This window comes from Leptospira sanjuanensis (assembly GCF_022267325.1).
Classification (GTDB): Bacteria; Spirochaetota; Leptospiria; order Leptospirales; family Leptospiraceae; genus Leptospira; species Leptospira sanjuanensis.
The window spans coordinates 1,559,560-1,617,230 of sequence record NZ_JAIZBG010000001.1 but is presented as its reverse complement, the minus strand read 5'-3'; the positions used below and the strand labels follow the sequence as shown (position 1 = coordinate 1,617,230).

Sequence of the window (57,671 nt, the reverse complement as noted above, 5' to 3'; positions counted from 1 at the left end):
TATTTTATCATCTGAATCCAACGGAAGAATATATTTCCCTTTTGCATTTTCAATCCCAAAATTCCGCGCTTTCGAAGGACCTGAATTAATAGGAAGACGAAGTAAAGTTAAATTTTCTTGTTCTTCGGAAAGCTTTCTTAATGTATGCAAAGTATACTCATCATCCGATCCATCGTCGACAATAATGATTTCCCAATCTGTATAAGTTTGCTTTCTAATTGAATCAATGGTTTCCTCAATAAACTGACCATAGTTATAACACGGAACTACGATAGAGAATTGAGGCGAGGAGATTGGCGACATTATTATTTATACATCTAATAAATATATGATATTCTTTTAATTATTAAAATTAAATCTGTTTTTAAACGCAATCATCTAATCAGATGCCTTCTATTTGATCACCCTAATCCAAGCTTTCTCCTGAGCACATTAGATAAGAGCTTGTCCCAAAACTTTCTTGTACATAAATCTCTAAATGTAATATATAGAGAATGAAATCGCAATTAGGACATTTAGATATTCCGGAGCCGATCTGGCTCAAATTAAAGCAGTTACTTCCTAAGGATAGAAGAATCATTTCTAATGGCGGACGACCTCGCTTAGATGATAGGACGGTGCTTGCCGCAATATTTTATCGAGTTAAAACAGGAGTTCCTTGGCGATATATGCCTCCGATGTTCGGCAGCAAATCGACTCTTCATCGAAGATTTCAAGGTAACCGCCTAACGAACCACAAGCCCACCGTTTTTTGGCAGATCCTCGCAAGAAAGACTTCTCGGTATCGTTTCCCAAGACTTAAAAAGATCTCGTAAATAAGCGTAAGGATCGATACCTGAGATCTTTGCATTTTGAATTAACGAATAGAATCCCGCGCTCGCAGTTGCCCCTTGTGGACAACCGGAGAAGAGCCAGTTTTTTCTACCGATCACAAAAGGACGAATGTCGTTCTCAACGAGATTCGTATCTAATTGCAATTCCGGATGATCCAAAAAGAGAAGCAGTTTTTCCCACTGGCCAGAAAGATAAGAGAGCGCTTTTCCCATAGAAGATTTGGGAGCAACTTCGACGATCCGTTTGTTCATCCAAGAACGAATCTCATCAACGATAGGCTTAGATTCGGATTGCCTGAGTTTCAGATGTTCTTCAGAACTTAAACTTTCTACCTTAGCTTTTGACTCGATTGTATAAAGCTTACCGATTTTCTTTACGATCCATTCTGCTTGCACATTCTTAGAATCGATTTTTAGAATTTCGAAAAATCTCCTCCTCGCATGATTCCAACATCCCGCGTGAAGAATCTTAGATTTAACTTTCAACAAAGAATCGTAAGATTCAAAACCGTCCGTTTGGATGATTCCTTCAAATCCCTGGATCCATTCTTCTAAAAACTTAGCGCTCCGACTCGGCTCATAATGATAGAGAACAACGGGCTTTTCTCTGATGAACCCTCGGATCACCCACATATACGATTTGGATGTATTCAACTTTCCTTCTTCGTTTAACACTTGAAGAATCGTCTCATCGATCTGCAAATACTTCGATTTGAAAAGTTCCCTTCTCACATCCTCGATCATCGGAGAAAGTTTTTCAAAAACTTGAATTGCGGTATTGGAAAGGGTGCTCCTTGAAATATCCACTCCCGATCTCTGGAGAATCCCGGCTTGTCTGTAAAACGGAAGAGCATCCGCAAACTTTTGAGTAAGCGTGTGAGCTAAGAATCCGGAAGAAAGCATACTCTTCTCAGCGATCTGATGGGGAACCGGCGCGATTCTTACGACAGGTAGAGTTTCATCAGAAGTTCCTTCACAATGCTTACACGCATACTTAGGGCGAATATGAACTTCGACTTGTATTTTAGCCGGGATAATATCTAACTTCTCGGACTTGTCTTCTCCGATACGAGTAAGCTCGTGACCACAAGAACAGGTTTTATCAATTTCAGGAATATCATGTAGGATTTCGATTCTTGGAAAGTAGTCCGGGAAAGGTTTTCTTCCCGTCTTCTTTCTTGTATGGCTTTTAACAGGACTAAAAAGACTTTCTTCTTCGGGTTCAGGAGAATCTTCTTGCAAGGAGCTTTCTATTTCGTTAAAAAGAAATCCTTGATCTTTTTCGATCTGACTCCATTTCTCAGTCTTTCTCCCGAAAAGCTGGATCTTCAATCTCTCGATCTGATCCAAATGTTCGGATTCTTTCTGTTTTTGGAGTCGTAATTCTTCCTGATATTTATTATTCTCTAATATAATGATTCTTTTTAGTTCTTCTACATCATCAGGAAGAGAGTTTAGATCCAAAGACATTCGGATTCAGTCTTAATACTTTCTTTTCTTGAGTCAAACATTTTCAACTGACATTCTTGTATTTTAGTTTCTTGTGCTCTTTGAAAAAATCGATCCCATTCAATAGCCAATGAAACCTTTCAACGGGTATTTTATGCACTTCCTCCTCTGAGTTCGGCCACGGGAATTTACTCTCTTCCAGTCTCTTCTGCCAAAGGCAAAACCCGCTCTTATCCCAGTAGAGCATCTTCAGTTTATCTTTCTTGCGATTGCAGAAGAGAAAGACGCTCGCCGAATACGGATCTTTTTTCATCTTTCCTTCTACGATTACAGAGAGCGTATTGATCGATTTCCTTAAATCCGTCGCCCCAGGTCGAAGATACACTTTTCTGTTTCCGGGATTTAACTCCATCGTCCTAAACTAAACTGAACGTTTACTTGGAGCGATGCCTTCCCCGACGTATCTATCTTTAGGGTCAAAAATTCGGCTTCTACCAATGACTGAGAATTTGTCGAGGAAGGAGGAATTTCTACAAAGTCGTTCTTCTCTGAATGCTTAGAACGTCTCTCCCAATGATATCGAAACGTCGTGTATTTGAGGTGTCTTTCTTTACAATACTGAGGCTGGGAAAGTCCACTCTTTGAAAAGTCATCAAACTCTTTGGGCCAATCTATTTTCGTTTTTTTCATCAAAGACAGTTTACAACATTTATACGATTAGAAAAAGGTGCGGTTGTTTAGGCGCTTACATTTCAAGAATGGGTAGAAGCAGGTATTTTTGATAAAATTCATAAAGAAGCTTTAAAGCTCTATGATCATTCTATAAAGATCCGAACGAAAAGAATGGCGGCGGATGGAAGTCAAGCGAGGGCTCCAAAAGGGGGCTTTTCACCGGACCAAATCCGACGGACCGTGGTAAAAGAGGCGTTAAAAGACATACACTCGTTGATCGATTAGGGGCACCAATTTCTTTTGTGATCTCTCAATCCGGGACCCACAATTCAAAACTTCTCGCTTCGACGTTAGATAACTTTCGATTTTTTAGAAATAAAAAACGTTTGAAACCCGAGATATTGTCCCTCGACAAAGCCTATATTGGACAAGCGATTAAGAACAATCTAAAAAAAAGAAGAATTCGATATAGAATTCCAAATAAAAAGAATACAAAGATTCCTGAATATATTCGACCCTTAAAAAAGTTTCGGTGGGTCGTTGAGAGAACTTTTGCTTGGATTAATTCTTTTCGAGCCGCTAAAACATGTTGGGAATTTAAAGAAAATAATTACATGGCAATTCTCAAAATCACTTTTACTCTGATTCTCTTAAGAATGGTTTTGAAGTAGTTTTGGGACAAGCTCTTAATATGTTTTTTGAGATTAAAATAAAAACGATATGGCATTACCGTTCTCTAACCTTTCTTATAAAAATTGGATTCAATGTTTTTCTTAGAAGTGCCTTGATGAGGCGGAACATAAATCTTGAGATCAAAGGAATATCGCGATAAAAAAATAAATCAAACCGATTATAATACATAGCTTGGCTAATTCTTCGCTCATAACTTATAAAAGATTGGTTCTCAGGATCAGAACTAAGTCCTTTCAAGTCAAACTTAGAAAATGGAATCGGAATATACGTAGTAGTAATCTGATTCGAAGAGAAAATCCTGAGCCAGAATTCGTAGTCCGCGACAATCTTAAAATTCGTATCATAAAGTCCAAATCTTTTAAATAAATCCCTTCGTATCAAACAAGAGGGATGCCAAATTGTATCTAACATCAAATGAGTCAGCGTCAGCTTTTTCGGTTGTTTGCCTAATCTCTGAATATTGCTAGAAGATTCTATAAACATATTTCCATAGATCAGGTCACTTTCGAATCGGTAAGAGAAAATTTCATCTATGGTATTTGCACTCGCAAGTGTATCTCCCGAATTTAAAAAAAGAACGTATTTACCTCGGGCTTTTTCGATTCCTTTATTCTGTGCAAAATAAATTCCGTCATCCTTCTCCGAAATAAATATGAATGTGGGCTTTTTAAAAGATTCCAAATAATTCTTACTTCCATCCGTTGAAAGACCATCGACAACAATATGTTCAAAATTTCTAGCCTTTTGAGACAATACGCTTTCCATAGTTTTAGTGAGGCCTGAGAGATTATTATAATTTATTGTAATTATCGAGAGATCTATTTGCTTCAAAATGCAACCTGACAGACATTGTTAATGAAATTACCTTATTTCGTTTAGCGGCCATGACTCGATGAAAAGTAGCTTTTAAAAGGAATTCATCGTTTCTACAATTTGATTCACTTGATCCGCTGTATGAAATGTTGAGATCGGAAGACTTAAAGTAGTTCGGTGAATTTCTTCAGAAATTGGGAAAGACTCTTCCGAAAAATTTAATATATTCTTCATCGCAAGCTGCTTATGAGGAGGAATCGGGTAATGAATTTCAGTTTTGATCCCTTTTTTTAATAGATATTCCCTTAATTCATCCCTTCTTTCATGACGAACATTGAAAATATGATAAACATCATACGTCTTGTCCGACACTATTGGTTTAATATAATCTTCCTTCAAATTGTCTAAATAAATTTTTGCTAGGCTCCTTTTGTGTTGGTTACTCGCATCAAGGTATTTAATTTTAACATTCAAAATTGCAGCCTGAAGCTCGTCTAGTCTAGAGTTATAGCCGATTAAATCGTTATGATACTTTATGGAAGAACCATAATTTCTCGATTTTCTAATAGTATGATCATAATCAATACTATCAGTAACTACAGCACCTGCATCTCCAAAGGCCCCCAAATTTTTAGTCGGATAGAAGCTGAAACCACTAATTTCACCGAATGTTCCCGTTTTTTTTTCATTATAGGTAGCACCATGTGATTGCGCACAATCTTCGATCATAAAAAGGTTATTCTTGGCCTTAATTTGTAAAATTGGGTCCATATCGCACGATTTCCCATACAAATGAACTATCAGAATTCCTTTTGTTTTTAATCCTATTTTTTCTTGAATTCTTCGCGGATCAATGTTATACGTTTTCAGATCTGGCTCAACTAATACTGGTTTCAAACCAGCATGCAAAATTGCTAAAATTGAAGCGATGTACGTATTAGAGGGTACTAATATTTCCGAATCCTTTCCTAAATTTAAAGCCTTTAAAGCAAGAATCAGGGCATCTAATCCGTTTCCCACCCCTATACAATATTTATTCCCGTTGTATTCTGCAAAATCGCGTTCGAAATTTTTAACTTCGTTCCCTAAAATAAACCAACCACTTTCTAATACATCCGAAATTTTTTTCTTACACTCTTCTAAGTAAGCGAGGTTTGAAAAATATAAATTTTCGTAATCAATCATATTTGATTTCCATTAACCAATTGAATAAATTCTGAATAGCTTCTTACATAATCGTCCTCACGATAATAATCTGAAGCAACCACCATCAAAACGCAACCCGATGAAAAAGCTTCCATTGTATGCCAAAGCATCTTTCCTAAAAGAACACCCACATTATCGTTGTTCATTAAAATCTTCTGGCGCATATTTCCGTCGTCCAAACCCAAGGTAAAACTGCCATTGATGCAAAATATAACTTGCTCAATTTCTTTATGCGCATGCAATCCTCGAATACTCACCGAGTTTTCTAAATTATTAATATAATATATTCTCTTTATTTCAAACGGAACATCCCGCAACGCCTCCATGATTATGAGATTCCCATCTCGATCATCATGAATTTTTTTAAGACTAATATAACCGGAATTTTTTACTTGAATTTCATCCATCTTCAATTGCCTCAGCTGCACATTAAATAGTAAATTTCATTCTTTTGCAAAATAAATAAGCCAATTGTCACCGAACCCAATTGAATCGAAAATACGAGTAATCAGGCTATTTAACTTTAACTTTTTCAATCTTTGTAACGATATTAGACGTTTCTGCTGTGAAGCAGATAAACCTTTAGAGTTAGGACTCCAAAACGAAGAAACCTCACCTTCCTTAGGAAAAAAAGAAGAATGAATCCATTGATAAAAAAACCACTCGGAACTCGTTAAAGTTCTAAGACTTTCGACTCGAAATCCGCTTCTACTAGCGAGACTATAAATTGACTTTTTGGAAAAATGATGTAAATGATACGGAGTGTGCCAATTGATCCATTTGCGACCAAAAAAAAATGTTCCGAATCCATTTGAATTTGGAGTTGTGGCAATAAATCGACCGCCCTTCTTTAGGATACGATGAATTTCTTTTAACGTATGGACTGGATCAATAACATGTTCAATTACTTGATCCATGGTCACGTAATCAAAGAATTCGGATGGATATGCTGTTTCATCAAAAGTTCCAATATGAACATTAAATCCAAATCTATCTGCAACCTTAGTTGCATTTTTATCAGCCTCCACACCGTAAACTTCACAACCTCGAGACTGATGATAGCCAAGCGACTCGCAGAAACCGCATCCAATATCTAAAACTCTTACACATTTTGGAACTGCTGAAAAGGATCGAAAATCACCGCTTAGCCAACCACGAAAACCTTTCACCTCTTCTAAAGGTCGATAGGAGTTCACATCAAAGGTTCGTCTAGGATAATAATCTGAATATAATTTAGTTAGATCAGCATTAGAAAAATTATTTTCTAAAAATTTATGTTTGCAATCAGAGCAAATATATAATTTAAAAAAACCTCGAAAGCCGTATCTATCATCAAAGAGTTCATAAACCGGCTTTTTATTATCGGAATCACAAATGGGACATTTTGAGATCATAAAATCCAATTAATTAAATATTTTAGAATATATTCTTTTCACTATATTTCGTGCATAAGTTGCTATTCTCTTAAAAATCACGAAAACCCAAAGGGAAGATTGCCAATACAGTTGAGTAAAGATTGATACAGAATGAAAATTTTTTCGTTCAATCATCGTAATAATATCTGAAATGTTAAGTTTTTTTAATGTAACATTTAAATTAGAAACTATCAATACTAACTGATTCGTATAAATCTCGTAGATTGGCCTTATAGCTGAAAAGTTTAAATTATAATTAACACTTCCGGATGAATAGATATTGCTCGAATAGAATTTAAACATGTGAAAGTGATAAAATATCAAAGGAAGCCCATCTATATATATCTGGTCATCTTTTACAGAAACGTTATATTTCTCAATATTCCAAAGTGCAACTCCCGACTGTTCGTTTTTAAGGACGCATACATTATCATAATTTTGGGGCCAGACATCCAAATACTTCTGGTCTCCTAAACGATTGTTTTCTAATTTATAATAGCACCATTCAATACACTGTTCTCTCCAGCGATTTAAGCATTTTTCCCCTATTTTATCTCTTTTAAAATAAACCATCTGGACGTTATAGATACCGTTTACCTCTAGGTGTCTTAAACGTTCTGGGAATCGATGAGGAATGATCATGATAGAAGCATTTCCTATCTCATTGTAAATTGGTTCTGGATCGGAATAAAAGAAAATATCGGAATCTAAATAAGTAATATGATCAATATCGGGATTCTTATTCAAAATATAAGAGGGGAGTACTGGACTTAAGGTCCAACAATATTCCTGCCAGGTCCGATTCCCCTTTGCAACAAGAACATCATCCGATTCGACTTCATCCAACGAAATCAATGTAACGTTTTCCAAAGATTGTTTCTTTAAAAAATCATATGATTTATTATCTAATGAAAGAATCCAAAGATGAAAATCGCCAAAATGCTTCTGGATAGAACTGTAAAGTGAAAAACCCAGTGGCAAATAATTATAATCAAATAGAGTACAAAGATATTTCATAATATGCCTATTTATTTCCTTAACTCAAAGATCATGCCCATTTCTTTTGTCCTCATCCCTTCCAACAGATTGGATATCTGCAAATAACTATCAAACTCTACCAACAATTTATACTTTTCCTTAAATGCCTCGTGAAATTCGTTAAAATTGAAGAACCAGGCAGGATACGAAGCATCGTAGATTTCGGGCGGAACTTTTTGTGCGGAAACGATGGATTTAGAAAGATTGATGAAATAAGTTCTATCAATAACAATATAAGGAAAGTCGTAATTTATTATTTTTTTTATGAGTTCGAACGGCTCACGAATATATGGAAAAGAACTTGAAGCGAGAAAAACGTCTATTTTTTTATCCCTAACGCAAGAATCAATATCATTATAAAAACGTAAGTGTTGATTCTGGAAATTTAGCTTTCCCTCTCTAACAAATTCTTTTTGCTCAACAATGTTCCAAGAAAAGGTTTCTAAACTTTCCAAAAAAAGAAGATTCTGATAATAGCTGCTACCTAACGATCCACCAAAATCTAAAACATCAATTTTTCCTTTAAATTTAGCAGCAATATACATCAAGGCCGCAACCAAAGGCCAAGAATATTGAACCTTATCAAAAATTACAGAATCCCTCTCGTAAACTGCTTCTCCATTCTTTACTTTAAGAAGAGCTTGTTTACATTTTTCTAAAATCTCATTCGAGTCATACGAACCGCATAAACTTGCTGCTTCCTCCCAATTATTGAAAATCCCATTAAAACCATAGTTTAAAAAAGAACTTTTCCTCCTGTTCATTCCAATATTTTGGAAAAGATTTTTTAGCAAATTAAGTAAATCAAAAGTAGCTGGCGGTAAAATTTTAATAAGAAATCTTTTAAGATAAGAAAAAATCATCCTGAAACCACGATCTGCATCGATAAAAGAATAAAAAAACTTACGAAATATCATTGTGATTGGAACCAATAAGAATTTCTTACAACTTCGGCAGATCCATTAAATTGTCCTAAAGTTCCTTGAAAGCGAAGTTCATATTTTCTTTTTGTAAGTTTCATAATATCTTGAAACACTTCCAAACTTTTTAAAGCCCAAATAGGAGCAATTAAATTAGTATTAAAATTTTGTCTAACTGTAAGAACATTTTCTTTCATTTGAGATTCATAGAATCCCATAAAAAAGATATGAGAAAAATCACACTTTGAAAAAGCCTCAAAAATAAGAAATGGTTCAGCAGTATAAAAAATCGAATCATGTATTACCAATATTCTTAAAGTCTTTACTTCTTTATTATCTTTTGCTGATTCGGAACAATACTTGTAAATTCCATTTTTAAAATTTAACCAATCTTGTTCATAAAAATCAGCAAGAGGAATCGTTAGCCAATTTTTTATATCTCGAGACGTCTCAGAATCCGGAGCGATGAAGTCCTTTAAACTCTTATCGGAATTTCCAACCTCGATAATTTCTGCTTTCTCTACTTTTTGCAATAGCATAAAGAATTCATTCGCAATTTCAGAATACTTTAAGACTTCAAATCTTTCTTTTTCCAAAATTTCATGAATATACTCCAAACGATTCTTTACACCCAATTTATCAGCGACAATATCAGCGTGCAGATTTGCTAAATGCCAACTGAAAAAACTTTCGCTAAAATGTTCTGATCGATTTATAAATTTTCTAATAATCCTATTTAAGAATAAGATTATTCCCTGATTTCTTAAAACATACACGAGACGCCGGACGACTTCTAATAAACGCCTACGCCTAGACCAGTATAAATTCCTAAAATGTTCTCTAAACGAATTTCTGACTTTTATACTTTCCAGAATTTCAATGTCTTCCAGTTGAATCGGTATTTGACTTAATTCAACATTAAACTCGTCAGTAGCCTCACAATGTGTTCCGGAAGTGTCTAAACCTATATTAAAAACAAGTGATCTAGCGGGGTATAGAGTTAGTTTATCGGCTAAAAAGGCTGCCGCATGCCAACGAATTGCCCAGGAATCATTCTTGCCAACAATTTGATCCTTTAGTAATTGAGTATAGGGATAAGATCCCTCTAAATCGAAATCGTAATTTAATCTTCTATAATTGAGACTGTTCAGAAGTTTTTGCCCCGAAGTTTCGAATATATCCCAACCTCTTTTCCACGTAGCCCACCCCCAACAATCCGCCCCTCTTAAAAAATAAGTTTCAGGAGTCGTTTCATTAATCGGGAGACGATACGCGTGAATCGAAACGACATGATCATTGTTTTCGTATTTATCTAGTGCTTCATTTAAATAACTCAAGAAGAATGGTGAAGTAACCATATCATCTTCTAATACGATTATTTTTCCGTATTTTGAAATTAAATCAGTCACTCCCATGATAATAGATTCTGCTAATCCTCGATTTCTGTCGCTTTCTATGATTCTAATTTTTTTAAATCCAACAAAGCTCTTAATTAGCTGTCTAACTTCCCTTACTTTATCAATATGTTTTTCTGATTTTGCTCCATCAGAAAAGATGAAAAGCTCTGACTCCGCTGCATATTTATTTTTTATAAGTGCATTAAAAGTAGAGTGAGTATGCTCGGGTCGATTATATACGAACAACGCTATGGGTGCTAAACTCATAATACCTCTTAATGCAAACTATTCAAAGAAATACCAATAAGTGAAAACCGAGCTTTTGAGTAAATGTCAAAATTACTCAAAAAACGTTTAATGATTTTAGAGTGATATTTTTCATTTACAAAAACTACAATGGCATTTGGAATCGAAATGAGGGAATTTATACTATAAATTGTTATCAGTGTCTTTTAAATTTACGAACGAAGGCGGCAAGAAAATGAAGAACGGATCGAATTTGAACAAAATATCTCAATAATCCTGGAAACGGCCAAAGGAGTATTCTGATAACGTTTCGGACTTTCCACCGCCAAGGACATCGGAGAATAACAAAGGAAACCCAAGACAAAAGGTAATAATTTGACTTCTTATTAAAATACACTTTTATAAAATCTTTAATATCCCGAACTTCAGCGGTCCGAATTCCAGTTTCATTCGGATCCTCCAAAAGAAAAAGACTATCGGAAGTTCTAAGTGTAAAACCTTTCAAATAAGCTCTATGCGTAAATTCATAATCCGACTGATAATGCGGAATTAATCTAGGATAAAACCCGCCAATTTTAAAAAAAGTTCTTACCTTCAAAAAAAGTCCCCGCGTAGAGAGAACATTAATCTCTTTCTGCGAATTTGCCATTTTAAAAGAAAGATTACTCCAATCGACACGAACGCCAGAATCCTGTAAGCTATTATCGATTCTTGAATATGATTTTGCAAGAAACAGACTATCTTTATTTTTTTTTAATAATTCGATCCCTATTTCAAGAAAGTCATCAGCAAATTCAACATCGTCATTCACAATCAAAATATCATCGTCAGTTTCAATCTCATGTCTCTTCAACCAGTTATAACCTTGTTGAAGAGACCCTCCCCACCACCAGTCTCCGCTCCCTTTGATTATTGCCGACTCCGGAAAGTGACTAGTGGCCATTTCAGAAGTCCCATCTTTGGACCCATCATCAATCAATAATATTTTAAAATTCTTATATGTTTGTCTTTTAAGGCATAAAATTAACCTTTCGGTCACTTTTTTTCGATTATAAAATGGTAATAGTATATAGAGCACGAATAAATAGATTAACGATATTTTAATTATAGATTAAGGCTTCAGATAACGAACCTTTAGGGAACACATCCAAAAAACTATGTTTGTTTAAATTAATAATACTAATACCACGCTTTTCTGCAACTTCAAGAATTCCAAGATATTGTCTCCATAAGAAAGTGTATGATTCTAGAATATTTATTTTCTTATCATTTAATTTATTATCCTTCGTAACAGAAGGATCTTTAAAGGCCATCGTCTTTCGATCGAAAAAATATTCGTATGAATCTGCAATAAGCTCTGTATGATCCACTCCTAACAAATAAATTTCCTTAAATCCCATGTAAATCCCCAAAATTAAACATACTATAGGAACGGATTGAACCGGAGGAATCGCCTGTGTTATATCGACATTATTTTCATTAGGTATACGCTCTTGAGATTCAAGTTCGAGAAAATGAACGGCTCTATTTTGAAAGAATGAATGTTCTTCTATAAAGCTCATTTGTCTTGATCCAAAAAACAATTCAGCTTCACAAGTGCATTTCTCCATTTCAGAAAACCAGTCTTTTAAAGATTGAACTGGATCAGGATTTGCAAGTCGGAGATTTTCATAAAAAACATTCGGGGTCACATGATACAAAGGTTTAATCTGGCCATATTCAGCATGTTTGTAAAAATTACTTACACCCATGCAAATTTCTCCTTTCAAAACAGATAAATCCTCAGCTTTAATCGATGGACCATTGCATAGTATGAATAGTTTTTTTCCCAAATGTCTATTCTGATAAATCGCATTCTCTTTAAGATAGAAATTCAATCTGATTTTTTCTCTTTTTGCTTCCTCTACAGGATCAGGATAACCCATGGAAGCAGGCGTAAGATCAATCTCAAAGTTCACAAAGATTACGCTTTTATAAGCTTTAACGAGAACTGGCTTTAAGCCAGGTGGAATAAACCAATAAAATATAAAGCGAATAAGTTCGTCTTTCGAAAACATTATAATTGTTCAAGATACATTTTCGAACTCAAATTACAGAATCCGAAAAAAGGTTGAATCCTTTTGGCCGGAAAAGACACGTTAAAAGAAGTCGCATTATAAGTGACGATCGATTTTGTGTTACTCGTTAAATCTTGGAAATTTATCTTATCCAAATACTTATAAGTATTCTCGTTCATCGAATTTATTCCAATTGTACAAACATAATCACCTGCAGGAAGATCCAATGGGATCTCCATCCGAACCCTGACTGTAGAGCCTGATTTTGAAACAAGAAGATCATTACCTTCATGCATAAAAGAAGTTTTTCCGTAGATCATAATGTTTCTGGCATCTAAAAAGGAGACTCCTATATAAGGAATCTCTATGTCTTCGGTAATAGCAAACTCTGCATAAAGATAAAGATTATCTTTCCAAGTAAAAGCTTTCGAGGCTAATTTCCTATAATCAAAAATTCCGAATTTAGTGCAATGCGCCATGGATTCAGAACCTAACCGCACCTGTAAATTATCTATTGATGGAAATTGATTTTCATCGGGCCAATCTTCGGGATGCGGCATTTTTTCCCTTAAAACAGATCTGGACTCCAGACCGGAGTCATCGCCAACCTTCATAATACTGTCTAAATTATAATACATCCCGATAGCTTCTGAAGATTCTCCTTTAAACATAACGCGACCTTCATTTAACAGAAGAGCATTCTTACAATATTTCTCGATTACTCCCATAGAATGAGTTACGAATAAAATAGAAGTTCCATTTTCTTGTAATTTTTCCATTCTAGAATGGCACTTCACCTGAAAAAAAACGTCCCCTACTCCCAAAGCCTCATCTACAATTAGAACTTCAGGTTCCAGGCAGGCCTGGACGGCGAAAGCAAGTCGCATAGTCATTCCACTCGAATAAGTTTTTACGAGCTGGTTAACGAAAGGACCAATATCTGCAAATGCAAGAATCTCATCTAATTTTTCATCAATTTCTTTTTTAGAGAACCCTAATATACTACCGTTAAGATATACATTTTCAATTCCGGTAAATGCAGGATTAAAACCGCTTCCCAACTCAAGAAGGGCGGCAACTTTACCTTTAACATCAATGCTACCTGTTGTTGGCGCCATCGTACCTGCAATGATGGATAACAACGTACTCTTGCCTGCACCGTTTCTTCCGATAATCCCAAAGGATTCCCCTTTCGGTATTTCAAACGAGATATCTTTTAACGCCCAAAATTCTTTGTAGTATTGCTTTTCAAACGTCGAAGATATTTTCCCCAATGGTGCTCTGATCAATTGTTTGATTCTAGATAATGGGGTCTCATATATTTCAAAACGTTTAGAAAGATCTTGAACTGAAATTGCTATGTCTGTCATTACTTACTCCAACCATCGTAAAACATGAAAGCCTTCTGCATAACTGCATCCGGCAATAAAACCGTAGTATTCGGCTTGCGATTTAATATAACGTTCCCACTTCCCAAAGGTTCTTTTGAATTCGGATTGATGAATCTTGATCAGCTCAACTTTCTGATCAAGATAAGCAGTTATATCCACAAAGTAATTTGCAGTAAAATTTTGTGCCGATTGATACCAGTTGCTTCGATAAAAAATAATTTTTCGGACCCGTTTTGAAACATGAAGTGTTGCATCCGCAAGAACTCTATGATCATGATGCACATCGCCATTCCAATGAACGAGTAAAAGATCGGGAGAACAATGATCCAAAACGTTCAATAAACTTTTATGTAATCCTTCGTTTGCCTCGATATGAAAGGTCGGAAAATTACCTTCGAAAAGTTCGGCCCCAATTTTTAATGCACTTTCTTTTCCTTCTCGAAGAGCGTCCGAATTACTTCTAATTACATTTCCGGATTCACTCTCATAACCGGATTTAGTTGCAACGTAAATTGCAACGTGGTGTCCCTCACTTTTCCATTTTAACAATGCTCCTCCGCATCCAAGTTCCACATCATCAAAATGGGCTCCAATCGCCAAAATTTTCATTTTTATTGAATCATACTCACAAATAATTTAAAGAATCGATCGATATTAAGAGCTTGTTCCAAAACTACTTCAAAACCATTCTTAAGAGAATCAGAGTAAAAGTGATTTTGAAAATTGCCATGTAATTATTTTCTTTAAATTCCCAACATGTTTTAGCGGCTCGAAAAGAATTAATCCAAGCAAAAGTTCTCTCAACGACCCACCGAAACTTTTTTAAGGGTCGAATATATTCAGGAATCTTTGTATTCTTTTTATTTGGAATTCTATATCGAATTCTTCTTTTTTTTAGATTGTTCTTAATCGCTTGTCCAATATAGGCTTTGTCGAGGGACAATATCTCGGGTTTCAAACGTTTTTTATTTCTAAAAAATCGAAAGTTATCTAACGTCGAAGCGAGAAGTTTTGAATCGTGGGTCCCGGATTGAGAGATCACAAAAGAAATTGGTGCCCCTAATCGATCAACGAGTATATGTCTTTTAACGCCTCTTTTACCACGGTCCGTCGGATTTGGTCCGGTGAAAAGCCCCCTTTTGGAGCCCTCGCTTGACTTCCATCCGCCGCCATTCTTTTCGTTCGGATCTTTATAGAATGATCATAGAGCTTTAAAGCTTCTTTATGAATTTTATCAAAAATACCTGCTTCTACCCATTCTTGAAATCTTCGATGAAGAGTCGATTTGCTGCCGAACATCGGAGGCATATATCGCCAAGGAACTCCTGTTTTAACTCGATAAAATATTGCGGCAAGCACCGTCCTATCATCTAAGCGAGGTCGTCCGCCATTAGAAATGATTCTTCTATCCTTAGGAAGTAACTGCTTTAATTTGAGCCAGATCGGCTCCGGAATATCTAAATGTCCTAATTGCGATTTCATTCTCTATATATTACATTTAGAGATTTATGTACAAGAAAGTTTTGGGACAAGCTCTAAGTATTTTAGTTATCAGAGAAACGGGACAAATCGAAAGACATCGAATCATTTTTTTAGATCGACTCTTCTGAAACATTCAAGAAAAATTAAAACGGCGACATAAAGAGACGACAGTATCTTTAAAATAAAGAAGTCCGGATAAAATCAACAGAAAGAATCTAGGCAGTAAATTATCATATTCAATCGCTTCCAGAAAGAGAAAATTATAAATGAAAATATCAAAAGCTAAAACTAATAGTGCCGTACCGAAAAAAGCGAAAGAAGGGGAATGCAATTTAAGCAAAAACCGATTCACTATATAAGCCATCACCATCATCAATATATATGAAATCAATGTTGAATAAGCAGCGGCAACATAACCAAAACTTGGAATCCATAAAAAATTCAATATAATATTGATCAGCGCCGCGATAAAAACAATTACTGATAAATATATTGTCTTTTTTAAATAGTCGATATTTCTTCCACCATATACATAAAATAGAAAATGAAAAACATAAGACAATATCACAATCGGTATTACTGTATGAGCAACATGATAATTAGAATGAGTAAGCAATGAAAAGAATTCCTTCGAAAAGAAAATAAATGCAGTAGCAGAAAAAGCAATGATCGCAAAATTAAATCGAACATCTCGGTCATGTGAAATATAATCTGCATTCTTCATATACTCAAAGTAAAAAGGGTACCAAGCGCTATTTATTAAAGCCTGAAAAGTACCCATAAACATCCCAAGATCCGAAGCAGCGCTATACAAACCCGTTTCAAAGGGGCCTTGATAATGATTTATCATAACGCGATCAATCTGATTAATAACTGTACCGCTCAGAGTGTAAAAAAGAAGCGGAAACGAATAAAAGACTGCTTCTCGAAATAGCTGAATTCTGAAACGAAAAACGATCGATTCGCGGATAGAATAAATAAAAAAAATTGATGCAATGAAAAACGCAAAAACTTGACCAAAAGCAAGAGCATAATATGGCGCATTATCCCACTGAACCAATACCAACAAAAAGAAGGAAAATATAAAAGTCAATAGATGTAAAATAAGTAAAGCAATCGATATTATTCCGCTTTTTTTTTGAGGCTGTAATGTTTGAACAAAAAAGGATTGAACTACCCCAAAAAAAACAATCAAAGGAATAAAACGTATCAATCCGACCGGTAACTTTAAATATTTTCCAATTTCTTTTTCAAAATATAAGAACGATGTTGAACAGATAAAAAGAATTACCGAGCAGCCAACGATCACGGATCCATAAAAGATCTTATAATCGGCACGTTCATCATATGAAAACCTACCTATACTAGCGTGCAAATTCAATGTCATCGTTATAATTAAAAGCTGACTATAGCTTTCTAAAAGAGAGAAATAACCAAATTGATCCGGTGTAAGATAAGTTGTATATACTGGTATAGATATAAACTTGATAATTGCAATCGAGCCGGCACCGAAGAGATAATTTCGATAATGAAGCAGTATCTCAGAAAAACCGAATTCAAGAGAACGTATTCGGTCGACTATATTTTTAATTTTAAATAAAGGCACTTAAATAAAATTACGATTAAATTTAGGCTCAAACTCTAACTACGATTGTTCTTTCGCTTCGAACTAATCCAAATCAAACTTATCTTTGTAATCAAGTAACATGGATGAAGGGATATCCTTTTTGGAGACGATAATATTTTCAATCGCGAGGTAATCCATATGAGTACCCAAGAAGCAATTGATCGCATCCATCGGTCTACAAACAATTGGCTCACCTCGAACATTAAATGAGGTATTGACAAGAATTGGAACTCCAGTCTTATAAAAAAAAGAATCGATCAATTCGAAAAATGCGGAATTATACTCTTTCCTAACGGTTTGAATTCTGGCAGAGTAATCGACATGCGTACAGGAAGGAATCTCTGAACGTACTACATTTAGTTTGTCAATACCATTTAATGCTTTTTCCTTTTCGGACATTTCAATCGATCGATCTTGATTAACACTAGCCACCATTAACATATAATGAGAAGCATATCCCTTCTGATCATTAACCAGCTTTGAATCAGGTTTTCCGAGTAGCTCAAACCAATCTTGTACCCTATCCCATAAAATTGAAGGAGCGAAAGGTCGGAAGGACTCGCGAAATTTAATCTTTAAATTCAGTTTTTTTTGCATATCCCTTGAACGCGGATCCGCGATGATAGAGCGCCCTCCTAAAGCTCGAGGACCAAATTCCATTCTACCCTGGAACCATCCGATAACGTTTCCTTCAGTAAGGAGATCGGATACTACATTTGAAAACTCCTCTCTTTTAATCTCCTGAAAAGGAATTTGTCTTTTTATCAATTCACTTTTAACTTCGTCGGGATGATAATATTCACCCAAATAGCAGCCCGACATCAAATCGTCACATTGGTTTTTTCGGACTGCTTTACGTTCTTTTAATACTTCATGCCATATATAATAAGCAACGCCAACGGCACCGCCTGCATCTCCAGCGGCAGGCTGGATCCAAATATCGTTGAAACCAGAATTATAGAAAATTTTTCCATTGGCGACGCAGTTCAATGCGACTCCACCGGCCATACATAAGTTCTCCATCTTAGTTTCTTTATGAATATGTTTGACTATACCTAATAAAATATTTTCTAAAACTGATTGTAATGAAGCAGCAATATCAAAATGAAATGGTTCTAATCGGTCTTCAGCCTTTCTTCGCGGAAAACCCATTACCTCATCAAAACCTTCACGAATCATAACGTCATCGTACGGAAATGAAAAATAATCCATATTCAACTCAAAAGAACCATCCGATTTTAAATTTACAAATCGATCGATAATTTGTTTCGCGTATTTTGGCTCTCCATAAGGAGCTAATCCCATTACTTTATATTCCCCAGAATTCACTTTGAAACCTAAATAATAGGTAAAAGCAGAATATAACATACCTAATGAATGCGGAAAATGCATATCCTTCAAAAAGGAAATTGTCGGAACGGATCGAACATCTTCTTTTCCCAACCACATACTAGTAGTAGCAAATTCGCCGACCCCATCCGCTACGAGAATGGCAGCCTCTTTAAACGGAGAAGGGTAAAAGGCGGAAGCCGCATGAGATTTATGATGCTCAGAAAAAATTACTTTCCCATCCCAAAGCATATCTTTTGCTCTGGATGGGGATAGTGCGATTATCTCTTTTCTTATAATCTCCGGGATCCACAGTTTAAAGTCTATCCAAGTAGAAATAGCTTTTGAAAAAGTCTGATTTCCTTGTGGATAAAAATCTGCAAAATTTTGAAGAAGCCGATGAAATTTCAAATGAGGTTTTTCGTAAAAACCTACGTATGAAATTTCGTCTACGCTTATCGAGCAAAATTCCAACGCTTTCTTTAAGGCATTAATCGGAAAATTTGGGTCGTGCTTTTTCCGCGTATACCGTTCCTCTTGAGCTGCAAAAACGATTTTACCATCTTCAATCAAACAGACTGCCGAATCGTGATAATATGCTGAAATGCCGAGTATATACATAAATTCTAATTTAATAAGCTGAATATGGACTAGAGAATTTTTCTTCTTTGTTCCAATTTGTCTCTAATTCTTTAGATTTTTTTTTTGCAAATAAGGAAATAATCCAATAAAAAATTTTCATTATTATAACACTTAGTCCTTTAATAGAACGGGTAATTTGAATCACTTACACTTAGGTCTCGATCTTCATTCGAATTCAACTCATAGATATCTTTAAAATGATAAAGACAAAAAATATAGATTTTACTAAACGCTCTAACAATGATTCCCATTTCAATTTACCCACTTTAATTTCTTAGACAGTAATTCTGCTAAAATTAAATTTCCATGGTCCGTCAAATGACAAATATCCGTAAAAACAGTTTCGTTTTCAAAGCGAGGATCGTTCAACCATTCGTTAGAATCATGAAACTCAATCCCATATAATTCGCAGGCATTTCGAATTGTCTGTGAATATTCAACATACAATTCCTGATCCCAGTATATTTCATGTAGTTTACCGAAAATCTTTATGTCAGCGTCAATGCATAACTTTTCAAGATGGGTCAATTTTTTTTGCGTCCAGCCAACCACAGGCTGCAATACGTAATGTACTTTAGAATTTCCGGATGTTTGCAAACCTTTCCAAGTATCCAAATCATTCAATAAAATAGAAGTTAGTATCTCAAGTTTTCTTTTGAAATTTTGCTTAGGAATCTTACGATTTTTCGATACGATAAAATCTTTACCGAAAAAAATATCCTGATAAAACGTTGATCCAAATTCGGGAAATTGAATTGGCGCATTGATCGACGCCAGTGAGAAGTTATTAATACCTGATAAAAGTACTATATTCTTTAAAGTCGGCAAAAACTTCTTTAGAAGTAAGAATTCAATCACTTCCTGTTGACTCGTTCCTCCTCGAATACCGAAATTTATAAAAGGTACGTCCGTTGATAGATGGTATGCAATTGTTTCCTTATCCGATGAAGCATTTGTTCCGAAAACGGTGCTTCCGCCAGTTATAAGATTGCAATGATCTAAATCTCTCTTGAGTTGCCGAATTTTTAGAAATTCTCCGGTTTTTTTAAAATATTGCTCACGAAGGCCAAACTCATCTGTATTTATCGCTTTGGACCTAAAATTCGCTTCATGCATCATCATCACAAACGGACGAAACTCAAGCATGCCTGAATAATCGAAATGATGCGGATAATAAATATAAATCGGATGAATTTTGATCGGCAGCTTATATTTTATAATGAATCGATAGAAATAATTTCGAATCTTCTCAAATGACTTCTTCAACTTATACAAAAAGGAGATGCTAAAAATTTTAATCATAAAATTACGGATTTAGTATTTTATTATATATTCCAAATCTTTCAATTTGATCTTTCAGCATACAAAAATCTTTTTTTTTGTTAATTAAAAAGAAATATGTTTGTCTGAATAATCCAGGCTTATATAACAAATCAAGCTCGTCTTCAAGTTGATATTCTTCTACTTCCCTACTATCGATTTTCTGAAATTTTAGCTTTTCTACAGGCTTAAAAATTAGTCTCTCCTTTTGAGTATTGATTTCCAAAGCCCAAGATCCGGCGGATTGCCAATTGGCTGAATAAGTAAATAAAGCATTATTTTTTGTCCTACCTGCTCCCGAAAAAATCGAACCGGCAGGATGCCAATCAATGTGTGATACTTTATATGAATTAAAAATTTCTGGATCTCCACAAAGAAAAAAACTTAGATCAACCAAATGCGAAGAATTTACTATAAACCAACTAGCCAATATCTCTTTCGAAAAACCAAAATTTTCTACCTTATTTTTCCATTCCGTAAATTCAAAATTAAAAGATAATACTCCACCGGATGTTTGAATAATATCTATAGCCTTCAAAGTGGACGCATAAAATCTTCGATTATAAGCGATATAAATATCCGTCTTCGCACTTTCTGCGTGTTCACTGAGTTCAATGAGATTGCTCAAATACAAAGATCCAGGTTTTTCTAAAAGAATACTTTTTATTCCAATATCAATGCAAGTTCTGGTAACGTTAAATAATTGATCTTCATTTACAGCGATAACAGCCTTTGAAATTTTTTTTCCCGAGAAATCAAAATTCGCAATTTCACCGGAAAACGCAATTACCCCTGTTTCTTTAGTAAATGAATCGCAGGACTTTACACTTCTACCGACTACGTAAAACTTTCTATTTTGAGCCTTAAGTACCTTTGCATATTCGCGAGCCATATAGCCGGTACCAATTAATATTATTTCATCTTGAAATTCATTCAAATCATTCCGATATTTTGATATCATGTAACTGGACATAGATGCTCGTTTGTATTTCTTACTTGCAATAGATCAAATATAGGTAAAAATAAAAACCTATGAGTTCTGTATGTTTCTTCAAGCAACGGAAGATTGCATTTTGAGAGTTGCATATCTCGAAAAATCGAAGCGGTCAGTTGACTTGTCGGAGTCATATGATATTTTCTTTTTTCAGGAATCTGTCCGACTTTATACTGATATTCACTCCTCTCGCCTTCGGAAAATAAATACAGACTTGTTTCAATATCTATTTTTACTGTAGGAGCAAAATCGTTACTTGAATCAAAGTAGAGAAAAAGATTATCGCCTATCGAATTCTTATAATTCAGAACACCCGTGTATTCTCGAAATCTTGAACCTCGCTTATGAGGTTTTGGGGATTCATTCAAAAGAGAGGAATACTCGGATATCTTCGAATTGGTTAAATATTCAAAAAGATCCATGTAATGAATTGCGTTGCATCCTAAACCAATGTCGCCGGCGATTACTTGCATACTCAATCGCTTTGACTTTTCCTTTAATTTTTCTTTTAAAAGAATCATATTAGGATAATAACGGTAGACAAAGTTTACGAATGTCGCAATATTTTTAGCTTTCATTTTCATAATTGCTCTTTCAAATTGATCAAGCGATTGAAAGACAACTTTTTCAAGGAGCATATACTTAACTGATACTTTGGTATTTAAAAGCTCCATCATCACATCATAACGTACATCAGCCGTTGTGGCGATAATGCACAATTCTACAGTTTTTTCCCCTAATTCGGATAGGTCCCGAATTCTTATGACCTTTGCCAGGTTTAAGGAAATCCGTTTTATACTTTGTTCGTAGCTTTCGTCCGATAACTCTAATATATAAATCCGATTCAATTCTGAAACCGAATCTACTAAAGATTGAATATGCCGTGAACCGATCGATCCAAATCCAATAGTTAAAATGTCCACTATTCGACCTGCTTATTCAGTTTCCAGACGCCATTCTCTTTACTCCAAATGTGCTCACCTCTCCAGCTATCGATCACTTCATTAAAATACTCTTCGGTAATATCACAGTATTTTAGAAAGATATCAAAATATTTTTTTGGGAACTCTCCGTCAAATTTCCGCACTAACTGTACCCCTTCCTCTCGGGTTAAATGTCCATCTCGTATCTCATGTGCAGAATCAGAAGTTGCACGACCAATTCCGAATTTGATAAACATTAAATAATAATGAAAACCATCGAGTTGGTCATCTAACGATGCGTACTTAGAATACGTACCTTCGTTCCTTACCGGGTTTGCAGTAAAACCGGTATTCTCGACACAATAATAGTAATTCTCTTGCGGAACCCATTTTTTGTAATAACCGTAAAAATGAATTTCCGTGTTAATCTTATCCAGATCCTCCAAAGGAGGAGATAAATAAGGGAAAAGGTCATTTTTAGAAATGCCATATTCTGTCATTTCTTCGGGAGGAAGATTGGAAAAGTAATGTTTCTTTTGGTCACCTCGATAATCCCGAGTTGGCGTATAGGCGTTTTTCATATCCCCTCCATATTCCACCTCTCCGTTTTCTCCGTACATAACCAAAGGAATTTTATGGATAGCCGCAATCTGAAGCGGATAGTTATACTGACCGAAGATAAAAGGTTGAAACGGGTCCCCTAACACCTCGAATGACAACTTTGTGAGTCTTCGATGGATCGCTCCATTAGGAGTTGATAATATATTATCCAATCCTCCGATATGAATCATGTTTTGAAAATTTTTCCAGCCGATTTCGGTATATAAATGAGGTGACCAAGTTACGGTCAAAGGATTCATTCCATATTTATATTTTAATTCATGAGCGATAAACGCACTGTCTTTTCCGCCGCTCGATGGAACCAAAACATCATAATTACCGTCATCCCTACGATGCTTTTCCAATAACTCCTTTAATTCCTTCTCCCGTAACGCCCAATCCACCTTCGTCTGTTTGTAAACAGCGTAATTACAAGCAGAGCATACTCCGTTTTCATCAAACGTGATTCGAGGACGCTGATTTGAGATCGTACATTTTTTACAAAATCTGATTTCTTCCGGTAAATTATATCTTGTCTTTACATTTTTAGGTTCAACAGCTCTCATTTATTCACTCGCACATTGATGTATTAGATTTTTAAAATTTTCGTAAATTTTTAGCCCAATTTTCCCGCTTTTTTCCGGATGAAATTGAAACGCATACACATTTCCTTTTTTTACGCCAGAACAAAATTCGAATCCTTCATAATCCGTTAAACATAGAATATTCTCAGAACAGTCTGGTTTTACATAAAAAGAATGCACAAAATACATAAAGGAATTCAGAGCAACTTCATGTAACGGAGTGTGTATCCAATTACTGACAGGCTTATTATCGAAAATTTTCGACCAAGAAATATGCGGAATTCTTAATTTTCCTTTTCCATTCGTTTCGTTAGGGATTCTTACTACTTCACCGGAAATAATTTTTAATCCTTCATGGAAACCAAATTCCCAGCTTTTTGAAAAGAGCAACTGCATTCCTAAACAAATTCCCAACAAGGGTTTACCGGATTCCGCAAATTCCCGAATCGAATCTACGAGCCCTAGGGAAGTTAAATTTTTCATTGCGTCTCCAAAAGCGCCAACCCCGGGCAATATAACGGCATCCGAGCTCAAGATGAATTTCTTATCATGCGTGATATGTGTCCGTAAACCTACGTGTTCACAAGCTTGCTGTACACTGAAAAGATTTCCGAGTCCATAATCTATAATGGAAATTTTTGGATTTTTTTCTGCAATATTAGTGCTCATAATAAATTCAATTTCGACAATTCACTTTTTGGCTAACCAAATAATCCTTCAACTCACTGATATTGATTTCATCAATCAATTTGAAAGAATTTCCGCTTTTCAAAAAATCGATGTTTCCCTCAAGCTCAGGTTCGAATAAAAGTCGATGGTTATCAAGACTATCGTAATGAAACATAGACGCTACTGCTATAGCATCCGCTCCGGTTTTATCAAAGACTTCTTTTGCGTGTAACTTTTGACCACACCCACCATGCGCAATCACAGGAATATTAACAGCATTCGTGACCTGAGATATCAAATCGATATTGAAACCTTTACCCGTGCCTTCCATATCCACTGAAGTAATTAGAATTTCCCCCGCTCCTAATTCCTCAATCCGAGTAGCCCACTCTATAATTTCCAAACCGGTGTATTCCCTTCCGTTATCTATAAAAGCAAAATAACGCCCATCCGGTTGTCGAATAGCTTCGATTGCAATTACGATGGTGGAAGAACCAAATTTTTCGGATAGATCTCGAATTATTTGAGGGTTCTTAATTGCAGCAGTATTTAGGCACACCTTATCCGCACCAGCGCGGAGTACGGAATTTACGTCTTCCACATTCCTCAGCCCACCACCTACGGTCAAAGGTATAAAAATTTCCCTCGCTGTCCGTTCAATTAGAGCGGATAGATTATTCGTACCATATAAACTGGCTACTACATCCATATATAAAAGCTCATCGGCACCCGACTCATAATAATATCGAGCAAACGCATCTGGTGATCCCAATACTCGAAGTCCTTCTAGATGAATTCCTTTAACTAAATTTTTACCTTTTATATCAAGTCTAGGGATAATACGAACGGTCATGAATGAAGTTCCTTCAAAAGTAAGGATGCTATTTTCAAATCATAAGGAGTGTCAATGTCGATCGATTTGTCCGGTTCCATTATGAATGCATAAGTTTTTTCACTTTGAAAAAAGGTGTTTTGCTCTAATAGAGGCAATGTCTTCGAGATATAAATTGCCCCATTTAATCTATATTGTTTTAAATATTCCTGACTTCTTTTTTCTTTATTTTTTAAAAAGTTAACCATAGATAAATCGCTTGGAAGAGTATTAATCCACTCAACGGGATGATCCATTTCGTTTACTGAAATGATCGAATTTGCGCTCTTTGATAACATTTCTTCCAAGGCAGCATCAATATCTTCATGCGTTCTTAGTGGAGAAGTAGGTTGCAGCAATATGATTAGATCAAAAACTTCACCACGCTCGCGCATAAATTGTATTACATGTTTTAATACATCGATCGTTGGCGTCGAATCTTCCGATAATTCCTTAGGTCGAATAAAAGGTATCTCGATTCCGATCTCTTTTGCGATCGAAATGATTTTAGGATCGTCTGTACTTATCACAATTTTATCTATATATCGGGATTTCTTAGCAGCTTCCAAACTCCAGACAATCAACGGTTTTTTTTCAATTTCAACAGTATTCTTATTCGGAATACGTTTACTTCCGGCCCGCGCCGGTACAATTGCCAAAACTTTTTGATTCGCTAACAAACTTAAATCTTTCCTAATTCTTCGATAATGTTGGTAAGTATCTCACCAATTCTTTTATATTCCTCATAATTCAAACTTAAGATTGTAGGTAGATTTAGCCCGATAGCGGATATTCTTTCAGAAACTTCGTTTCTTTTTCTAGCGAATCGAGAATAAATAGGCATTTGACTCAGAGGGTAAAAGAATGGCCGTAAATCAATGTTGTATTCTTTAGCTTTTGTGATCACCAAATCTCTGGAAATTTTAGGATCAGAAACAAGATAACTTACAAGCCACACTACTTTTTTTCGATCATTTAAATCTTCTTGTCTTTGAAATGCTTTTACATTTTCAAGATTTTGAGCATACCACTGATTGATCTGATGCCTTTTCTCCTGCAATTCCTCGATCCGCTCCAATTGAGCTAAGCCAATTGCTGCCTGAATATTCGTCATTCTATAATTATAACCTATTACGGAATGCCAGTATTTCTTTTTAGGATCCATTCCATGATCACGAATAACCCGCATCTTATTGAATAGCTCTTCGTTATCAGTAAGACACATCCCGCCCTCGCCTGTTGAAACAATTTTATTACCGTAAAAAGAGAAGCAACTAATCTCACCGAAAGAGCCGATCTTACGCCCTTCATAAGTCGCGCCGTGTGCTTCCGCACAATCTTCTATAATATATATTTTTTTTTTCTTTGCAATTTCTAAGAATGCCGACATATCGCAGGGTTGTCCATAAATGTGAACAAGTAAAATTGCCTTAGTTTTTTCGGTAATTGATTCGAGAACTTCATCTACGTCTATGCACCATGAATGTTTATTTATATCCACGATGACCGGAGTTGCACCGGTGTATAGAACCGAATTTATAGTCGCCGCGAAAGTCAAATCCGGAACAAGTACTTCATCCCCTTCGCCGACTCCCAACGCAAGTAACGCTAAGTGAAGAGCCGCAGTTCCGTTCATTACTGACACACCGTATTTAGAGCCGATATATCCTGCAAAAGCCGACTCGAAATTCTGCACATATTTCCCTTGCGACGAAATCCAGTTACTCAAAATACAATCGTTTACATAGGATAACTCCTTCCCAGTTAATTCGGTAGAAGCAATTGGAATATGAAACTCAGCTTTATATTCAAAGTAATCAACGAGAAAATCTTTATCATCGAGTATCGGAACGTATTTTATATTTTCAGAGATATATGACAAAAGTTTTTCCGTAGAATCACCAATTCGGGCAACGACGGATTTATTTTTATTTTTTATAATTTCTTCAACAGACAATTCGATGGGCAATTTATCTAAAATCGATCTGCGCAAGTCACCGTCAGTAACGATGCCTTTATATTTCCGATTGATCGAATCGATAATAAAGGCAAATCCTTTTCCGTTCTTATCAATTTGTCTAAAAACGTGATAAATCGAGTCTGTGTTATTACAAATTAAATCATCCATTTAATACTTTAACTTCCGTAGGGTTAACGCTTCGCATTCTCTAAGCTTTTTCAAAGGTTTATTATAAATTTCTAACGAATAATAGTTTAAATTCTTTTTCAGAAAAGGCCAAAACCAAGAATCTTCGTGAATCAAATCGTTCGAATCTGACTTTCCATCATTATCACTCAAATGATATGCTTCAATATAACGATCGCATTCTCGAAACATATCTTCCGGATCGAAGGAAAGACTTTCAGCAGAAACCTTCAAATGAGCAACATCCACCAACAAACCTACATTTTTAGGACAAGAGTCTAATATTTTTTTGGTTTCATTAGGATCCACCATTAGCAACGGATTCAACTTGAATTCCTCGAAGTTATTTTTTGAAAGAACGTTATTTTCTATCAATAGTCGAATACCCATATCGCTGGCAAATTTAGAAAGTTCATGAATTTTGCTCAAAAAAACATCCGTCGCATCCGCACGGCTATTTACTTTACGCGCTTTTATTCTTTTCCCTAGCTCCCTTGGATCGGGATCAAGAAGATAACCCGCATGAAAACTATAAACCTTCCTATTAAAATCTCTTGAAAGAGTTATACACTCTTTTACGTGTTGAAAGCTTTTTGCAGAAATGTCTGGATCCAGACTTGCCAAATTAAATACAAAAGGAATCTTATAAGGCGGAAAATAATTATGGACCTGAAAGTTAGCTTGTTCTTTTAAAGAAAGAAGATTTGGAATTAAATCTGTATCGAATTGTCCGCCCGATAATTCGATATTCAAGAAACCGTTTTCAATCAGTAACTTCGAGATTTCGAAAGCATTTTGATGATAAAACCCACCTGTCGATATGTAAATCATCTTCGAACTTTTTTAACCGGAACTCCGACGAAAACATCCTGCTGAATCTGAGTATCTCCACCGATTGGTCCAGTTAAATCAGCGACCACTACCCCTCCAGCACCGATTACGATATTATCCCCTATAGAAATGGAATCAATCGTGATGGATCCAGCACCTAAAAATGTGTTCGAACCAATTTTCGAACGACCGCAAAGAATCGAACCAGGAGCAAAATGATTATGACTTCCTATTATAGTTTCGTGTTCGACAGTCGATTTAGTATTAAAAATATTATTATTCCCGATTGAAACTAAGGGCCCGATAAAAGATTGCGGACAAAATAGATTAGCTTCACCAATTTTTGAGGTTTTATTTATTATAACGCCAAATGACGAATATAGATTAGGCATCTGAAATCCGATTGTTTTTAGCGCAATATAAAGTTCTTTTCTTTTAAGGTTATTTCCAATCGCAATAAAAGCTGTCTCTATCCCCTTGTCAAAAAATTCACGCATTTGAGAATCAGAGCCGATAACCGGGATATCCAAAATTTTTTCAGATACTAATAAATTAAATGAAGGGTCGAGAATTCCTTCAATCGAATATAGTTTATTTTGCTCTTCTCTTAAGATTTCAATGACTACTCGGGAATGTCCGCCGGCCCCGATTACAAGACAAGGCTTAGACATCAAATTCAATATCCGCCAGGCGCAAGATATGATCTCTCTCGAGATCTCGAGAAGCCTTTTTACCCAAAATGTTAAAAATCTGATTCGGCTTTATTCCAGAACCAGGTCTTTTCAAGGTAAGATTCTCTTCGGCAAAAATATCTCCTTTGGCAATATTATGATTCACTACTATACTTTTTCTAGAAACCGAAGCCATTTCCCTTTCTTCTTCCTGGCATATCTTTTCAAAACTTCCCAGCATTCTTTCCGCTCTTCGAATCGAATTAACATATTCTTTTAATTCGCCAGGATCCATCGATGCTTTATGATCCGGACCAGGCAAATTTTTATCTATTGTAAAATGTTTTTCAAAAACCCGTGCGCCAAATCCAAGGGAAAGAATAGACGCAACAATTCCCTCACTGTGATCGGAGAATCCAACTATGTAGCCAAATGCTGTCTTTAAAGTATCTAATACTCTCAGATTCAAACTTGAATCCGAACACGGATAATTAGCAACACAATGCAATAAAATCAATCTTTCATTGCCCGCTTTTCGATAAATATCCAACACCTCTTCAATCTCTCCAAGTGAGGCCATTCCTGTCGAAATAATAACAATATCTCTCGTTGACGCTAAATATTTGTGAAGATTCATATCGACAATGTCTGCTGAAGCTGTCTTAAACACTCGAATACCCAATGACTTTAGAAAAACAGCACTCTCTACATCGTACGGAGTAGAAAGAAAATCGATCCCAAATTGATCACAAAGAGACATTAATTCGGGATAATATTCTTTCTTCAATTCTAACTTCTTTAGCATCTCAATATGAGATTCACGTTCTTCGGTTAGACGTTTTTGATAAGCTACCTTAGGTGTTCCATGGGATGCGAGATTTTCTGCTACAAAAGTTTGAAATTTTACGGCATCCGCACCACCCTCTTTAGCTTTTAATATTAAATCCTTGGCAAGTTTTAAATCGCCGTTATGATTGACTCCGATTTCAGCAATAATATAGCTTCTTTGTCTCGACAAGGAATTGTATCTTGTTAAATCTAAATAGTCAATATTCATAAATTCTTTTATATCTTTAAAATTTTAAATTAGTAAAGAAAGATTAGCCTTTTGTAAAAGCTTATCCAGAGCCTTTTCTGCTCTTGATAGAAATTTGTTTTTATCTATCTTCAGTCTTTTGCCCTTATACAAAGTATTATTGAAAATACTTTGTATCTTACTTATATCAGATAATTGTTTTGCAATTCCTAATTTAATTTCTGTTCTAAAATGATCCTTTCCCCATTTGTTCTCGATGATTGAAGGAACATCGAATTTGGCGGCCTCCTTTACGACGGCCGAAGAATCGGTAATATGTATATCCGCAAAACGCAAAATTGTATATAACGGCAACGTTGAAGCGTTCTCCACATCCCAATTTCCATTTTTTATAATACTACTCACGTCCTTCGATATTTCTGCATGTAAATTTTTCATATCAGGATGCAAGCGAATCCACCAAAACCAATCTTCTGCGGATTCTTTCATTAAAGCACGTGTTACAGGCGTTAAACCGGAATGAGGTTGTAAAGTGACTAAAATATTCTTTTTCTGAGCCGAGACAATTTTCAAAAATAACTTTTCATATTGATAAACAATATCGCTTGAATTCGCTTTAAAAATCTCAAGGAAAAAATTTCCCCCAAGAATAGACTTATGTTCGGTGAATTTATTCCATTTTTTAATGGAATCTGCATCTTCCTGATCCCAACTCCAAAAATAATCGGGCAACAATTCATATTTTTGCGATTTTGGAAATTTCGTCCACCGGCCATAACCTGGATGAAAATCCCCTGCAACCCCATGCTGAATATCAACCGTCAAGACGTTACATTCATGGCAGGCAAGAATATAAGCCATTCCCATCGGTCCGTAACACGCCATTAAAAATCCAAGTTTAGGTTGAATCTTAACGAGCTTTTTTTTGAAATGAGTCGCCCAACTTCTTATAAGATTTACCCTTTTCATTAATTGCAAAATTGAATCTCTATTTATATCCAAATTTTGCTCTTCGATAAATCGAACAAATTCTTCAAACTTAGGAAATGTTTTAATTTTATCTTCTATTTTTTTCCTTCCGAAAAACATAGAAGCAAATGCTAATATATTAAAGAACGGACTTAGGAATTCAGAAGAGTACTTACGCGGAATTCTATAGTCACCGCGATAACCAATTTCAAAAGTATGAATAGGCAAATTTTTTCTTGTCAAAGTCTCCAAATAAGGATCCATCAATCGATCATAAAAATGACCGTCAGGCGTTTTAATACGAGTCGTGGAACTTGTTAGAAAAACAATATCCGTTCTTTCTTTAATTGAAGAATTTTTTCGCATATCCATTAAAACGGAAAAGAAATATAGAAAAAAATCCTTCATTACCCAAAGAAGATTTCTTAACAAATTAGTATTATGATAAGCTTTCGAAATATCATCAAGATACGTCAAGAAGCCTAAGCGGATTACTGGCCAAATATAAAAACCGCTCATTTCCCATTGTTCTACCGGAAATTTTTTCTCCAATAAAACAATAAATTTCATATAATCCTTGGGTTGCATCAATACAATTTTGGAATCAAGTTAATTTTCCGAATCGCCGATCCAAAATCCACGTCGATCGTATTCAAATACCATTGCAAAGACTCATATCTAGGTTTATTCTCTTCGTATATTTTTTTGAGCGCTTCTTCTCTTGAGATTAATCCTTCCCGAATCTGATTACTCCGAAAAGTATCGAATTCAGAAAACCCAGCCACGGTGAAATAAATATAATTATAAAACGCAGCAGTACCATCCCCAATGCGCCAAGTACTAACTGTATCCGCAGAAGTTTCCCAATTATAATGATTTAATAATATAGATTCGACCTCTTCTTCCTTCCAAGGAAAATAATTATAAATATTAAAATAGTTATGAGGTATAAAATAATAAGAAATAAATGCTCCGATTGAATCTCGCAACGAGGAATTAATATACGCTGGGTTTAGGGCAAATTCCTTAGCATAATAGAATAACATTTTCATTTTTTGAGGAAAACTAATATAATAATTATGGTCCTTACCGAAATTCGGTCGAATTCCAGCAAAACCGCTTTTAAAACTCGTTGTTTCAAGCATGTTTTCGCAGAGAAGAATGATTTTTAAATTATTGATTTTACTTAGGTAATTTGCGTAATAAAAAAACTGTTTATCACCCGCCATAAACAAAGGAATCGTTCCTAAACTCGGTTTCTTCAACCAAGCGGCTACATTTTTCTGAATATTTTTCCGCTTATAATTGATATCAGCGGAGACGAGGATATGTTCGACCCCTAATTTACCGCAAATCCTCGCTTGATTGCGCCGAGCTAAGTCAGTTACCATTCCCCAATCATATGTATATGCGATAGGATTTAATTTTAATTCTTCTTTAATGAAATGAAGACCGTAACTGGAATCCCTTCCTCCGCTAAACATTACCAAACAATCCGGCCTACCAGAAATATCTCGTATCTTATCGGCTTCTTCCCGTAGTGGCACCATACCTAAATATTTTTGTTTAACGTAGCTATTACAATAACTACAGACTCCGGATGAATCGAATAACAAAAAAGGAAAAGTTTCTGGTAAAAGACATCTATTGCATCTTTTCAACTTTTTTACTGACTCGATATTATATTCTAATAATCTTTCAAACCTCCCATTTTTGAAGGAACCAAGAGTAGGTTTCGTGGGCATCGATTCTGAAGCGTTTTGGATTTTATAAATTGCCTTCTTTTCGAAAAAATCCGTTTTAAATCCATTCGTTTTATTAGGACTAATATCCAATACATTTAAGGATTCAATATCGATTATTTTTCCCGCATTCGGTTCTATCCATTGAATTCGACACGATCCGAAATGAACTTCTAAATCCATTTTTTTTACTAAGGTCTCTAAGATATACCTCTCAGATGCGAACATAAAAAAATGCTTTTTCTCGTTCGTTAAAATATAAAGGGAACCGGTATTGGAAGCAATGAGTAATTTTTTTGCACTGTCGGCTAAGAGCGCAAACGAAGCGGATCCCTCTATCTTTTTAAAAATTTCTTGTATGAAAGAATCCGTAGAATTCGCGTTATCTACATTCGACATCAGCATTTCCGCTAAGATCTCAGTGTCTACCTCATAGGACCTTTTATACTGAGGGTTTTGATTCCACAATTCATCCACATTGACAATAATTCCATTATGGACTATAACCCCCCCGCTTTTTATCACTGGCTGATTATTATCATTATCATCATGAGTCCCGTTAGTAACTAAACGTGCGTGCGCGATCATTGCCAAAGGAGAGTTTAAGGTTTGCGCCTTTTTTCCATCAGCATCATAAAAACAACTTTCGACCGACTCTGTAAAAAATTTTCGATAAGTACCGGATTTAATAAGTTGCGTAGCTGCAATAGATTTTTTAAATACACTGATCCGATTTGTATTCCAGTTCTGAATCGCAATCCCCGATGATTCCTTACCTCTCGCTTCAGATAAAATAAATAGATGATCAACGATCGAACGCAAATCCTTATAACTTAGATTTGATTTCTGATTTCCAATTATACCAAATATTCCGCACATACTATTATAACTCTTTGAAAACTAAATCCGATTTCTTAAATTTGGCAACTACCTTAGCCGGGACGCCGACCACCATGGTGTAAGCTGGGACATCCTTGGTAACCAATGAACCTGCCCCTACAATGGAATATTCACCTAAAGTTACGCCCGCAAGTATTGTACTTCGAATTCCTATATAAGCACCTTTCTTAATAATTGTCTTTCCGCTTTCAAGCGTATCTTTAGATTTTAAAATACTTGAAAAGTGAAAGGGATAATAAGCGTGCCCAAGAATCGTATTTTGGGCAATAATAACCACGTCGTCTTCAATTTCCACGGCAGAAGGAATTGCATCATCTATAAAAACTTCAACTCCGATAAAAACATTCTTACCGATTTTGACTCCTCTCCACCGATGCAATATCACCCGAAAGGACGGAAGTAAGGGAAAATATCGCGCGATACAATGCAAGAGTCTTTTAAAAAAAGCTCCGAAAATTTTTATACCTTGTGATTCGGTACTAATTGGAATATTGCCAAAAAATTTTTGAAAGACGCTCATTTATTTCGTGAATTTGATTTTTGCGGATAGTTTAGATTTTTCAGGTAATAAAGCATGGCTTCCTGATTTACTTTGATCCGACTAAGCATATCCATAATAAATCCCAGAAGAAAAAGAAAAATGGAAAAAAGAATAAAAAAGCCCGATACAAAACCCGCCCATTTGTGAGGATAAAATGTACCTACAATTAGATAATGTGCGGCAAAAAAAATTCCGGCGATAAGACCGATTGCAAAAGCTATAATAGATAGGCTTCCGAAAACTTTTAAAGCTCTATAATCACGTACCACTCGAAAAATAATTTTTGAAGTATTATAGGCGTATTTAATAAGATTCGAAGCCATCTTAGACTTTCCGAATTCTCGAGTTCCGCGCACCCTGACTGGAACTTCTAATATCGTAATATCCTTAAATACCAAATCAATGAAAGTTTCTTGAGTATATGTAAATTTTCCAAATAGATTCAATCGCAATAACGTATCCCTCGAATAAGCTCGAAATCCGCAGGACACATCCATGAATTTTTTGCCAACAATGATACTGATCAACAGGGACATCAAGTGATTTCCATAAAATTTTATTTTGGACATTTGAGGATAAAACTCAGGATCTTTAAATCTTGATGCGGTCGCGAATCCTGCTTTGCCTTCGACGACGGGCTTAACTAACTTCAAAACATCGGATGAATCAAATTGCCCATCTGCATCAATATTTACAACGATATCAGCTCCGATTTCTAATGCCTTAACGATTCCTGTTTTGAAGGTTACTCCCAATCCTTTATTCATTTTATGACTTACAACAATTGCTCCGGCTGTCCTTGCTTTTTCAGCCGTTTGATCAGTAGAACCATCGTCAACTACAATCACAAAATCTACGAAATTAGGTAATGTTTCAATTACCCTAGCAATAGTGATTTCTTCGTTGTAAGCTGGAATTATAACAGCGATACTATGCTTTTTATACATTAAGAATCTATGCTCTAACAACGTTTGTTTGTTGCTGTTGATAACGACCACGCGAATCAACAATCATTAACGCGTTTTCCAAAATCATCTTATAGTCAATAGAATCGTGATCAGTAGCGATTAAGATACAATCATACAGCTTTACCGATTCGGGGTTCAGATCGACACTTTTTAAATTGAATTTATGTTCCACAATATTTGGGAAAACCGGAATATAAGGATCTGAATAATCTATAATACCGCCTCTCTCTCTAAGTTTTTCCATAATATAAACTCCGGGCGACTCTCTTATATCATCGACATTCTTTTTATAAGAAACCCCAATTACCAAAATCTTACTTCCGTGAATGGGTTTTTTCCCTTGATTCAGCGCATATGAGACTTTATCGACTACATAATCCGGCATAGAACTATTTACTTCTCCGGCTAGTTCAATAAAACGAGTATGCACACCGTATTCTCTTGCTTTCCATGTTAAATAAAAAGGATCGATCGGAATACAATGTCCGCCTAAACCAGGTCCCGGAAAATAAGGTACAAAGCCGAATGGCTTCGTCGCAGCGGCATTTATCACTTCATAAACGTCGATTCCCATTCGATCGGCGACGATTTTCATTTCATTGACTAAACCGATATTCACAGCTCTGTGAATATTTTCTAAAAGTTTTGTCATCTCGGCAACCTTTGTACTGCTTACAGGAACGATCTGGACTACAATCTTCTGATAAAGTGCTATAGCAATCTCAAGACAAGCCGAAGTCTCTCCGCTACAAATTTTCGGTATAGTCTTCGTATCGAATTTTTTATTACCTGGGTCTTCTCTTTCAGGAGAATAAATTAGATAAAAATCCTTACCGATTTCAAATCCATTTGCAATTAGTAAAGGTTTCAATATCTCTTCTGTAGTCCCTGGGTATGTGGTACTTTCCAGAGAGATAGCTTGTCCCTTTTTCAAATAAGGAAGAATTGTATTGAGTGTATTCGTAATATAGCTTAAGTCTGGCTCTCGAAACTTGTTCAAGGGGGTAGGAACACAAATAACAAGCACATCTAACTCCGCAACATCAGAAAATCTCTCGCTAACCTTTAATCCAGAGCTTATTGAGTTCTTGATTTTATGTGAAGGAATATGTTTAATATAACTTTTTCCCTCTTTCAACGATTCTATCTTTTGTAAATCAATATCTAAACCGGAAGTAGCAAAACCTTCCTCTACGAAACGCAAAGCCAAAGGTAAACCCACGTAGCCGAGACCAATGATTCCGACTTTTGCACTTTTATTATTTATTTTTTCAAGTAATTCACTCATAAAAAATTCTCTATCAAAGCTTCCTGTACGTAATTAAAAATTAAAGGACAATGAATAAAACAATGTGTGAAACAATCTTCATCGATCGAAAATCGTACCCGCCAATATGCAAAGCTTCCATTATCGAAAAAATTCCCGGAAACGTTGATGGCGTGAGAGAAATTTGAATATTCGATAAAACACAGAATAAATTAACATCGGAGAAAGATATAGGATCAAAAACTGAAGCATAAGGTAAATATCAACCCGTACCATTTTTGTATTGCGATCTATTGCTAAAAGCACCCACTTCAAAAAACCGGACTTTAAGGTTTCTGTGTAAAGTTCAAAACTACCGGCTCTCAGCAAAAAAAGATTTACAATAAAATTTTCATTTCCCCAGGCTTGCATCCCCAAATCGTCATATTCACTATATCGAAACATTCTTTCTGAAAAAAACTGAATCAGAATCGAAACAAGACTTACCGATATCCCAATAGTTAAAACTCGAGATTTCACATTTAACTTCAAAGAATTTACATAAAAACAAAAACCGACAAATAAAATTGGCGTAACGGAAAAAACATAATATCTTTGAATCGGACCACCGTATCCCCATTTAATCAAGATCCAAAAATTAAACAAACTTGCCAGAAATATCAATATCAATCCATTAAGGTTTTTTTTCTTCAAAAACAAAGGCACCGTCAGCCAAGAAGCGATTAAAAGAAAAGCGGTAAATATCAAGCCATTCCCTAAGCTAAAGATGACGGAATATAATCTATGTAGCAAAAAATGGAAACTTTCCGATTTAACGATGATATTCATATTCCCGTAATAGCTTAAGATATAGAATGGATTCTGAATATGATTAATAAAAAAAGTGTAATATCGAATTAAAACATAGAGACAGATAGGAGCAAATGCCAGAATAAAGTGAGGAACTGTGAATATTTTTTTATTATATGTATAGCTTTTCCAAAGGAAAGCCAACGTCCAAGCGGCTGCAAAATTCAAGTTATTATAACGAACCAACATCGTAAAGAGTATTAAAGATATAAGTAGCACTAAAATTCGAGGGGTCAAATCGAAGAATTCCGTTTTATAATCTCTTACGAAAAGATAGGTAAGAAACGTTTGTAAAAATATCTCGTATATATGCGATAAGATAGGATGCACGAAAACATAATGAATGCAACCTTGTGCAAGAAAAAAACAAAAGACTGCTATCACGGCATCACTTTTGTTTAAAAATATCCTTCCAATCTTTAACGCAAGATAGCAAGTGAGCCAAAAATAAAGAACCGTCGCTATTGCGAAAAAGAAAACTGTCCAAGATCCTCGGAGTGTATCCGTGTTACGAAGTTTATATACCTTATTACCCGCAATTTTATCTAAAATAGCTCCAAACAAAACCATCGGAGAAGCGAGTATTCCCGGTCCGATTGAACCAATTGGAATATCGCCTCTAGTTCTACTAAAATCCTCATCAGAATAATTCAAAAATTTTCCGTAAACGAGAGAGGTAGCCGTTGCTAGATACTCATATTCATCGGGAAAAGTTAAAAAATCGTTCAATACATACCTATAAAAAAAGGTAATACTCAGTCCTTCATCCGTTTTTCCATCCGGAAACTTATTTCCAATCGGGGAAAGAAAAAATAGCCCCAAAACAAAGATAAATATAGTAATTTTTTTCATTATTATTTTTGAATTTCTTATTGGTCAGAATGGGATATTTCAGATTGATATAAAAACCTGTCATAGATATATTGCGCCAAAGAATAATCCTTATAAGTGTCGACTGTTAGACTAAACCAGGACAAATCTTTTTCATTTTTCCCTTCATAGACTCCAAAATTAAATAAATGGCGGTTCTCTTGAATATACTCATTCACATGTTCCCGATGATGAGGAAGAAGTCCTTCTTTCCAAGAGCGCTCTAACGCTTGTTTTGTGAAGATTTCTAATCCCACTCCGACGGGCAAACGAGAACCAAAGGCCGGAAACGCACAGGCATAGTCGTATCTATTCTTAATAAAAAAATCAATCAATAGCTCTCCTTCGGTAACATCGACAAAAGGATTATCTCCCGTTGCACGTAGGATAGCATCGAATTTATGCTTAATCGAACATTGATAATATCGATCTAGAACGTCATATTGACTACCCCTATATACGATATGATTAGAATCTAATAGCGTTTGATTCAAAACATCGTCTTCCTGAGAATCCGGTATAGCCACAATCATAGAATTCGCGTTCCGAATTTGCTTTAACGAATCAGCGATTCTGAGAATCATTGCTTTGCCACCGAGCGGCATTAAAACCTTTCCCGGAAGACGCGAAGAACCCATCCGCGCTTGCAATATGATCCCAATTTTCATAACTTACGATTAAGTTTATATTTTAATATCAGTTAATATTTTCACGACACGCTCAATCCCTCTACCATCGAGGAGAGCTTTGCCGGAACGGGACAACGAAAGCCGAGACTCGGAATTAGCAATGATCCGTTCTATTTTTTTCTTCACTAATCCTGGATCCATATTTTTTTCGTAACCCAGTGAGACAGTCGTTCCTTTCATTTCAAAATATTTTATATTCATAATTTCATGAATTTCAGCCGCAACAGAAAGCGAAGGAACACCTAAAGCTGCCAATTCGTATAACATAACACCTCCGGCACAAATCACGAGATCGGTATTAATAAATTCTTTTAACAAATCTAATGAAGGATGCAAAAAACGAACGTTATGAAACGAAGAAGAAAGTTGTCGTTCTAAAAATTCGGTCTTTCTACTACCTGGTCCCAAATTTACAGTCACATTTAATTTTTCCGGAATTTCGTTTACGATGGTTAATATACGCTCAGTAATAAAATGTGTATCTGTTCCGCCAAAGCTTAACAATAAATTATTTACTTTTTTATGAAATACAAAAGAAGAAGCATGTTCCAAAATCGACGGCGAGAGAATCATGTAGTCGCTTCCCTCGTAAATAGGAATTCTCACTTTTCGTGATTCATATTGATTCCAAAGAAAAACCATTGGATTGATTACGGTATCTGCACTTTCTAGCCCCGCTCCAACATCATCGATATTGATAAGCTTGGCCTTAGTAACGTATCGAATTTGTTCGATCTCTTCCTTTGTAGTAGCCAACCTATCCTGTACAATAATATCTGGCGAAAACTCAGAGACAATATCTTCCCAAGGAGGATTTACCGCTTCTTCGAAAGAATAAACCTTACATCCGGTCCGATTGAGAATTTGAATTGATACTTCGTCCTTTTTTGTAAAAAATCCGATGAAATTGCCTATCTTCGTGAGGTACTCTGCAAGAACCGACATGCGTACGATATGTCCGAGACCAATTTGGTGCGAACCGTCAACCCTTATCAGAATTTTCAATAAATGTCTTCCCAGATCAAAACGTTATCCGCTTCCAAGTCCTTACTCGCTGTTTTACCTATAACATCAAAATAATATTCGCAAGAAATGCCGTAACCTGGACGTTTAATATCCATATTCAAGGGTGAAATTTTTTCACCCTTTTTGATATCCGAAGTTAACACCAAACTTTTACGATTATTTCGACGTGTATTCATCTCGGACTTAGCAGGACGTTTAATTCCATCTCCTAAGAGAATCGGCAACTGGCGTATCTTTCTTACTAATTCAAAGACTTCGTTCGGTTCCTTCGAAAGCATATGATCGGGACCTTCCGCATTTTTATCATATGTAAAATGGAATTCCAATACTTTAGCACCGAGAATAGTGGCAACATAGCAAGTATCTATACCAAGCGTATGATCAGAATATCCTACTGGAATATTTCCAAACTGCTTCTGCATGGAAATCATTGCATTCAGATTTACGGATTCCGGATGTGTTGGATAATTCGTAGTGCAATGAAAAAGTACGATCTTATCGTTACCCTCTTCCAAAATCGAATCGACCGATCTTTGAACTTCGGTCATAGTGCACATCCCAGTCGAAAGCAAAACAATCTTTTGAGTTCTCGCAACGTGCTTCAGCAACGGAATGTTCGTAGCATCATCGGATCCAATTTTATGAACCAAAACATCGTATTTTTCCAGAAAATCTACATCCGTCGGGTGCGACGGAGTAGAGAATATTAAAATATTCTTTTCTTTACAATATTGAAAAATTCTTGTAGTTAGCTCTTCAGAAAGTTCATGTTCTTTAAAATAATCAAACTGAGATATCTTGCCGGTATTCTCCATATCGAACATTGCCTTTTTAGTTGCCAACGTTTCAGCGCGGAAATGTTGTAACTTTACGCAATCCGCACCCGCATTCATTGCAGAATCAATAAGGAGTTTCGCCTCTTCGAAATTCTTAAAATTACCACCAATTTCTGCGATAATCACAGGAGAATGATTAAATAGATTGAACATATTCTTACTCATTTTGAATTTAATCGTATTTACGTCCGGTGCGAATCGTCTGCAAAGAGGATTTTCCCATATTAAAAAGTAAATCAAGTATACTCAGATAAGGCAAAAACTCGTCTTCTCCGCTTTGATTATAGGATGTACATTCATAATCTTGGTAAATTAGATGAATCGCATTTTTTTGAAAAAGGGTTTCATCCAGATATTCTTTTCCAAATTTTCCGGATAAATATGAAGTGGCGCCTAACTCTTTACAGATATCAAAAACAAGTTTCCCTCCCCCTTGACCTTCATTACGAACAACATCTGAAGCAAAAACAATCTTTGTATCGATGCCTAACTTTTGAATAATATATGTGATGATAGCGACATTCAAACTCGCTAAAACTTGCATACTACTATCTTCAAAAATTTTGCATATATCAAAGAAATATTCTGAAAAAAAATGAGACTTCGAGTATAATAAGGCGATAGTTTTAAGATTCTTTTTAATCAAACGATTTTCGCGATCAATTAGTTTTTGATTAATAAATAAGTCGTGAGAGCTATTTTCAAGAGGTAGAGATAGAAACTGAAATCCGCCTTTTCCGTCGCGGATCTTACAACGATTTTGAAAATACCCTTTTTCAAATTGAACGTTGTCCAAAATTACGAAGACATCCGAAAAATCCACTTTATCAAAAAAGGGAATCCAAGGAAAAAACTCAGGTTGATGAATACTAACTTTCAACTGAATTAACCAGACTTCGAATTCCTTGTAAAAGATTTACCGAGGGCATCCACCCAAAATCATCGCTAATTTTACGAATATCAGCATAACAATCTTGTATTTCATTTACTCTCTTTTCGGAGAGACTTTTAATTTCAATTTCTTTGTTCATTGCTAAACCAAAAAGCTTAATAATTTCCAATACACTTACACTTGTGCCTGATCCAACATTATAAACTTCAATTCCTGTGGGTATACGCCTTACGACTTTATCGATCGCTTTGCAAAAATCCTCTACGTGCAAATAATCTCTTTTGGGCTCCAAATCCCTCACGATAACACAGTTGGTCCTACGCAGCTGTTCAAAGACAAATTGGATTAAATTTTCGGTCGGCATAAAAGGCCCGTATAGATTAAAAGGGCGCAAAATCGTTAGATTTAAACCGAATAAATCAGCATATTTGATTAACAATTCTTCCGAGATGAGCTTACTAGCTGCATAGGGATTATTAACGCTCAAAGGATGTTTTTCATCTATCGGAAGATATCGAGGATTTCCGTACATGTAGCTACTTACATATATTAAAGAAGCTGAATGTTTTCGACAATATCCGATTGTATTCAAAGTCGATATGTAATTGCTCCGAAAAAATACATCAGGATTATCCCACGAACCGAGAACACCGACTTTTCCTGCTAAATGAATTACCAAATCTGACTCCGGTAACTCATTTATATCGACTTTTTCGAGATCGATGCCAACACTTCTCGCAACCGGGATAATCTTTATATCTTCTTCACTTTGAAGCAAGACATTATGAAGATTTCTTCCAATAAAGCCTGAAGAGCCGGTTAAAAGAATTTTCATTCTGTATTATTCAGCAATCGAATCTATAGACAATAGAAGCCCTATTTTTCTTTGGAGCAAACGAATTACTCACCGATGAGCTGTTTACGATTTGTATAATTTTCAGCTAAGACCTTGCGACCGTGAAGATTTAATTCTTCGGGCTCAGTTTGCCTTGGCAGATAGCACTTCCTGCAGATACCGTAGGCTTCTACCCCTAAATGTTTCCTATGCAAATCTCTTGCGATATTCAATTTTTCACCGTGCCATATTTCATGAATAGATTCTTTGTTAGCATCTCCGACAACGTAATCATTCTCCTCGTCGTTTGAACACATCATGGCAAGGCCATCGGCGCCGATAACTAATCGTTGGTACAATTGAGAACAACTAAAATTGGGTACATATTCAATTAGGTCTTTGCCATCGTTTTGAAGGTAATCGATCAAAGGATTAGAACTTACCATATCGGTAATAGGTGAAAAAATATCATAGTATTCCTCAAAACGATCTCGAATTGCCGGCAAAACGCTTTGAACTTTGATGACGGGCTTCACTCTACCTGCTTCTTTTTTTATTTGTTGATAATTCTTTATTTTCTCAACTGCACGATCGAATTTTGCGGGTTTACGGATTCTTTCATAAGTTTCCCCTATCCCATCAAAGGAAATTGTAATCCAATCAATCCCGGCCTCCATAATCTTTGCGAACATAGCCTCATCAAGTTTTACCCCATTCGTAAGAGTGGAAATTTCCTTGATTCCTTTATCTTTTGCATATTTCACGCAATCAATGATTCGTTTATGTAGAAAAGACTCCCCACGCAAACTCAAACGAATCGAATAAACTCCCGCGGGACCTATTTCATCGATGATTTTGGTATACAATTCCCAACTCATCAATTTCGTGTTTACCTTCTCCTTGAACTCTTTTGTAACCGTGTAACACATCGGACATTTCAAGTTGCAAATCGAAGCTAGCTCTATATCAACGTGAAGAGGATAATCATTTTGTTTATGCTGTTTCGGATTTTCAAACCATTGACGTCTATATTCTTTATATCCTTCCGGATCATCGGAAGCTCGATTTTTTTCAAACATCGTCTCTCGTTCGACGGTTTCTAAAGTAAACTGACCTTTATTGATCGGAATATATGAAATAATTTTCTTTTCATCCTGAATCTCATGGACAATCTTATTCCTCTGTTCAAAGGGTTTCATGCATTTTTCCTTATGGATAAGATTTATGAAAAATAATTACCATAATCTTGATCGGCTTTCTTTAATTCTGAATGTCTACCGATATCGATCCAATATTCGTGAATAGGAAAACTTCCTACTTGAACATTTTGATTGATCAAGTGCGTAATCAACTGCGGCATATCAATCTTTGTATTGGGTGGAACCATACGAACGGCTTCCGGGGAAAGAATATAGATTCCAGCATTAATAAAATATTTGTATTCAGGTTTTTCGGAAATTCCCGTAATTCGATTACCTTCTAATTCAACAACACCAAAGGGGATCTGTATATTTTCCGTTCTAACTGTCATCGTCACAATGTTTTTCTCCGCTTCATGAAAATTCAGCAAAGAAGCGTAATTTACACGACTTAAAATGTCCCCATTCATAGCTAACAACGGAAGTTTTAATTCGGAACTATCGAGGAGCGACAGAGCTCCCGCTGTACCTAACGAATTCTCTTCCTGCACAAATCGTACGATCCCGTCATAGTGCTTATTTGAAGCGATTGCATTTCTGATCATATCAGCTTTATGGTTAAGCGCAAGAGTTATACGTTGAAAACCCGTATCGATTAGTCCGTCCATAATCGTAAATAAAATCTCTTTACCACCGACTTTCACCAAAGGCTTAGGTATTTCCTGAGTGATCGGGTATAGACGAGTACCCAATCCCCCCGCAAAAATAAATGCTTCTGCCTGAATTCCCGAAAACAAAAGATCATCAATTAGCTTAAGATCCAATACCCTGCCTGTATCATCTAACACAGGAATTTGATGGATTTGCTTTTGTTTCATTAAATGAAGAATGGTATTATCCGGAATATCAGACGTAACCGTCAGTGGTTTAGTAATCATAACGGTCGACACGGGTACATCAAGACTTCCCGATCCGATAATAATCCTGCGAATATCCGAATCAGTAAGAACCCCTAGTAATTTACTAAAAGAATCGGTAATCAGAACGATCCTTTTATGCTGCTCATTGAGAACTTCTATCGCTCTACGGAGAGGTGTATCTGGAGTGATAAAAATGTCATTTAAGCTCATTCAAATATTATAAATATCCGATTTATATTTTCTCAGATTATTCGGATTAGAAAACCATTCTATGGTTTCCATCAATCCTTTAGATAAACCTTGAATTCCCGAAAACTTGGGAGACCAATTTGTTAACTTATGCGCTTTAGAATTGTCAGCCCACAACCTTTCAACCTCGCTTTTATCGGGTCTTTTACGGACTTCATCCGTCGAAATCTCAATATCCTGTCCCATCAATTTGGCAATCAAGGAAACGGTTTCCTCAATCGAAATTTCAAAGTTACTTCCTATGTTGATTGTCTCTCCGACGACTTTATCCGAATTTAAAATGGATAAAAATCCGGCAACGGTATCACGGACAAAATTAAAATCCCGTGTAGGATGAATCGATCCCATCTGAATCTTTCGTTTTCCAGAGAGGATCTGAGTGATAATCGTTGGAATTACCGCACGCGCGGATTGCCGTGGTCCGTACGTGTTGAAAGGTCTAATAATGCTTACTGGAGTTCCAAAAGAAGAATAAAACGAAAAAGCAATCTGATCTGCACCAATCTTCGAAGCTGAATACGGAGATTGCCCTTGCAGGGGGTGCTCTTCCGAAATTGGTACGAACTTAGCGGTTCCATACACTTCGCTTGTCGAAGTATGAATAACTTTTTGAACTGAAAAATCTTTTGCCGCCTGTAAAACATTTAAAGTTCCTTTGATATTCGTATCGATATAAGTATCTGGAGAATGGTACGAATAAGGAATTGCAATCAAAGCTGCGAGATGCAAAACTGCATCGCAATTTTTCACTGCATTCCGCACACCGTTCGGGTCTCGGATATCGCCTGAAAAAACCTCCAGCTCCTTTTGAATTTCCTTCGGAGAGTCATCTAACCAACCCCAAGAATTAAAAGAATTATAATATACGAAAGCCTTAACCGAATGCCCCTCACGGACCAACGCTTCTGTCAGATGCGAGCCGATAAAACCGTCAGCACCCGTTATAAGTATTTTTGAATATTTTTTAGACATAGGATTGTTAAGTTTAATGAGTAAAAATTCTACCTACTTTCTTTTAACTTTCAAACGAAATCCGCAAAGGTCTTTCTCGTTTTTTGGAAAAACCAAAACCCCGTACAAAGTAAAACGAAACCGAAAATCGAAGCAATTATAGTGTTTTGCCAATTTGGAAATTGACCAAATAAGAATACGCTTCTTGCATCCTCCAGCAAATATGCGAGAGGATTAAAAATCATAAATTTTTGAAAAAGAGGAGGAATTCTTTCTATGCTATAAAAGACGGGACTAACAAATAAAATTACCGTAATAATGTGCCCGATTATATAGCCCAGATCTCTAATAAAGACCCCGATAGATGCAAGGAAATAAGAAACTGCCAATGACATCAAGATTAAAGGAAACAACACGATAGGAAGAAAGACAAAAGTCCAATGAATATAAAAGTGATAAAGACCGTAAAAGATAAACAAAACGCCAAAACTTATAAAGGCATGAAATATCGAACTTAGAAGACTGACAATCGGTAGAATCTCAAGAGGAAATATTACTTTCTTTACATAGCTCGCATTTGAAACGATCAGGCTTGGCGATTCTTTCACGATTTCTCCAAAAAGATTGAACACAATCAAACTAGCAAAAAGAACCAGGGCGAAATCCAATTTGGTTTCATTTTCGATTCCCCATTTAGCCTGAAAAACAACCCCAAATGCGAACGTGTAAACTCCGAGCATAATCAAGGGATTAAAAAAAGACCAAAATAATCCTAGGATTGAACCTCTATATTTTCCAATAACGTTTCTTTTAGTTAATTGTAATATTAATTCCCAATGCCTGACTACAGAACGAAAAAGAGTCAAAATGTTTGTGCCTTGATTTTGCATCCAAATCACATCCTTACAGTCCCATTTAAAAAATCCTGATAAGCAATTTTAATACCTTCTTTTAAGGAAGTACTCGCCTGCCATCCAAGATTCTTTAACTTTGAAGAGTCCAATAATTTTCTCGGAGTTCCATCAGGTTTCGTCAAATCCTGTATAATCTCACCTTGATACCCGACTACCTCCTTTACGATTTTTGACAATTCCGCAATGGAGACCTCTTGACCGCTTCCGACATTAATTACTTCATCCGATAAATAATTATCCATAAGAAAAATACATGCGTTCGCAAGATCATCTACAAATAAAAACTCCCTTCGCGGTTCTCCGGTTCCCCACATAACTACCTCGGGCAATTTCGCCATTTTCGCTTCATGAAATCGTCTAATAAGAGCTGGAAGTACGTGAGCATTCATCGCATTATAATTGTCCCCGATTCCATATAAATTGGTCGGCATAGCAGAGATGAACTGTGTATTATACTGTTTATTATAAAACTCGCACATCTTTACGCCGGCAATTTTCGCGATCGCGTAAGCTTCATTCGTAGGTTCAAGTGGTGCGGTAAGTAAAGAATTTTCTTGTATTGGTTGTTCGGCGAATTTGGGATAAATACAAGACGATCCTAAAAATAGTAATTTTTTTGCGCGATATACATAAGCAGAATGAATGAGATTATTCTGAATTTGTAGATTATTGTAAATGAAATCGGCCGAATAAGTATTATTCGCATAGATCCCGCCTACTTTTGCGGCAGCAACAAAAACGTAATCTGGTCTTTCATTTTTGAAAAAATTTTCCACATCGGATTGACGCAATAAATTGAGCTCTTCGGAACTGTGACCAAGAATATTTTTAAAACCTCGGTTCTTTAAAGCTCTGCCAATCGCAGAACCCACCATACCAAAATACCCTGCTATATATACTTTTGAATCCTGCTCCATACGTTATGCTCCTATAATTGCTGAGATTCCAATCTAGTAAGTTAGATCTCTGATATTTTTAATCCGTATTAATAACCTAAAGAATCATATTAATAGCTTTTTAATAAAAACTTATAATTCTTCCCCTACTTCCTTCTTCAACTCTTCGATCTCTTTCCGGATCTGTTCGTATTCCTGCATTTTAACTTTCAGATAACGAACCGTGATACGTGCCTTTTCTTCGATTCCCATCGGAGTTAAAAAATAGGCGTATGCGAGTTTGTTCTTGCTGTTCTTAAAGTTCTTCGCCTTGACCCAACCCTTATCCATCAAAGCTTTGAGACAATAGTTCACTTTCCCTAAGCTGATCCCCAAAATCTCGGAGATTTCCCTCTGATTGACTTCAGGATTTTCTTCCAAGATTCTCAGAAGTTTGTGTCTTAACGCGTCATCCATAACGAAACACTCAAAAGTGGGAAAAATACGGGGAAAATGCGGTTGAGACCGTGTTTCCAGGCATAGCTTCGCCGGGTCAGTCCCAAAATTGGAAAATCTTAACTCATAAAAAGGCTGCAAACACGGCCTGTCAAGAAAATTTGTTCAACCCTTGAACAGACAGCGATTTGGAAAAATTCCCAAATTCCAAGAAACTTTCTCGGGTTATCTTTTAGGAAGGAAGAAGCGAGGAAACGTTCTGACTAAAAACAAAATCGTAAGGAACACAATACTTTCCCTCGTTCGCGTGACCAAGGAAACGGATAAAAAACAGGAACCGCAAAACACGAAAAAAACGATCGATTCACAAGGGCATCCGGCTCAGCGAGAATTGTTTTCCTAGAAAGTTGAAATCGAAACTCCCTTTCCCGACTTTATGGAATGAATTTCGAATCCGATCGATCGATCGAACCGGAACGACTCCATTACAAAGAAACCCTTTAAAGACGAACTCCGCAAATCCGAACGCTCCCCATCCAAGTCCGATTCTCATATTCAATTCTTTGCATCGAAACGATGCTCGTAAATCTTACAAAGTGTTCCGCTTTCGTTCCTTTCTATATAAGAAACCTCTGAATCATTCGAAGATCGAATCACCGAAGAATGGATTCTTAAGTTAGGAGATCATTTTAAACATCGATTCAGTTTTTTCTTGCAGAAAGGATTCTTCGAACAAACTATATCCAATTTCTGCCCCGTAATTTCAGGAGATTCTAACACTATGGCCGATTCCTCTATTGTCCAAAAATTGGACGCAAGGCTCATCGAAGACGGCATCCTCGATCGAGCTTTCGAAGATGATTATTCCCTCGTTCACCAAAGGCTCAACGAAGAGTTTCGTAAAACCGGAAAGTCCGCACAACCCGAAGCCAACTTCGAACTCGGAGAAAAGATTCTCAGAGATTGGCTGCACGGACTCGCTCGCCAAGGAGCTTCTCAAGATAAGCTGACAAGTTATCTTCGTTGCGGACTCGCGCATCTTTCCTACGACTACATCGAATCAGCGAACGAAGGAATGGAAACTTCCGATATCGACGAACTGATCGGCCGCGCTTTGGTTTCTTTTAAGAATCGCGATTTCGAAAAGACATTCTTCCGTTCCAACGAAGGCGACAAGGCCGTTGTGGAACGAGTTGCCGCGAAGAAAGCCGCGGTAAAAAAAGCAGCGAAGAAGAAGGCCGCCAAGAAAAAGGTCGCAAAAAAGAAAGCGGCAAAGAAGAAGTCCGCTCCTAAAAAGAAAAAGACCGCTAAGAAAGCGGCCAAAAAGAAAGTAGCGAAGAAAAAAGCTCCCAAGAAGACCGCAAAGAAGAAGGTGGCTAAAAAGAAAACCGCCAAGAAAAAATCGAAAAAGAGATAATTCGTTTCGATTCTTCCTTTCGTTCAAGACACCTTGAAGTCGCCCTTCGACAAACACGCGGCTTCAAGGTGATGCCGATCCAAAGTCCGTTTCAATCCGCAGTCGATTCAATTCTTGCCGAGCCCCAGGCTGATTCTTGTAGCGTTCGATCGCTTCCACAAGCAACGGCGAGGACATTCCGTAATTCGAGGTTAAGATCATAAAATGAGATCCGATCCATCCTTCATTGGTGAGGATTTCTTGGATCGCTTTATCATAGAATTCTTCCGGCTCCGTTCTGATTCGATCGAAGGAGCGCAGCAAAAGAAAGACCGCAGCGTTGTTATTGAATTCACCCGCGCGTACGTCGGCGATTTCGTCCCAAGGAAGAACGACCGACCATTTGCTCCTTCCGATTCGAAAGCCGTCGGAATCGAATCGAAGAAAACCTACCGGAACTTTTCCAATTGTTATCATAATTGCCAATAAAACTCCGAAGCCGGCAATGATATATGCAAGAATTCTCATTAAAAAAGGGTAATTGTCTCCGAAAACAGCGAGGATCGTTCCGAGCAACATCAACAATAAAGCCATCAACCAAGCACGCAAGCGGGACGGCTTGATATCGACTCCTCCGATCGCATCGACGGAAATACTTTGAAACTTGCTTTCTTTTAATTTTCGAAGTATCGTCGTCAGAAAGGTTCCCGCACAAACTCCGAAGAACGCGATCGTGACGATCCCAACGTTTAAATTCTTAGGAAGAACGAAAATTCCCATTGCAACGAACGCGAGCGAAATCGCCGTCAAAACCCAATCCATTCGTTTTGGCTTGAGATCGTGATAAGTTGGATTCGTTTTTTTCATCGGTTCCGGTTCCTGAGGTGGAGTATTCTCGGTTCAAGGATTTAGCCGCGATTTTGAGTTTAGGCGACGGTCGCCTAAATGTTGTGCCGCACGTGCGAAAATCCTTGGGAAACCGATTCCTCAAGCAACAATTTAATTTGTATGAGTTCCCACATTTTTCGAAGATCCAAGCATCGTTTGCAGGAGTTCCCACATTTTTCGCAATTCAAACTAATTCGCATCTCAGAAGTTCCCTCGTTCTTAGGAAATACAGCTTCGGCGTGTATGAGATCCTACAATTCTCAAATAGAGAAACACGCAGACTTCGACAAAACCCCTCTAAGAAGCCCCGATGATCGACCAAATTCTCCGCAATTTCGTTCCTAAATCCACCCTGGCACTCGTAAAAAAAGAGTGCTAATTTTTTAAAAAAATGCTGGAATTTTTTTAACCTTTTGGCACTCTAATACTCAGATTGCTAAAGAGGAAAGAAGAATGATGAATGAATTTAGAATCTTTGAAGACCTTCACAAACTGCAAAATCAGTTTTCCGGCTTTTGGGATCAGTTTCCCGCGGGAGGCGGAAGCGCCTATCCGGCCTTAAACATTCATAAAGGACCGGACGAAGTTACCATTACCGCCCTGATTCCCGGCATCGATCCGGAAAGTCTACAGATCACCGTCAGCGGAAACAGATTGGATCTCAGCGGAGAAGCTCCGGTAAATTCCCATTCGTCCGCGAACACAAACCGAGTGGAACGGTTTCATGGAAAATTCCGAAGAGCATTGGAACTTCCGGCCGAAGTGGATTCGGAAAAAGCAACCGCCGAATTTAAAAACGGAGTTTTGATTCTTAGCCTTCCGATTCGGGAAAGCGTAAAACCGCGTAAGATTCAAATCCAGACCAAGTAAGTAACAAAGGAGAACCGACTATGACAAACGCAGTTCTGCACAAAGAAAATCATACGGCTGAGGAGAATCAAACTTCTCAGGAAACAAAAAAAGAACGAGTGAGAATCCTTACTCCGAGAGTGGATGTTTACTCCGACGAAACGAACATCTATCTGATCGCCGATCTTCCCGGAGTGGAAGAAAAGGACGTTCAAGTGCAGCTTGAAAAGGATCAGCTTACGATTTCCGGAAGAACGTCCGAAAGAAACGTTCCCGGTGAACTGAGATATTCCGAGTTCCGCACGGGCGAATACAGAAGATCATTTACGGTGACCGAGTCCGTGGAAGAAGACCAGATCTCCGCCGTATATAAAAACGGTGTGTTGAACCTGACTCTTCCGAGAAGGAAACCTCATACCAAAAAGATCGAGGTTCGTTCCGAATAATTTCACATTGAGCCGACGCTGGGCCTGAAACGGCCCTCCGGCGTTTCGTTATACTACCTGAAGTCTAAAACCCTATATTCAACCTCGGAATTCTCCGGGGTCTTTTTTTTGCAATCTTCCGACAAGAAGATCTGAATTTACATAGCACAATTTGGCTTTGGAAAGAATCAGCCAAACTTTCATTCACTTAGATCGTTCGATCGAGATACGTCGCCGAGGCGACGCTTCCCCTTTCGAAACGTATTTCCCGGATTGAAAAAAAGGAAAGGCTTGGAAAGTTGTCCGTAACGCACAACTTTCTACCCGGAATTTCAAAAAAGCGCGTTAGGAAGCACATATCATGAAAACCTTTCTCCTTCTTCTTTGCTCGAACGTATTTATGACCTTTGCCTGGTACGGGCATTTGAAATTCTTTCACGGTTGGAGTCTACCCCTGACGATCGTCTTAAGCTGGGGAATCGCCCTTTTCGAATACATGCTCATGGTTCCCGCCAATCGAATCGGCTACGCCGAAGAAGGTTACAACGCGTTTCAATTGAAGATTCTGCAGGAAATCATTACGATCAGCGTTTTCATCGTGTTCGCTTCTTTGATCTTAAAGGAAAGAATCAAGTGGAATCACGCGGTGAGTTTTCTCTTGATTTTAGCGGCGGTTGGGTTCGCGTTTTACGACATATCGAGCGACCCACAGGAAGCGAGATAGCCGGAGATGCGCGGAGCCATTCATCGAAGGCTTCCAACGAAGTTGGAAAATCGGCCCAAAAATGCAAACGACAAAACCGCAAACCGTAAAACCGAGAATTCTTCTTGGAAACGAAGGAGTTCCCACATTCCTGCGCGCAGTCTCATCGATTTACTTTTGTTTCTTTTCGAAGGAGTTCCCACACCGATTGAACGACGAAACGATCCTCAAAGACACCGACCAATTCTACCGACAAACCATCGGAAGATTGAAAAACGCTTGTAAAAAGGAGCAGATCGAAAGTCGAACAAGCGGATCGACGAGATGTGCGCGTCGCCGTCCGCGCTCTCTTCCGCAAACCGACGGCTTTGAAGAATCCGGTCTCCGCCCTTGTCTATAAGAATTTCTTAATGTCTTTGGCGAGAGTTTTTCCGTCGGTTCCTCCCGGAAACGTCGCGAGAATTCTGCTCTGATCGTCGAGAACGTACAAAAAGACGGTGTGATCGACCGTGTAGCCGCCCGTAACTTGCGGATTGCTCACTTTTTTCGAAATCGCACCGAACGCGTTCTGCAAAACGTCGAGCTTGGACTTTTCTCCGGTTAATGCGACCAATCTTTCACCGGGAAACTGTTTTACGTATTTTGCAAGTAGTTCGGGGGAATCCCTTTCCGGGTCTACGCTGATAAAGACGGGCGTGAGATTCTTCCCTTCTTCCCCGAGTTCTTTGACCGCGGCGGACATATCCAGAATCGCACGTGGACACATGTCCGGACAATGCGAAAAACCGAAATACACGAGTTTCAGTTTACCGGGAATTTCGCGCAGAGGAACTTCGGAATTCGCGGTATTCTTTAAAACGGACGTGGACCATTCTTCCACTAAAACGGGTTCTTGGTTCGCTGCGGTTTTCGACTTCCAAAGTTTCCAACCGAAAAAACCCAGTCCGATTCCGAAAATCAAAACTCCGATAAAAAGAATTCTTTCCTTCAAAAAATTTCTCCTAAACGATTCCGGGAACGGGAAAACTTAAAAATAGAATTCGCACTTTCGAAATCTTTCTCTAAACGGCCGTACACACGTTAGACGTCATCGTATTAGACCGCGACGATCCAACCCATGGCGCCGTTCTCGGCCATCTTCGTCTGATGTGGATGAAACATATATCTCCCCCGTTTCGGAAGGGTAAATTCCACGATGACCCGTTCGGTTTGTCCGAGCGTAACGACGTCCGTATGATCGTCCGGGACCAGTCTCGTACCGGTCCGAAATACGTCGAACGTTTGCGCGTGCAGGTGAAACGAAGCGACGGGTTCGTATTCGCACATGTTCGCGATATACAACCGCACCTTTTGACCCACCGGAACTTTGATCGGATATCGATCGTAAAAACCGGACATTCCGTTCCAAGAGAAGATATCGTTTCTCCCCTTGTCCGCAAGATCCCAACCGGAAAGAATCAGCATAAATTCGTGCGCGGGAGGACGCCCGCCCGGAGGATCCACGATCAAACCTCCGTACAAACCCTTTGCCATGTGACTCGCAAGCGGAGGAACGTGACAATGATACGGATGAAATCCGATCGGACCCGCAGTTAGTTTATATATTTTTTCGCCGCCGGTAACGATCGGTTCCCAACCGTCTTCGTTCGGATCATGACTTCCGTGAAAATGAATCGAATGAGGATGTTCGGAATCGTTTCGAAGCGTGATCTCCATTTTTTGTCCGAGCTTAGCCCGAACTACCGGCCCCGGAACGATTCCGTTGAAAGTCCAGGCCTTGACGACCGTGTTGTGCGCGACCGTCAAAGGCATTTCTACGATGCTCAAATGTTGTTTCAAAATCGGACCGGAAGAAACTTCGTGATTCTTCAGTTCCATCCGATTTAAAAAAGCGGGATCGGTATGAAAGGGAGGATGTACCATGCTCCCATACGAGTTATTGCCCGGATTACCCGGGATCGTGGATTCCTTATTCACACCCACGATTCCGGGACGGACCTTACAAAGAAGTCCTCCGTTTCCGTCCTCGTCTCCGATCGAACTGAGTCCGGCGCCAGCGGCCAAACCGGCCCCGCCGATTCCCATCCATTTGAGAAACTGTTTGCGGTTCACTTTTTTAGAATTTGGCTACCGATGTGATGAGAATGATCAGCGCCAAAAACCCCACTCCCCCGTAAACGAGGGAATTTTTCAACCAAGCGGGAACCTTGGATCCTCCCGCAACCAAATACGCTCCGGCTCCTACGATCGGAACCAGAAGAATCGCACCGGTCCAGATCGAACCGGATTTCGCGTCCACGTCCTCTCTTTTTACGAGATCCAGAAGCGCCAAAGGCGCAAGAAGAGTGTAGAGGATAAACGGAAAGTAATATCCGTAAAAGTTGAAAAGTAAAGCGAAGAATCCGGGGCCGCCGATGACAGTTTGTTCCATGTTTTTTCTCCTATGATAATTTCTGAATATTCTAAACTTTTTAACTGATTGTTTTGGTTCCCACGCCGTTCATCAAAGAAAGTCCGGTGTAAGCCGCCAAAAGGAAGAATGCCGCGATTCCTCCCCAAACCAAGGTTCGCTTGAACCAAGTCGGATATTTGCTTCCGCTTCCGAGAAGATAAATCGCCGCGCTTAAAATCGGAACGAAAGTGATCGCCGCAATCCAGGACATTTTTTTGTTCCGATCCAGGTCCGTTCTGTCTTTCAGATCGAACAGAGACATGGAAGTCCAGCAGATATAAATCGCGAACGGAAGCAGAAATCCCAACCAGTGATAGAAGAACGGAAAGAGACTGACCGGTTTTACGAGAGTGATCGCCCCGGTGGTCGGCGCGGGTTTTCTCGGAACCGTTTTCAACACTTCTTCCGCTTCTTTCGGAAGGGAGATCTTATTCAAATCCAAGTTGAAGTCTTCAAACGCGGTCAACGCCGGTTTTACGGGTGCGGAAGCTCCGTTCGGCATATTGACTTGAGGACCCGGAATCGGTTGTTCTTTGTAGTTACCGGAAGGAAATTTTCCGCCGGAAGCCTGCACCATCAAGCCGAGCGCTCCGAGCATCATCGAAAGATCTCCGCCCATCGGAAGTCTCAAGAACGAACCGCAACCGTTCCATTTTTCAAGGAAGGCGGGAAGTTCCGTTCTGTATTGATTTCCCGAAAAACAGTTTCCCGTGCTCATCGGACCTACGAGAGCGATATCCGCTCTACCCGAGTTGTAGACGATGTTATCTTGCACCACGTTGTTATGCGAAATCCAAAACTTTTCGTCCAAGTTGGGAAGAATTACGATCCCGTTGTTTTCGTGATCGACAACTACGTTCTTACGAATGATATTTGAAAGACCGCCCGCGATCAGGATTCCGTTTCCAAAGGAAGGATATTCCAAAGCCGCGATCGGAGCTTTCGGGTTATTGTTGTTGTAAACCAGATTTCCGATGATGGTCGTTTCTCTTTCGGGAGGAAGAAGTTCCCGATCAAGAGTGTTCGGAGCGAGACCCACGATATTATTCTTCCATACCGAACTGATGAGATAGAGTTCTCCGCCGGAGTTGGTTCCGGAATAACCGAGCGCATTGTGTTCCGAAACTACGTCGTAAAGAATCGCCTTACAAGGATAACACTGACCGATATAGACGCCCGAGTCCGGTGAACCGGAAGCATAGGCGTGTTCGATGACTCCGTTCATCGAGTCGAACGCGTAAATACCGTAGTCGCCGTTATTGTGAGCGGTCAGGTAAGAACCTCGATATCCTTTCACGCCGGTCCAATAAAAACCGTTTAAGGAAGCGTTTCTTGCCGTCATGTTTTCGATCGCGACTCCGTCCGCCGCAACGACCATGATCCCGTTTCCTCTTTGAAACTGACCGTCGATAATGACCTTATTCCGATCCACTCCTCGAATCGTAATCGAAGGAGTCGTAACGGTGACTTCTTCGTAATAAACGCCTTCGCTGACCAGAATCAAATCTCCCGGACTTGCGGCGTCCACCGCGTTCTGAATCGTAGGATACTGAGAAGGAACCTTGCGGGTGGTTCCTGAAAACTGCGCAACGTTCTTCCAAGACTTGCCCGCTTTGGCCGCAGGGTTGTAAGGAACGTCTCCGACGACGACGTCTCCGACCATACCGCTTTTGCCGTCGGGGGTCGCATGAAAAGAACAAAAATACGGGAACACGCCTTCTTTCGGAAAAGTGACTTTCGTTTTGGAACCCCGAGGCATCACGATGTTTCCGAAGGTCTTTTCGGTGGACCAACTCTTATCGACGGCAATTGCGTTATGCGGATTGTTTCCCGAGTTGACGAACTCGACGATTCCACCGACAGGAATTTTCTGCATCGGAGGAGAAAAGGAGTTATCGATCATCAATACGTGAGCGAAACCCTCGATCTCCTCCTTCTTTTCCCCGGAGCAAGCGGAAACGAGAATTCCCAACGCGACTCCGGCCATTAACAAAGCCATAAGATAGGGAAGTTTTTTGATTTCGAAACCTGGTTTTTTCATTTTTGATTGAACCCCCGGGTTTTCCGGAATTTTATTGTATACTGAATCTGAGGTTTGTTGGAAATAGGATGCTCATTTGTTATCAATTGAGAACGGTTGCAAGGGAAAAAATGACCTTCTCGATCTATAAATGGCTTCGAATCTCTCTGGTTCAGAATAATGAGCATTTGCTCACATATTTAAAAAAAACTCAAGACAAAAATTCTATGAGAGAGATTTTTCCGGAATCGAGTTCGAACATCTGTTATCTTTCTAAGAAAGAAACGGGCCTACTCTGTTATACAATCGGACGACTATGAGCCTTCTTCCCCCTATCAAAGAATTATTCAAGCTTCCTTCCCCGAATTCCACCCATCCGAATGCTTGGAAAAAAAACATCATCCACGTTCTATTGCTTCTTTCGTCCTGTTTCGGATTTTTGATCTACGTTCCGAGCGTTTATCTGGCTTGGGTGCAGGGGCTCGGAGAAGTCGTCATCGTCGATACGCTTGCGCTTCTTCTAATATGGTTTCTTTTGCTTCTTCCGAGCAAATTGTATAAACCGAAGTCCTACTTTCTTTTGGGTTTAATCTTTATCCTCGGTTGTCTTCTTTATACCAAGATCGGACTCGGAGGAGCGGGAATTCTTTGGTTCTTTTTGATTCCGGTTTTTTGCGGAATCTTTTTAAGTCCTACCATCGCGTTGTGGGGTTGGGCGCTCGCGTCGGTCTGCGTATTTTCCGGAGCGCTTCTTGCCCATTATAGAATTTGGATCGGAAACGAAACCCCATTTCAAATCCTCGTAGTCGGCGCAAATTTCACCTTCTTATGCGGAATTCTCACCTTTTCCATCATCGCGATTTTACGGGGACTCGCGGAAGGAATCCGCAAACAAAAACAACTCATCCTTCTCCAGAGAAAAACGAACAAAAGACTACAGAACGAAATCTCGATCCGGACCGAAACGGAATTGCAGCTTACGGAATCGTTAAACGACAAGGAAACTCTCTTTCGGGAAATCCAACACCGGGTTAAGAACAATATCCAACTCATTCTCGCAATGATGACCTTGGAACAGGAAAAGACAAAATCAGAATCTGCAAAAAAAGCGATCGCTTCGGCGATGAATCGAATTCAATCCATGGCGATGGTTCAGGATTATCTGTTCCACAAAAGCACATACAAAGTCATTCAC

Annotated in this window: 56 protein-coding genes and 3 pseudogenes (2 of these 59 only partly in view); 7 read left to right on the top strand and 52 right to left on the bottom strand. The window is 37.7% G+C overall.

The annotated features are described in order from the left end of the window. Positions 1-303 carry the beginning of a glycosyltransferase gene (locus tag LFX25_RS07300; RefSeq protein ID WP_238729643.1) on the bottom strand. The gene continues 564 nt to the left of window position 1, outside the view, so only the first 303 of its 867 coding nucleotides appear in the window; its start codon is at positions 301-303; its stop codon lies beyond the left edge, outside the window. 191 nt (positions 304-494) lie between these two features. On the opposite strand from LFX25_RS07300, the pseudogene LFX25_RS07295 reads away from it, so the two are divergent. Continuing rightward, positions 495-716: pseudogene (locus LFX25_RS07295) on the top strand (transposase); the annotation flags it as partial. Positions 717-725: 9 nt separating this feature from the next. Here the strand turns inward: LFX25_RS07295 and tnpC are convergent. The 3 genes from tnpC to tnpA are packed head-to-tail and all read right to left on the bottom strand — an operon-like array spanning position 726 to position 2,972. After that, entirely contained in the window at positions 726-2,303 is a 1,578-nt protein-coding gene (gene tnpC / locus LFX25_RS07290; RefSeq protein ID WP_118966396.1) for an IS66 family transposase, read from the bottom strand. Positions 2,304-2,346: 43 nt separating this feature from the next. Continuing rightward, a complete protein-coding gene (gene tnpB, locus LFX25_RS07285) occupies positions 2,347-2,694 on the bottom strand; it encodes an IS66 family insertion sequence element accessory protein TnpB (RefSeq protein WP_118966397.1) in 348 nt (115 codons plus the stop codon). Further along, entirely contained in the window at positions 2,685-2,972 is a 288-nt protein-coding gene (gene tnpA, locus LFX25_RS07280) for an IS66 family insertion sequence element accessory protein TnpA (RefSeq protein WP_118966454.1), read from the bottom strand. The genes tnpB and tnpA overlap by 10 nt, the downstream gene beginning before the upstream one ends. A 60-nt stretch (positions 2,973-3,032) precedes the next feature. Between tnpA and LFX25_RS07275 the strand changes: the two are divergent. Continuing rightward, positions 3,033-3,625 (top strand): annotated as a pseudogene (locus LFX25_RS07275) (IS5 family transposase); the annotation flags it as partial. Positions 3,626-3,680: 55 nt separating this feature from the next. On the opposite strand, the gene LFX25_RS07270 reads toward LFX25_RS07275, so the two are convergent. The 43 genes and pseudogenes from LFX25_RS07270 to LFX25_RS07060 all read right to left on the bottom strand — a co-directional run bounded on the left by LFX25_RS07270 (position 3,681) and on the right by LFX25_RS07060 (position 48,296). After that, positions 3,681-4,481 (bottom strand): glycosyltransferase family 2 protein, encoded by an 801-nt coding sequence (locus LFX25_RS07270; RefSeq protein WP_319937436.1) that lies wholly within the window; start codon positions 4,479-4,481, stop codon positions 3,681-3,683. A 72-nt stretch (positions 4,482-4,553) separates the two neighbouring features. Further along, entirely contained in the window at positions 4,554-5,645 is a 1,092-nt protein-coding gene (locus tag LFX25_RS07265) for a DegT/DnrJ/EryC1/StrS family aminotransferase (protein WP_238729640.1), read from the bottom strand. Continuing rightward, positions 5,642-6,073, bottom strand: coding sequence for a sugar 3,4-ketoisomerase (locus LFX25_RS07260; protein ID WP_238729639.1), 432 nt, complete (start codon positions 6,071-6,073; stop codon positions 5,642-5,644). The genes LFX25_RS07265 and LFX25_RS07260 overlap by 4 nt, the downstream gene beginning before the upstream one ends. A 36-nt stretch (positions 6,074-6,109) precedes the next feature. Then, positions 6,110-7,060, bottom strand: coding sequence for a class I SAM-dependent methyltransferase (locus LFX25_RS07255; RefSeq protein WP_238729638.1), 951 nt, complete (start codon positions 7,058-7,060; stop codon positions 6,110-6,112). A 9-nt stretch (positions 7,061-7,069) separates the two neighbouring features. Beyond that, the gene (locus LFX25_RS07250) at positions 7,070-8,098 is read right to left on the bottom strand and encodes a glycosyl transferase (RefSeq protein ID WP_238729636.1); all 1,029 of its coding nucleotides are present in this window, start codon (positions 8,096-8,098) and stop codon (positions 7,070-7,072) included. Between the two features lie 11 nt (positions 8,099-8,109). Further along, complete coding sequence (locus LFX25_RS07245; RefSeq protein WP_238731536.1) at positions 8,110-8,982, bottom strand: methyltransferase, TIGR04325 family; 873 nt, start codon at positions 8,980-8,982, stop codon at positions 8,110-8,112. Positions 8,983-9,812: 830 nt separating this feature from the next. Further along, positions 9,813-10,703 (bottom strand): annotated as a pseudogene (locus tag LFX25_RS07240) (glycosyltransferase); the annotation flags it as partial. 175 nt (positions 10,704-10,878) lie between these two features. Beyond that, the gene (locus LFX25_RS07235) at positions 10,879-11,760 is read right to left on the bottom strand and encodes a glycosyltransferase family 2 protein (protein ID WP_319937010.1); all 882 of its coding nucleotides are present in this window, start codon (positions 11,758-11,760) and stop codon (positions 10,879-10,881) included. A 22-nt stretch (positions 11,761-11,782) separates the two neighbouring features. Continuing rightward, positions 11,783-12,739: a hypothetical protein gene (locus LFX25_RS07230; protein ID WP_238729633.1), complete on the bottom strand. Its 957-nt coding sequence runs from the start codon at positions 12,737-12,739 to the stop codon at positions 11,783-11,785. Further along, positions 12,739-14,109, bottom strand: a complete 1,371-nt coding sequence (locus LFX25_RS07225; RefSeq protein ID WP_238729631.1) for an ABC transporter ATP-binding protein — start codon at positions 14,107-14,109, stop codon at positions 12,739-12,741. Before LFX25_RS07225 ends, LFX25_RS07230 begins: the two co-directional genes overlap by 1 nt. Positions 14,110-14,112: 3 nt before the next feature. Beyond that, positions 14,113-14,739: a PIG-L deacetylase family protein gene (locus tag LFX25_RS07220; protein ID WP_238729629.1), complete on the bottom strand. Its 627-nt coding sequence runs from the start codon at positions 14,737-14,739 to the stop codon at positions 14,113-14,115. Positions 14,740-14,803: 64 nt separating this feature from the next. After that, positions 14,804-15,612 (bottom strand): IS5 family transposase gene (locus LFX25_RS07215; protein WP_238729627.1). Its coding sequence is split into 2 segments (ribosomal slippage): positions 14,804-15,261 and positions 15,261-15,612, totalling 810 coding nucleotides; the frame shifts between segments, so codons are not numbered across the junction. 133 nt (positions 15,613-15,745) lie between these two features. Further along, positions 15,746-17,218 carry an oligosaccharide flippase family protein gene (locus tag LFX25_RS07210; RefSeq protein WP_238729626.1) on the bottom strand — a complete coding sequence of 491 codons (1,473 nt, stop codon included), beginning with the start codon at positions 17,216-17,218 and terminating at the stop codon, positions 15,746-15,748. 63 nt (positions 17,219-17,281) lie between these two features. Then, positions 17,282-19,189: a carbamoyltransferase family protein gene (locus LFX25_RS07205; protein WP_255717766.1), complete on the bottom strand. Its 1,908-nt coding sequence runs from the start codon at positions 19,187-19,189 to the stop codon at positions 17,282-17,284. A 273-nt stretch (positions 19,190-19,462) separates the two neighbouring features. After that, positions 19,463-20,512 (bottom strand): hypothetical protein, encoded by a 1,050-nt coding sequence (locus LFX25_RS07200; RefSeq protein ID WP_238729622.1) that lies wholly within the window; start codon positions 20,510-20,512, stop codon positions 19,463-19,465. A 4-nt stretch (positions 20,513-20,516) separates the two neighbouring features. After that, complete coding sequence (locus tag LFX25_RS07195) at positions 20,517-21,467, bottom strand: Gfo/Idh/MocA family oxidoreductase (RefSeq protein WP_238729621.1); 951 nt, start codon at positions 21,465-21,467, stop codon at positions 20,517-20,519. Positions 21,468-21,487: 20 nt separating this feature from the next. Then, complete coding sequence (locus LFX25_RS07190) at positions 21,488-22,447, bottom strand: Gfo/Idh/MocA family oxidoreductase (RefSeq protein WP_238729619.1); 960 nt, start codon at positions 22,445-22,447, stop codon at positions 21,488-21,490. Continuing rightward, on the bottom strand, positions 22,447-23,613 hold the full coding sequence (locus LFX25_RS07185; protein ID WP_238729618.1) for an N-acetyl sugar amidotransferase: 1,167 nt from the start codon (positions 23,611-23,613) through the stop codon (positions 22,447-22,449). The genes LFX25_RS07190 and LFX25_RS07185 overlap by 1 nt, the downstream gene beginning before the upstream one ends. Beyond that, positions 23,614-24,300 (bottom strand): imidazole glycerol phosphate synthase subunit HisH, encoded by a 687-nt coding sequence (hisH, locus tag LFX25_RS07180; protein WP_238729617.1) that lies wholly within the window; start codon positions 24,298-24,300, stop codon positions 23,614-23,616. It abuts the gene before it with no gap. A 7-nt stretch (positions 24,301-24,307) separates the two neighbouring features. Next, positions 24,308-25,153, bottom strand: coding sequence for an imidazole glycerol phosphate synthase subunit HisF (gene hisF / locus LFX25_RS07175; RefSeq protein ID WP_238729616.1), 846 nt, complete (start codon positions 25,151-25,153; stop codon positions 24,308-24,310). Next, on the bottom strand, positions 25,150-25,851 hold the full coding sequence (locus LFX25_RS07170; RefSeq protein WP_238729615.1) for an acylneuraminate cytidylyltransferase family protein: 702 nt from the start codon (positions 25,849-25,851) through the stop codon (positions 25,150-25,152). Before LFX25_RS07170 ends, hisF begins: the two co-directional genes overlap by 4 nt. 2 nt (positions 25,852-25,853) lie before the next feature. Next, a complete protein-coding gene (locus LFX25_RS07165) occupies positions 25,854-27,299 on the bottom strand; it encodes an aminotransferase class I/II-fold pyridoxal phosphate-dependent enzyme (protein WP_238729613.1) in 1,446 nt (481 codons plus the stop codon). Then, entirely contained in the window at positions 27,300-28,148 is an 849-nt protein-coding gene (locus LFX25_RS07160; protein WP_238729610.1) for a sugar phosphate isomerase/epimerase family protein, read from the bottom strand. After that, on the bottom strand, positions 28,145-28,819 hold the full coding sequence (locus LFX25_RS07155; RefSeq protein ID WP_238729609.1) for a NeuD/PglB/VioB family sugar acetyltransferase: 675 nt from the start codon (positions 28,817-28,819) through the stop codon (positions 28,145-28,147). Before LFX25_RS07155 ends, LFX25_RS07160 begins: the two co-directional genes overlap by 4 nt. Next, positions 28,812-29,876: an N-acetylneuraminate synthase gene (gene neuB, locus LFX25_RS07150; RefSeq protein WP_238729608.1), complete on the bottom strand. Its 1,065-nt coding sequence runs from the start codon at positions 29,874-29,876 to the stop codon at positions 28,812-28,814. The genes LFX25_RS07155 and neuB overlap by 8 nt, the downstream gene beginning before the upstream one ends. A 24-nt stretch (positions 29,877-29,900) precedes the next feature. After that, positions 29,901-31,394: a hypothetical protein gene (locus tag LFX25_RS07145; RefSeq protein ID WP_238729607.1), complete on the bottom strand. Its 1,494-nt coding sequence runs from the start codon at positions 31,392-31,394 to the stop codon at positions 29,901-29,903. A 17-nt stretch (positions 31,395-31,411) separates the two neighbouring features. After that, positions 31,412-33,445, bottom strand: coding sequence for a hypothetical protein (locus LFX25_RS07140; RefSeq protein WP_238729605.1), 2,034 nt, complete (start codon positions 33,443-33,445; stop codon positions 31,412-31,414). 4 nt (positions 33,446-33,449) lie between these two features. Continuing rightward, positions 33,450-33,986: an acyltransferase gene (locus LFX25_RS07135; protein ID WP_238729603.1), complete on the bottom strand. Its 537-nt coding sequence runs from the start codon at positions 33,984-33,986 to the stop codon at positions 33,450-33,452. Next, positions 33,983-34,954 carry a glycosyltransferase family 2 protein gene (locus LFX25_RS07130; RefSeq protein ID WP_238729602.1) on the bottom strand — a complete coding sequence of 324 codons (972 nt, stop codon included), beginning with the start codon at positions 34,952-34,954 and terminating at the stop codon, positions 33,983-33,985. The genes LFX25_RS07135 and LFX25_RS07130 overlap by 4 nt, the downstream gene beginning before the upstream one ends. A gap of 7 nt (positions 34,955-34,961) precedes the next feature. Continuing rightward, on the bottom strand, positions 34,962-36,263 hold the full coding sequence (locus tag LFX25_RS07125; RefSeq protein ID WP_238729601.1) for a nucleotide sugar dehydrogenase: 1,302 nt from the start codon (positions 36,261-36,263) through the stop codon (positions 34,962-34,964). Positions 36,264-36,383: 120 nt separating this feature from the next. Then, a complete protein-coding gene (locus tag LFX25_RS07120) occupies positions 36,384-37,943 on the bottom strand; it encodes a hypothetical protein (protein WP_238729600.1) in 1,560 nt (519 codons plus the stop codon). Between the two features lie 17 nt (positions 37,944-37,960). Next, the gene (locus tag LFX25_RS07115) at positions 37,961-38,629 is read right to left on the bottom strand and encodes a cytidylyltransferase domain-containing protein (protein WP_238729599.1); all 669 of its coding nucleotides are present in this window, start codon (positions 38,627-38,629) and stop codon (positions 37,961-37,963) included. 15 nt (positions 38,630-38,644) lie between these two features. Beyond that, complete coding sequence (locus LFX25_RS07110; protein WP_238729598.1) at positions 38,645-39,595, bottom strand: glycosyltransferase; 951 nt, start codon at positions 39,593-39,595, stop codon at positions 38,645-38,647. Positions 39,596-39,651: 56 nt separating this feature from the next. Continuing rightward, entirely contained in the window at positions 39,652-40,677 is a 1,026-nt protein-coding gene (locus tag LFX25_RS07105; RefSeq protein WP_238729597.1) for an N-acetylneuraminate synthase family protein, read from the bottom strand. Positions 40,678-40,684: 7 nt separating this feature from the next. After that, positions 40,685-41,392: a WbqC family protein gene (locus LFX25_RS07100; protein WP_238729596.1), complete on the bottom strand. Its 708-nt coding sequence runs from the start codon at positions 41,390-41,392 to the stop codon at positions 40,685-40,687. Then, positions 41,382-42,239 (bottom strand): NAD-dependent epimerase/dehydratase family protein, encoded by an 858-nt coding sequence (locus LFX25_RS07095; protein WP_238729595.1) that lies wholly within the window; start codon positions 42,237-42,239, stop codon positions 41,382-41,384. The genes LFX25_RS07100 and LFX25_RS07095 overlap by 11 nt, the downstream gene beginning before the upstream one ends. A 65-nt stretch (positions 42,240-42,304) precedes the next feature. Further along, positions 42,305-43,438, bottom strand: coding sequence for a radical SAM/SPASM domain-containing protein (locus tag LFX25_RS07090; protein WP_238729594.1), 1,134 nt, complete (start codon positions 43,436-43,438; stop codon positions 42,305-42,307). A 23-nt stretch (positions 43,439-43,461) separates the two neighbouring features. After that, entirely contained in the window at positions 43,462-44,508 is a 1,047-nt protein-coding gene (locus LFX25_RS07085; RefSeq protein ID WP_238729593.1) for a nucleotidyltransferase family protein, read from the bottom strand. Next, a complete protein-coding gene (locus LFX25_RS07080; RefSeq protein ID WP_238729592.1) occupies positions 44,509-45,519 on the bottom strand; it encodes an NAD-dependent 4,6-dehydratase LegB in 1,011 nt (336 codons plus the stop codon). 50 nt (positions 45,520-45,569) lie between these two features. After that, positions 45,570-46,388: an ABC transporter permease gene (locus LFX25_RS07075; RefSeq protein WP_238729591.1), complete on the bottom strand. Its 819-nt coding sequence runs from the start codon at positions 46,386-46,388 to the stop codon at positions 45,570-45,572. A 5-nt stretch (positions 46,389-46,393) separates the two neighbouring features. Beyond that, positions 46,394-47,329, bottom strand: coding sequence for a GDP-L-fucose synthase family protein (locus LFX25_RS07070; protein ID WP_238729590.1), 936 nt, complete (start codon positions 47,327-47,329; stop codon positions 46,394-46,396). Positions 47,330-47,440: 111 nt separating this feature from the next. Next, complete coding sequence (locus LFX25_RS07065; RefSeq protein WP_238729589.1) at positions 47,441-47,764, bottom strand: MarR family EPS-associated transcriptional regulator; 324 nt, start codon at positions 47,762-47,764, stop codon at positions 47,441-47,443. A 343-nt stretch (positions 47,765-48,107) separates the two neighbouring features. Further along, positions 48,108-48,296 (bottom strand): hypothetical protein, encoded by a 189-nt coding sequence (locus LFX25_RS07060; RefSeq protein WP_238729588.1) that lies wholly within the window; start codon positions 48,294-48,296, stop codon positions 48,108-48,110. 228 nt (positions 48,297-48,524) lie between these two features. On the opposite strand from LFX25_RS07060, the gene LFX25_RS07055 reads away from it, so the two are divergent. Continuing rightward, on the top strand, positions 48,525-49,160 hold the full coding sequence (locus LFX25_RS07055; RefSeq protein WP_238729587.1) for a hypothetical protein: 636 nt from the start codon (positions 48,525-48,527) through the stop codon (positions 49,158-49,160). A gap of 63 nt (positions 49,161-49,223) precedes the next feature. On the opposite strand, the gene LFX25_RS07050 is transcribed toward LFX25_RS07055, so the two are convergent. Continuing rightward, a complete protein-coding gene (locus LFX25_RS07050) occupies positions 49,224-50,006 on the bottom strand; it encodes a hypothetical protein (protein WP_238729586.1) in 783 nt (260 codons plus the stop codon). 477 nt (positions 50,007-50,483) lie between these two features. Here LFX25_RS07050 and LFX25_RS07045 point away from each other — a divergent pair, with 477 nt between their 5' ends. From LFX25_RS07045 to LFX25_RS07035, 3 genes are all read left to right on the top strand, one after another. Then, on the top strand, positions 50,484-50,897 hold the full coding sequence (locus tag LFX25_RS07045) for an Hsp20/alpha crystallin family protein (RefSeq protein WP_238731535.1): 414 nt from the start codon (positions 50,484-50,486) through the stop codon (positions 50,895-50,897). 20 nt (positions 50,898-50,917) lie between these two features. Continuing rightward, positions 50,918-51,322 carry an Hsp20/alpha crystallin family protein gene (locus tag LFX25_RS07040; protein WP_238729585.1) on the top strand — a complete coding sequence of 135 codons (405 nt, stop codon included), beginning with the start codon at positions 50,918-50,920 and terminating at the stop codon, positions 51,320-51,322. A 340-nt stretch (positions 51,323-51,662) separates the two neighbouring features. Further along, positions 51,663-52,025 (top strand): DMT family protein, encoded by a 363-nt coding sequence (locus LFX25_RS07035; RefSeq protein ID WP_238729584.1) that lies wholly within the window; start codon positions 51,663-51,665, stop codon positions 52,023-52,025. Between the two features lie 373 nt (positions 52,026-52,398). Here the strand turns inward: LFX25_RS07035 and LFX25_RS07030 are convergent, their stop codons facing one another. The 4 genes from LFX25_RS07030 to LFX25_RS07015 all read right to left on the bottom strand — a co-directional run bounded on the left by LFX25_RS07030 (position 52,399) and on the right by LFX25_RS07015 (position 56,497). Next, entirely contained in the window at positions 52,399-52,995 is a 597-nt protein-coding gene (locus tag LFX25_RS07030) for an SCO family protein (protein ID WP_238729583.1), read from the bottom strand. A gap of 104 nt (positions 52,996-53,099) precedes the next feature. After that, on the bottom strand, positions 53,100-54,089 hold the full coding sequence (locus LFX25_RS07025; protein WP_238731534.1) for a multicopper oxidase domain-containing protein: 990 nt from the start codon (positions 54,087-54,089) through the stop codon (positions 53,100-53,102). A 31-nt stretch (positions 54,090-54,120) separates the two neighbouring features. After that, complete coding sequence (locus LFX25_RS07020) at positions 54,121-54,435, bottom strand: PLDc N-terminal domain-containing protein (RefSeq protein WP_238729582.1); 315 nt, start codon at positions 54,433-54,435, stop codon at positions 54,121-54,123. Between the two features lie 40 nt (positions 54,436-54,475). After that, entirely contained in the window at positions 54,476-56,497 is a 2,022-nt protein-coding gene (locus LFX25_RS07015) for a plastocyanin/azurin family copper-binding protein (RefSeq protein WP_238729581.1), read from the bottom strand. A 313-nt stretch (positions 56,498-56,810) separates the two neighbouring features. Between LFX25_RS07015 and LFX25_RS07010 the strand changes: the two genes are divergently transcribed. Next, positions 56,811-57,671: the 5' portion of a sensor histidine kinase gene (locus LFX25_RS07010; RefSeq protein ID WP_238731533.1), read on the top strand. The gene runs 405 nt beyond the window's last position; 861 of the gene's 1,266 nt are visible here — the first part of the coding sequence; it begins with the start codon at positions 56,811-56,813; its stop codon lies off the right edge, out of view.

What these genes read in the sequence shown, in the direction of transcription:
- LFX25_RS07120 (WP_238729600.1), bottom strand. Translation starts at nt 37,943, where the DNA reads ATGAAAAAAATTACTATATTTATCTTTGTTTTGGGGCTATTTTTTCTT.
- neuB (WP_238729608.1), bottom strand. Translation starts at nt 29,876, where the DNA reads ATGAATATTGACTATTTAGATTTAACAAGATACAATTCCTTGTCGAGA.
- LFX25_RS07255 (WP_238729638.1), bottom strand. Translation starts at nt 7,060, where the DNA reads ATGATCTCAAAATGTCCCATTTGTGATTCCGATAATAAAAAGCCGGTT.
- LFX25_RS07090 (WP_238729594.1), bottom strand. Translation starts at nt 43,438, where the DNA reads ATGAAACCCTTTGAACAGAGGAATAAGATTGTCCATGAGATTCAGGAT.
- LFX25_RS07025 (WP_238731534.1), bottom strand. Translation starts at nt 54,089, where the DNA reads ATGGGAATCGGCGGGGCCGGTTTGGCCGCTGGCGCCGGACTCAGTTCG.
- LFX25_RS07020 (WP_238729582.1), bottom strand. Translation starts at nt 54,435, where the DNA reads ATGGAACAAACTGTCATCGGCGGCCCCGGATTCTTCGCTTTACTTTTC.
- LFX25_RS07155 (WP_238729609.1), bottom strand. Translation starts at nt 28,819, where the DNA reads ATGTCTAAGCCTTGTCTTGTAATCGGGGCCGGCGGACATTCCCGAGTA.
- LFX25_RS07105 (WP_238729597.1), bottom strand. Translation starts at nt 40,677, where the DNA reads ATGAGTAAGAATATGTTCAATCTATTTAATCATTCTCCTGTGATTATC.
- LFX25_RS07015 (WP_238729581.1), bottom strand. Translation starts at nt 56,497, where the DNA reads ATGAAAAAACCAGGTTTCGAAATCAAAAAACTTCCCTATCTTATGGCT.
- LFX25_RS07070 (WP_238729590.1), bottom strand. Translation starts at nt 47,329, where the DNA reads ATGGAGCAGGATTCAAAAGTATATATAGCAGGGTATTTTGGTATGGTG.
- hisF (WP_238729616.1), bottom strand. Translation starts at nt 25,153, where the DNA reads ATGACCGTTCGTATTATCCCTAGACTTGATATAAAAGGTAAAAATTTA.
- LFX25_RS07095 (WP_238729595.1), bottom strand. Translation starts at nt 42,239, where the DNA reads ATGAAAATTCTTTTAACCGGCTCTTCAGGCTTTATTGGAAGAAATCTT.
- LFX25_RS07165 (WP_238729613.1), bottom strand. Translation starts at nt 27,299, where the DNA reads ATGGATGATTTAATTTGTAATAACACAGACTCGATTTATCACGTTTTT.
- LFX25_RS07125 (WP_238729601.1), bottom strand. Translation starts at nt 36,263, where the DNA reads ATGAGTGAATTACTTGAAAAAATAAATAATAAAAGTGCAAAAGTCGGA.
- LFX25_RS07260 (WP_238729639.1), bottom strand. Translation starts at nt 6,073, where the DNA reads ATGGATGAAATTCAAGTAAAAAATTCCGGTTATATTAGTCTTAAAAAA.
- tnpB (WP_118966397.1), bottom strand. Translation starts at nt 2,694, where the DNA reads ATGGAGTTAAATCCCGGAAACAGAAAAGTGTATCTTCGACCTGGGGCG.
- LFX25_RS07205 (WP_255717766.1), bottom strand. Translation starts at nt 19,189, where the DNA reads ATGTATATACTCGGCATTTCAGCATATTATCACGATTCGGCAGTCTGT.
- LFX25_RS07185 (WP_238729618.1), bottom strand. Translation starts at nt 23,613, where the DNA reads ATGAGAGCTGTTGAACCTAAAAATGTAAAGACAAGATATAATTTACCG.
- LFX25_RS07135 (WP_238729603.1), bottom strand. Translation starts at nt 33,986, where the DNA reads ATGAGCGTCTTTCAAAAATTTTTTGGCAATATTCCAATTAGTACCGAA.
- LFX25_RS07230 (WP_238729633.1), bottom strand. Translation starts at nt 12,739, where the DNA reads ATGTTTTCGAAAGACGAACTTATTCGCTTTATATTTTATTGGTTTATT.
- LFX25_RS07035 (WP_238729584.1), top strand. Translation starts at nt 51,663, where the DNA reads ATGAAAACCTTTCTCCTTCTTCTTTGCTCGAACGTATTTATGACCTTT.
- LFX25_RS07065 (WP_238729589.1), bottom strand. Translation starts at nt 47,764, where the DNA reads ATGGATGACGCGTTAAGACACAAACTTCTGAGAATCTTGGAAGAAAAT.
- LFX25_RS07130 (WP_238729602.1), bottom strand. Translation starts at nt 34,954, where the DNA reads ATGTATAAAAAGCATAGTATCGCTGTTATAATTCCAGCTTACAACGAA.
- LFX25_RS07060 (WP_238729588.1), bottom strand. Translation starts at nt 48,296, where the DNA reads ATGAGAATCGGACTTGGATGGGGAGCGTTCGGATTTGCGGAGTTCGTC.
- LFX25_RS07225 (WP_238729631.1), bottom strand. Translation starts at nt 14,109, where the DNA reads ATGACAGACATAGCAATTTCAGTTCAAGATCTTTCTAAACGTTTTGAA.
- LFX25_RS07265 (WP_238729640.1), bottom strand. Translation starts at nt 5,645, where the DNA reads ATGATTGATTACGAAAATTTATATTTTTCAAACCTCGCTTACTTAGAA.
- LFX25_RS07075 (WP_238729591.1), bottom strand. Translation starts at nt 46,388, where the DNA reads ATGCAAAATCAAGGCACAAACATTTTGACTCTTTTTCGTTCTGTAGTC.
- LFX25_RS07200 (WP_238729622.1), bottom strand. Translation starts at nt 20,512, where the DNA reads ATGATTAAAATTTTTAGCATCTCCTTTTTGTATAAGTTGAAGAAGTCA.
- LFX25_RS07245 (WP_238731536.1), bottom strand. Translation starts at nt 8,982, where the DNA reads ATGATTTTTTCTTATCTTAAAAGATTTCTTATTAAAATTTTACCGCCA.
- LFX25_RS07115 (WP_238729599.1), bottom strand. Translation starts at nt 38,629, where the DNA reads ATGAAAATTGGGATCATATTGCAAGCGCGGATGGGTTCTTCGCGTCTT.
- LFX25_RS07160 (WP_238729610.1), bottom strand. Translation starts at nt 28,148, where the DNA reads ATGATTTACATATCGACAGGTGGGTTTTATCATCAAAATGCTTTCGAA.
- tnpC (WP_118966396.1), bottom strand. Translation starts at nt 2,303, where the DNA reads ATGTCTTTGGATCTAAACTCTCTTCCTGATGATGTAGAAGAACTAAAA.
- LFX25_RS07110 (WP_238729598.1), bottom strand. Translation starts at nt 39,595, where the DNA reads ATGTCGGTTCTTGCAGAGTACCTCACGAAGATAGGCAATTTCATCGGA.
- LFX25_RS07045 (WP_238731535.1), top strand. Translation starts at nt 50,484, where the DNA reads ATGAATGAATTTAGAATCTTTGAAGACCTTCACAAACTGCAAAATCAG.
- tnpA (WP_118966454.1), bottom strand. Translation starts at nt 2,972, where the DNA reads ATGAAAAAAACGAAAATAGATTGGCCCAAAGAGTTTGATGACTTTTCA.
- hisH (WP_238729617.1), bottom strand. Translation starts at nt 24,300, where the DNA reads ATGAGCACTAATATTGCAGAAAAAAATCCAAAAATTTCCATTATAGAT.
- LFX25_RS07250 (WP_238729636.1), bottom strand. Translation starts at nt 8,098, where the DNA reads ATGAAATATCTTTGTACTCTATTTGATTATAATTATTTGCCACTGGGT.
- LFX25_RS07140 (WP_238729605.1), bottom strand. Translation starts at nt 33,445, where the DNA reads ATGTGCGGAATATTTGGTATAATTGGAAATCAGAAATCAAATCTAAGT.
- LFX25_RS07040 (WP_238729585.1), top strand. Translation starts at nt 50,918, where the DNA reads ATGACAAACGCAGTTCTGCACAAAGAAAATCATACGGCTGAGGAGAAT.
- LFX25_RS07085 (WP_238729593.1), bottom strand. Translation starts at nt 44,508, where the DNA reads ATGAGCTTAAATGACATTTTTATCACTCCAGATACACCTCTCCGTAGA.
- LFX25_RS07080 (WP_238729592.1), bottom strand. Translation starts at nt 45,519, where the DNA reads ATGTCTAAAAAATATTCAAAAATACTTATAACGGGTGCTGACGGTTTT.
- LFX25_RS07145 (WP_238729607.1), bottom strand. Translation starts at nt 31,394, where the DNA reads ATGAAATTTATTGTTTTATTGGAGAAAAAATTTCCGGTAGAACAATGG.
- LFX25_RS07050 (WP_238729586.1), bottom strand. Translation starts at nt 50,006, where the DNA reads ATGAAAAAAACGAATCCAACTTATCACGATCTCAAGCCAAAACGAATG.
- LFX25_RS07220 (WP_238729629.1), bottom strand. Translation starts at nt 14,739, where the DNA reads ATGAAAATTTTGGCGATTGGAGCCCATTTTGATGATGTGGAACTTGGA.
- LFX25_RS07055 (WP_238729587.1), top strand. Translation starts at nt 48,525, where the DNA reads ATGGCCGATTCCTCTATTGTCCAAAAATTGGACGCAAGGCTCATCGAA.